This is a genomic window from Ochrobactrum sp. AP1BH01-1 (assembly GCF_018066705.1).
Classification (GTDB): Bacteria; Pseudomonadota; Alphaproteobacteria; order Rhizobiales; family Rhizobiaceae; genus Brucella.
This window is the reverse complement of sequence record NZ_JAGPOU010000001.1, coordinates 973,571-1,029,890: the sequence shown is the minus strand read 5'-3', so window position 1 is coordinate 1,029,890 and position 56,320 is coordinate 973,571. Positions and strand designations below refer to the sequence as shown.

Sequence of the window (56,320 nt, the reverse complement as noted above, 5' to 3'; positions counted from 1 at the left end):
GTTGACCAAGTGTTGACCAGCCCGAAAAACGGACGGGCCGCCCGAAGGTGCCCTTACTTAATCCCTTGACTTCCTTAGGAAATCTGGGCGGGCGAAGGAATTCGAACCCTCGATCCCAACCTTGGCAAGGATCGGCACTTATGCTGCTGCCCGGAAAAGCAAGTTAAGATGGGTGCATGCTCCCGCAACCATCTTTGCTGGTGTCGATCGCAAGTTATGATCGACGCCGGTCCCCGCAACCATCTTTACTTGCTCGGGGCGCAAGTGAAGATTAGATCCTGCCCCCGCAACCAAACTCCTCTGAAAATACTAAAAGCCTTGATCCGCACACCATCCTGATCGCCGCTATGCCGCTTGCGCAAGCTCTGTCGAGCAGCCCGTTCGACCTAAAATCGATTCACTGGATCGATTTTTTAACGGTCTCACCTCATCAGGCTCATAACCTGAAGGCCGCAGGTTCAAATCCTGCCCCCGCAAACAAAATACCAACAAACCCGTCGCAGCAGCGGCGGGTTTTGGCGTTCTAAACCACCAAAACAAAACGTAAGGGGATGTTTTGCCCCCTGTTCAGCACAACAAAAAGCAAGCCAATCAAAGCTCCCAACGACCGGCTTAGAAAACCAAAATAACGTTGTGCAATCAGCAGCGGCGCTCAATGCTGTTTCTCCCTTCTGACTTGTTTTGTCCGCCGAATGCAGATTGCCACGAATGAGGCAGAATTGACGGATATATATTTACACCCGCAAAAAAACGACGAAGCCATATATTTTTAAGCAGTGTACAAGCAAGTCGCATGGATAATTGGGCGTCGCTAGGGGCGCGGCATTTCAATTATGGTTTGAAAGATCGGCAACAAAATCCGTTCGGAAATTGGAGCTTTGCATGAATACCTCTTTGATAACATCGAAGTTCAGCAAGTTGGAAGCCGAGGCTGTCGATCAGTTTTTCCGAAATCTACGCAAGATTGTAGGCGTTGACTTGCAGCTGGTGGGACTATTTGGGTCTATGGCACGAGGGGAGGCTTGGGCACAATCGTCCACCAACCGCTCGGATATCGACCTCTTGATTGTGACGGAGAACTCTCTCGACAAAGATACTCGCCAGAAAATTGACGAATGGACCTATGACTTATTCCTATACTGCGGTCGACAAATTTCGCCTCAGTACAGGGATGCGAAGTGGATGCAGCATCCACCAGATCAAGAGGCAAAGGATTTTATAGAAACGCTGAAAAACGAAATGATACCGATTTATATAAAAGACGATTGAGTACTCGCGCGGGGTGAGTTTTGGGTCCAGACCGTAAGTGCTATCCCTTCACGTGCCGGCATTTATTCACTACTGATGCTTGGAAGCAGTGTTCGAGAGGATAACCCGGTATGAGCACGGTGAGCGACGCGCGTTTCTGGGATCTGGCATCAAGGAAGTACGCCCTAGGAGCCATCAGCGATCAGCTCGGCTATGAGCGCACTCTGGATCGCACCTTGGCTCTGATCGGAGCGAGCGACCGGGTCCTGGAACTGGGCTGTGGAACAGGAACAACCGCGCTCAAGCTTGCAGGCGCTGTCCAGGATTATCTCGCCACAGACTTTTCCAGCGGAATGATTGAGATTGCTAAAGAGAAACAAGCCGCCAGCCCGATCGCAGCCCTCAGTTTCCGAACCGCCACCGCAGAGATGCTTGCGCTTGAGGCAGGCCGGTTCAATGTGGTTCTTGGATTCAACTATCTTCATCTGGTCCGTCATCTGCCCGGTACGCTGCATTGCATCCACGCCCTGCTTGAGCCGGAAGGCTTGTTCATCTCCAAGACACCCTGCGTCGGCGACATGAACGCGCTTATAGGGTTCGCTTTGTTGCCCGCGATGCGTGCGATCGGAAAAGCGCCCTATGCCGGTATTTTCCGGGCAGAGGAACTAAGCCGGCAAATAAGTGCCGCAGGCTTCGAGATACTTGCCGTAGAACGCCACGCCATGAAGGGCAACGACTACCGTCCCTATATCGTGGCTCGCAGGCGTTGACGTGAGCTGACGAGGCGCGACGCGAAGCTCTCTTCTCTTTGTCGATTTCTCGCTGCGGATAAGGAACGGCGCTGCAAGGAGCTTTGCGACAGCCATAATCCAGCCATGGGCTTCAAAGCATCTTTGCGCCGTTGTCCCTTATTGCCGCGCAACCCACTTCCAGTCGCGGATTTCCGGCATGTCTTCGCCATGTTCGCGCACGTAGCTCTTGTGAAGTGCCAGCTTTTCCTCAAACTTGCCAGTCAGCGAAGCCACGACATCATTGGTGAGCGGCAGCCGCTTGATAGCCCCGATGGCGAGATGAAATCGGTCCAGTTCGTTCAAGACGGTCATGTCGAAAGGCGTTGTCGTTGTTCCCTGTTCGACGAAGCCATGCACGTGAAAGTTGGGATGATTGGTGCGTTTATAGACCAGCCGGTGAATGAGGTAGGGATAGCCGTGATAAGCAAAGATGACGGGCCGGTTGGTTGTGAAGATCCGGTCGAATTCCTCGTCGGCAATACCGTGCGGGTGGTGTTGCGGTGACTGGAGGACCATCAGGTCCACGACATTGACCACACGGATGCGCAGATGCGGCAAGGATTGGCGCAGGAGATCGACCGCGGCAAGGGTTTCCATTGTCGGGACGTCGCCCGCGCAGGCCATGACGATATCCGGTTCCAGACCGTCCTCGGTTCCGGCCCAGTCCCATATGCCAAGACCGGCTTCGCAATGGCGCCCGGCTTCATCCATCGTGAGCCATTGGGGTTCGGGCTGTTTTCCAGCCACGATAACGTTGATGCGATCCCACGTTTTCAGGCAATGATCTGCAACCCACAACAGCGTGTTGGCATCCGGCGGAAAATAGATGCGGATGATATCGGCGCTTTTATTGGCCACGAGATCGACAAAACCGGGATCCTGATGGGAAAAGCCATTATGATCCTGACGCCAGACATGGGAAGTCAGGAGATAGTTGAGCGATGATATGGGCTTGCGCCATTTCAACTCGCGCGCGACCTGCAACCATTTTGCGTGCTGGTTGAACATGGAATCCACAATATGGATGAACGCTTCGTAGCAAGAGAAAAATCCATGTCTCCCGGTCAGCAGATAGCCTTCCAGCCAGCCCTGACACAGGTTCTCGCTCAGTACTTCCATGATGCGGCCATCGGCTGAAAGGTGATCGTCTATGTCGAGGGTTTCAGCCATCCATACGCGGTCGCTGGCATCGAAGACGGCGCTCAGACGGTTCGACGCAGTCTCATCGGGGCCGAACACGCGGAAATTCTTTTCCGGCTCGTTCAGCTTGAGCACGTCGCGGAGATATTCGCCAAGTATCTTGGTGGACTGTGCCTCAATCGCACCCGGTTCGGTCACGTCGACGGCATATTGGCGGAAGTCGGGCGTATGCAGTTCCTTGCGAAGCAAGCCGCCATTTGCATGGGGATTGGCACCCATGCGCCAATCCCCCTGTGGCGCCAGCGCGCGCAGTTCGGGCTTCAGCGCACCTTTCTCGTCAAACAAATCCTCCGGGTCATAGCTTTTCATCCAGTCTTCAAGGATTTTGCGATGCGCATCATTTTCGCGGCAGTTGGCAACGGGCACCTGATGCGAGCGCCAGTAATTCTCGACGATGAGCCCGTCGACTTCCTTCGGGCCGGTCCAGCCTTTCGGGCTTCGGAGAATGATCATCGGCCAGCGCGGGCGCTCTGGTGATTTTGCATCGGCATTTTTTTTGATTTTCGCGATCTGCGTGAAGATCGTATCGAGTGTTGCCGCCATCTGCTGGTGCATGGCTTCGGGTTCGCTGCCCTCGACGAAGAAGGGCTCATAGCCGTAGCCTTTGAAGAGGCTGGTCAGGTCGTCATCGGGAAGGCGGGCGAGGATGGTGGGATTTGCGATTTTATAGCCGTTCAGATGGAGGATCGGCAGCACGGCACCGTCGCGCGCGGGATTGAGAAATTTGTTGGAATGCCACGAGGCGGCAAGGGTTCCCGTTTCTGCTTCGCCGTCGCCAACCACACAGGCAACCACCAGATCAGGGTTGTCGAAAGCAGCCCCATAGGCGTGGACCAGCGCATATCCCAGCTCGCCGCCTTCATGGATCGAGCCCGGCGTTTCCGGCGCGACATGGCTTGGTATGCCGCCGGGGAAGGAAAACTGCCGGAACAGTTTGCGCATGCCTGCTTCGTCCACGCTGACGGCTGGATAGATTTCAGAATAGGAGCCTTCCAGATAGGTGTTCGCCACCATGCCCGGCCCGCCGTGACCCGGCCCGCATATGTAGATTATGTTGGCTTGTCTTTCGCGAATGATGCGATTGAGGTGCGCGTAAATGAAATTGAGGCCCGGCGTCGTGCCCCAGTGGCCGAGCAGCCTTGGCTTGATATGCTCAGGCTCCAGCGGTTTTCGCAGCAGGGGATTATCCATCAGGTAGATCTGTCCGACCGAAAGATAGTTGGCCGCTTTCCAATAGCGATCGATCAGCGCGAGCTGCTGCGGTGTGAGGGGGCCTTGGGCGGGTGCTTTGGTCATGCTCTGTCTCCTTCGCGGATTGTTAGGCAGACGCGACGGGCGCCGTTAGTGCGGCGTTCCGAAGAGCGTCCAGCGTCTGGGAGGCGATGATCTGTTCCTCGTCGGTGGCAAGCACGAAGGCTGCTACCCGGCAGGCTGGGTTCGTGATCCGAAAGGCGTTGTTTTCGTTGGCGGAAGCGTCCATTTCCAAACCAAGCCAGGAAAGACGCTCACAGACCGCTTCGCGGATTGCGGGCTGGTGTTCCCCGATTCCTGCGGTGAAGATGAGGGCATCGAGTCCGCCGAGCGTCGCGGCGAGCCGGCAGACTTCGCCGGCAATGCGGGCGGTGAAAATGTCGAGGGCTTCCAGCGCGCGGGCATCGTCGTTTGCGAGCAGATCGCGTGTATCGCCGCTTATGCCGGACAGTCCGAGAAGACCGGAGCGATGATAGAGCAGGTCGGAAAGCGAGCCCGGCTGCATGTTTTCCTGCTGCAACAAATGGAGAAGAACTCCCGGATCTAGGGTTCCGCATCGGGTTGCCATCGGAATGCCGTCAAGCGTTGAAAAGCTCATGCTGGTGTCGATGCTTTTGCCTCCATCCATGGCGCAGAGACTGGCCCCGCTTCCCAGATGAGCGGCGACGATCTTGCCGCCAGCAAGCTCCGGTTCATGTCTGGAAAAATTCTCGATGATGGAGTTGTAGGACAAGCCGTGAAAGCCATATCGCTTTATTCCGTGGTCGTGGAGTTCGCGCGGAATTGCGAAACGCCTGACCGTGTCGGGTATGGTCTGGTGGAAGGCGGTGTCGAAGGAAGCCACTTGCGGAAGATGGGGGAGGAGCTTTCGGATGGCCTTTATCAAGGCCACGCTTTTCGGCTGGTGAAGCGGAGCGAAGACGGACAGGCTCTCGACGGCATGAATATGTTCATCGTCTAACAATATTGGTCCGGGAAATTGATCGCCGCCAAACACAACGCGGTGGCCGACGCCCAGAATGTGCGCGGGGCTGATATGGTCAGACAATCGCGCGAACAGTTCTTCCAGAATAGTAACGACATTCCCGGCCCCTGCAGAGGCCAGAGCCAAGTCCAGATTAACGCTTTCACCGCGCAACCGAAAGGTCACGGGAGATGCATTCAGGTCGATCTCGCCCCGCGCCAGCTTTCGGATTTGCTGTCCGTCAGAAGCGAACGTGCCGATCTTGACGGTTGAAGAACCGGCATTGAACGTAACAAGCTGCTTTTGCACGCGCAGCCTCTCCCTTGTTCGTGGCTGATGCGTAACAAGATAGGGGAATGTTTCGGGCTGGCGATATGTCCGGCGCAGAACGTCAGGCTGAACCTGGCACGCCGGTTTTGCGGCGTGTAAATGCACCGGCAAATCCGGATGAAATTTTCTGTTACAACTTTATAGGGAACAAAACTGCTTCCTGTTCATTTAATTCGAGCGTTTGTCCGGGAATCACCGGATGATTTGCTGTGTCCAGGTTTCCGATCGTCGCAAGTCGGGAGTTTGGGGGCATATCGATTTTTCAACGATTGGAGTTCGTGATGGGGATTTTCGACAAGATTAAGAATGCGATTTGGGGAGAAGCGCAGGCAGCAACTCCTGCTGCCGAAACAGCTGCTTCGGCAGCGCCGACGCCAACCGCATCGCCGAGCGCTGCCGCTCCGGCATCATCCGCCCCGGCTGCTGCTGGCACCGTCGACGTAGGCGCCATTCTTGATGCTGCCGTCGCCAAAAGCGGCCAGAAGCTCAACTGGAAGACTTCGATCGTCGATCTGATGAAGGCCCTCGGCCTCGACAGCAGCCTGGAACACCGCAAGGAACTTGCCAAGGAGCTGGGCTATACCGGCGATACGGGCGATTCCGCAACCATGAATGTCTGGCTGCACAAGCAGGTCATTCAGAAACTCAAGGACAACGGCGGCAAAGTACCTGCCGGATTGTAATCAGGAGGGTTCCCGATGGGAAGCGCAGGAATAGGCTGGATTGCGGCAATCATCATCGGCGGTCTGGCCGGTTGGATTGCCTCCAATTTCATGAACAGCAATACCGGGATATTCATGAATGTCATCCTCGGTATCATCGGCGCAGCCGTAGCGAGTTTTATCTTCGGATTTCTCGGTGTTTCGTTCGGCGGCTGGCTGGGCTACCTGATCGCGGGCTTCATCGGCGCCTGCATCTTGATATGGATCGGCCGATTGGTAAGTTAGAAAAAGGCGCCGCAAGGCGCCTTTTTCTTTTGCGGATTAATTCCGAGCCCGATGCTGTGCGAGAAAAATGCGGTCATCGCGGTTGGAACAAATCACTGCGAAGATGATCGCCAGAGCGGCACCGAGAAACGTATCGAGGATGCGTTCGGAAATCATGCCGTCGTGCGGCATTCCCGGCGTTGCCAGATAGGTCATCAAAAGCGCCATCGGCGTCACCAGAATCTGTCCCAGTGCATAGTTGCTGCCGATGATGACCTCCGTGGCAAATTGCAGCCCGGCCAGAATTGCAATGACAGACCAGAGACTGGGGCCTTGCGCAAGCACCAGCCATGTAATCAAGGCACCCAGAAGCGTGCCCGCCATGCGCTGCAAGGCCCGGTTCATGCTGATATGCAGATGCGCGCCCTGCATCACGGCGACAGCACCCATGGCCGCCCAGGCTGGATGCGCGGCACCCAGAGCATAGGCCGTCAGGGCAGCAATCGCAGCACCAAGCGAAATCCGAGCGGCGGCGATCAGCCGGTGAGAGACCGGTCGCGGCGGCTCGGAGGGAAACGGTCTTTCCGGCGGTGCCTGATGACGAAACTTTTCGGTCAGGGCACAGATGAGGCACGCGAGAGCAGAGACGATTGCTGTCGCGGCGGTGCGCTCGAAAACATCGTGCAGCGATCCGACGGGTGCCATGGAGGCGCCGGCTGCGAAGATGAATATGAGCGCGCCGGGCGGTCCGAATTTTCCGGTGACGGTTATGAAAGAAAATATGCCCGCAGAAAGCGCCAACAGCAAAAGCTGGCCGGGCAGGGGCAGACCGCCCCATGCTGCGAGCGACATGAAAAACACCGCGAGCGTCTGGCAGATCGCGCACAGGAAAACGATCCATTCGCGTTTTGCCTCTGGAGCAAACCGGCCAAACAATGCGACAAGCGAGCCAAGCGAGGCAAAGCCGATCAGATGCGACCACGAGGAGAGGCTGACCAGCGGAAGTGCGATAGCAACCGTGGCCGCAGCCTGAAGCCCCGCAAGCGACGAGTTTCGGAGCGAAGGTTGGCCAGCAAGGGTGATGCTTTCCCGAAACTGCTGCGGCTTCAAAAGGTTATAGGCGGCGTGGCGCCGCCCGGAAGGAAATCCGTCCGCTTTCATTTTTCCGGGTCCTGCTCGCGGTCGGATTGTATCTGCGACAGCCGGTGCTCGATGCTGTCGAAGCTGCGAAGCATGGTCGCAATGTCGTCGTCCGACAGGTCGGCCAGCATTTCTTTCTCGCCTTTTGCCAGTTCCCGGCGAATTTCGGCGACCTGATTTTCGCCTTGCTCAGTCAGGTGAACCAGCCTTGCACGGCTGTCCCTTTCATCGACACGGCGTTCCGCCAGACCCTGACGGCATAGAATGTCGAGAAGGCGCACGAGACTGGAGCCGTCTATCCCGACCAGTGCGGCCAGTTCCTTTTGCGTCAGGCCGCCACCGGTCTGGTGGAGATGGACGAGGGGAACCCATGTCGCATCGGTTAGTCCGGCTTCGGCAAGCCGGATGTCGAGCGCCCGCCGCCAGCGCCGCGCCAGCAGCGAAAAGCGAATACCAAATTGGGAGCGGGGGGCATCTGAAATCATGCGATGATTAAGCCATAAAATAATTTGAATTGCAAATCAAATTATTTTGGGAAGTGTGAAGGTGCTATCCGGAACGGGATCGTCCGTTCCGGCGTAACGGTTCACAGATTGCCGGTTGTGCGCGCGATAACCTTGATTTCAAAGTCGAAACCGGCAAGCCAGTTGACGCCGACCGCTGTCCAGTTGGGGAAGGGCGGAGTGCTGAAAACTCGGTTCTTGACCCGCATGATGGTCTCGAACTGGTTTTCGGGATCAGTATGAAAGGTTGTCACATCGATTATATCATCGAAGGTGCAACCGGCGGCTTTCAAAGTTGCTTCAAGATTATCGAAAGCGAGCTGAACCTGCTTTCCAAAGTCCGGTTCAGGCGTTCCGTCGTTGCGGCTTCCAACCTGTCCGGAGACGAAAACCAGATCGCCTGAGCGGATCGCCGCGGAATAACCATGCGCTTCATAAAGGGCATGGCGGTTTGCCGGAAAGATAGCTTCTCTTTTTGTCATTCTCGTTTCCTTTGTTGTGGGGGGGGGCACCGGAAGAATTTGCTTGTTATCGGGTTCCCAATCGGTTCGACTATTTGATATACGCGATGTATATTAAACAGCACATATACGGCCTGTATGTCAATTCATATACGTACCGTATACGAAAAGAGGTGTGACGATGGCGGTGAACCGGCGCATCAAGGCAATGGAAGAAAACCGGGCGAAGCTGATTGCAGCGGCCCGGAAAGCCTTTGCTGAAAAGGGATATGCTGCGGCCTCTATGGATGAACTGACCGCGGAAGCAGGTTTGACGCGCGGCGCTCTCTATCACAATTTCGGCGACAAGCGCGGGCTTTTGGCAGCCGTCGTCAGCCAGATGGACAGCGAAATGGCCGCGCGTGCGCAAGCGATTGCGGCGCGGGCGGATAATTTGTGGGACGAGCTTCTCGCGGAAGGCGTGGCCTATATCGAGATGGCGCTCGATCCCGATATCCAGCGCATCGTGCTGCTCGATGGACCGGCATTTCTGGGCGATCCCTCGCAATGGCCGAGCCAGAACAGTTGTCTGCAAGCCTCTCGAGAAAAGGTGGCGGAACTGATCGGGCAAGGCGTACTGAAACCGGTTGACCCCGAAGCCGCCGCGCGATTGCTCAACGGCGCGGCGCTGAATGCCGCGCTCTGGATCGCGGCGAGCGAGGATCCGAAATCAGTGCTTTCCAAGGCGATAGAAGCCTTTCAAGCGCTTGCGACCGGCCTTCTGGCAAAGCCGATCTAGATATCGGGTATACGGCTGACGGGTATATGGTTGACGGCGGTGCGTTAATTGTTCAGTTTTTATTGACTGGATATATTAGAAAAACCGAACAAATAAATCCCGGCACGGAGACCATATGGCGGCTGAAGGACTTGGACAGACACTGGGGCCTGCTGTGGTTCTGCTCGCGGCTGGCGTTGTGGCGGTGCCGCTGTTTCGCAAACTGGGTCTCGGTTCGGTGCTGGGATATTTCGCTGCCGGTGCCCTGGTCGGACCGTCGGTCTTCGGGTTCTTCACCGATCCCGCAACGATCCTGCATTTTTCCGAACTTGGCGTGGTCATGTTTCTGTTCGTCATCGGACTTGAAATGCGCCCCGGCAAGCTCTGGACAATGCGGCAGCAGATATTCGGTCTGGGCCTTGCGCAGGTTCTAAGCTGCATTGCCCTTCTCACCGGCGCAGGCGTTCTTCTGGGCTTGTCGCCGATAACGGCTTTGATCGCCGGCTCCGGCTTTGTGCTCTCTTCCACGGCCGTCATCATGTCGATGTTGCAGGAGCGAGGGGAAATCGCGACGCCGGACGGCCAGAAGGCTGTCTCCATCCTCCTGCTCGAAGATCTGATGATCGTGCCGCTGCTGGCACTCGTCGCCTTCCTTTCGCCCTCACAGCATGAATCGGGTGGAATCCTCGGCATTGCAACAGCCATTGGCGCGATTTTGGTTCTGGTTGTTGTCGGGCGCTGGCTGCTCGATCCCTTCTTCTCCTTGCTTGCCCGCGCAAGAGCGCGCGAGGTCCTGACCGCCGGTGCGCTGATCGTTGTGCTTGGCGCTGCCCTCCTTATGGAAGCGAGCGGCCTTTCCATGGCGATGGGCGCTTTCCTCGCCGGGGTGATGCTGTCCGGTTCCAGTTACAGGCACCAGATCGAAAGCGACATCGAGCCGTTCAAGGGGCTGCTGATGGGGCTGTTCTTTCTGGCTGTCGGCATGTCGCTCGATCTTGGCGTGGTCGCATCTGACTGGCCTTCGGTTCTCATCTTTCTCGTCGCCTATGTGATTACAAAGGCAATCGGAATCTATGCTGTCGCCCGAATTTTCGGCTCCAGCCACCGCTCCGCGCTCGAACGGACGCTGCTTTTTGCGCAGGGCGGCGAATTCGCCTTCGTGCTCTATACATCGGCCTTCGGGAATGGGCTGATTTCGGCGCACGACAATGCGCTGTTCTCCACCGTCATCATTCTGTCTATGGCTGTGACGCCATTTGTTCTTATTCTGGGTTCCCGGCTTTTGCGTGAGGAAGCGCCGTCGCTCGAAGGCGTTGAAGCAGCGCACAACCTGAAAGGCCGGGTGCTGATGATCGGCTTTGGCCGCTTCGGGCAGATCGCATCGCAATTGCTGCTTGCACAAAGATCGGATGTTTCGATTATCGAAGCCGATCCCAATCGCATCCGCGAAGCGGGGCGGTTCGGTTTCAAGATTTTCTACGGCGATGGATCGCGGCTCGACATCCTGCATCATTCAGGTGCCGATGAAGCGGAAATCATCATGGTTTGCGTGGACGACCGGAAGACGGCCAATCGCATTGTCGAGCTGGCCCGGTCGCATTTCCCGGCTGCAAAGCTCATGGTGCGTTCCTATGACCGCACGCATTCCATCGAGTTGCTGAAGGCGGGAGTGGATTTCGAGCTGCGCGAAACATTCGAATCCGCGCTGCTTTTCGGAAAGGAGGCGCTCTGCGAGCTTGGGCTGGACGAGATGCTCGCAGAGGATACGCTACGCGATATTCGTATGCGCGACGCCGAGCGGCTGACGGCGCAGGTACAGGGCAACATCTATTCCGGCACCGATCAGCTACTGACCGGCGCTCCGGTTCCTGAACCTTTGACGCCGCCCGGCAAGATTACGAAACTCGCCGGGGAAGAAGGTTCAAACTGAACAACGGGACTTGCCGGATCAGTTCCGGAGTGCCATCTGCAGCTCCGCTTGGCGTCCCAGTGACGTCATCCATTCGCTGTATTGGGGGTTACGCTCGATCTGGCGTCCGTAATGTTTGCGCAATGCGATTGTCAGCTCGCCTTTACGCCCAAGCTGTTCGTCGGCAAAGCCTATCATTTGCGAATTCGGCCAGGCTTGCGGGCGGATGGCGACAAGGCGGGTGAAGAGGCTTTCGGCAGTTTCGTCCGGATTGGCCTGCGCCATGAGCGAAACCATGGCCGCCGTCGAACGCGATACGCCCATATGGCAATGGACCAGCAGGTGGCGGGGTGTTTCCGGGCTTTGAGCGGCAAGGAATTCCGAGCCGAACTGGAGGATTGCATTCATATGGTCGGGCGTCGGCATTGTGTGATTGTCGGCGGCGTTGATGATGTCGTGAAAGCGCAGTGTTACACGGTGATGCTGCTCGAAAGTCTGAAACGCATCCAATTCGGGAAGGTCCGGGTCGACCAGCGAAAGAACATGGGTGACTTTGCGCGCCCGCTGTTCGGGGAGTTCCTGAATCCCACATACGGTCAGCTGCGGGGCAAAATGCACACTCATGCCAGTCTCCTTGAATTTCGGTTACGCTATCCGATTTGATGAATATGTCCATGAGATTGGAGCATTTTCTTGGCGCTCAATCCAGCAATTATCCGCGCTCTCCGGCGTGAGCGGTACGGCGATGCATTGTCCCTATTGCAATCGCAGTGCACGCTTGCTTAAGTGAAAAAATGGCATTTACCCTGCGGCAGTTACAATATTTCATCGCTGTGGCCGAACAGGGGTCTGTGACCCGTGCGGCGCAGAAATTGTCCATTTCCCAGTCATCCGTCACCGAAGCCGTCAAGGAACTTGAGACGGACCTGAACGTAGAGCTTTTCGAGCGGCATCCCCGCGGCCTCACGGTCACGCATAACGGTCATCAGTTCCTGCGTCATGCAACAAAAATTCTGGCTGACGTATCGGATGCCCGCCGCTCCTTCACCGACAACCGCATCCAGGAAAAGGGCAAACTCAACCTCGGTGTGACCTCGCTCGTCGCCGGTTATGTTCTGTCGGACCTGCTCGCCCGTTACCGCCGGGCCTTTCCGGGCGTGGAAATCAGCGCCATCGAGGACAACGGTTCCTATCTCGAACATTTGCTTGTGGGCGGGGAGCTGGACGTGGCGGTGATGGTGATCTCCAACCTGCGCGACCGCATGGCGCTGCATGCGGAAATTCTCGAAACCTCGCCCTATCGGTTATGGCTGCCGCTTGGTCACGAGCTTGTCTCCATCGACAGCATTTCAGTGAGCGACATCGCAAAAGAACCGCTGATCATGCTGACCGTGGATGAAATCGAGGAAAACACTGGCAAACTTCTGGCCGCTCTCGGTGCCCGTCCGCATGTGGCTTTCCGCACACGCTCCGTGGAAGCCGTGCGCAGCCTTGTCGCCACGGGTGCGGGTATCGCGCTGCTCCCCGATCTCGTTTACCGCCCATGGTCGCTGGAAGGCGACCGGATCGAAAGCCGTGATGTTTCGGGCTCGCTGCCTGTCGTACAGATCGGCATGGCGTGGCGCAAGGGCTCGAGCCTGCCGCAATCCGCGCGGGATTTTATCGGCATTGCGGAAGCGGCCCGTTCCGGCAGGCTGCGTTAGCACGACAGTTGCATTCTTCGAGATGCCGGGCTGCAACGAGCAATTTCCTGCGCTCCGGTGCTCACGTACCCTTATGTACGCTCCCGGTCCTCGAAAATCACTCGTTTCGCTACGGCCTGACGAATTTGCAACTGTCGCGCCTAGCTCAGATATCGGAAAAACCGATACCAACTTTCCGATAAATGAATTTGCGAAAGGGCGGGTTTCGGCACACCATCCGCTTCGGGAACAAAATCACTGAATGTGAACAAAACGGGAGTGGTCGATGAGAAAATTTCTGCAATCCTGTACCGCTTTGATGGCCGTCGCGAGCTTTGCCACGCAGGCCATTGCCGCCGAACCGCTGAAAGCGATCGGCGAAGGTGAAGGCGCGCTGAGCATCGTGGCCTGGGCGGGCTATATCGAACGCGGTGAGACCGACAAGAATTACGACTGGGTCACCGATTTCGAAAAGGAAACCGGCTGCAAGGTCAGCGTGAAGACCGCTGCCACCTCTGACGAAATGGTGGCGCTGATGAATGAAGGCGGTTTCGACCTCGTCACCGCCTCCGGCGACGCCTCGTTGCGCCTCGTGGCTGGCAAGCGCGTGCAGCCAATCAACACCGACCTCATCCCAAGCTGGAAAACCGTGGACGAACGGCTGCAAAATGCGCCGTGGTTCACCGTCAAGGACGTGCATTACGGTGTGCCCTATCTCTGGGGCCCGAATGTGCTGATGTACAACACCGATGTTTTCAAGGGCGAAGCGCCGAAGAGCTGGAACGTGGTGTTCGAGGAACAGACCCTGCCGGACGGCAAGTCCAACAAGGGCCGCGTGCAGGCTTATGACGGGCCGATCTATATCGCCGATGCAGCGCTTTATCTCATGAAGCACAAGCCGGAACTCGGCATCAAGAACCCGTACGAACTCAACGAAGATCAGTATAAGGCAGCGCTCGAGTTGCTGCGCGGACAGCGCAAGCTCGTCAGCCGTTACTGGCACGACGCCATGATCCAGATCGATGACTTCAAGAATGAAGGCGTCGTGGCTTCCGGCTCATGGCCATTTCAGGTCAATCTCCTGAAGTCGGAAAATGCCAAGGTAGGCTCTACCTTCCCGGAGGAAGGCGCAACCGGCTGGGCCGATACCACCATGCTGCATGTGGATAGCGAGCACCCCAACTGTGCCTATAAATGGTTTGAGCATTCGCTAAAGCCGAAGGTTCAGGGCGATGCCGCGGCATGGTTCGGGGCCGTACCGTCCGTTCCGGCTGCCTGTAAGGGCAATGCGCTTCTAACCGACGAAGGCTGCGCGACCAACGGCTTTGATAATTTTGCCAAGATCAGCTTCTGGCGCACACCGACGGCCAAATGCGAAAGCCAGGGGGAATGCGTGCCCTATCATCGCTGGGTGTCGGATTATATCGGCGTCATTGGCGGTCGCTGACATCGATCATCGCAAGCTCAAAGATCGCCCTTCCTTCGTTTGAAGGAAGGGATGGGGCGGATGCGTCCGCTCCGCAATCAGATACTGGCGCTCCGTATGACGGGTAGAACCATGACAGCAGCAGTTCGTTTTGAAAATGTGAGCCGGCACTTCGGCGAGGTCCGTGCCGTCGATCAGGTCAATCTGACCATCGCGCCCGGTGAGTTCTTTGCCATGCTCGGTCCGTCCGGTTCCGGCAAGACGACCTGCCTGCGGCTGATCGCGGGTTTTGAACAGCCGACCGATGGCAGAATAGAGATATTCGGGGAAAATGCCGGCGGCGTGCCACCCTATCGGCGCAACGTCAACACGGTGTTTCAGGATTATGCGCTGTTTCCGCATCTCAGCATTCTGGACAATGTGGCCTATGGGCTGATGGTGCGCGGCACCGGAAAAGCCGAGCGTCACCGCGCTGCCGAGGACATGCTGGAACTGGTCAAGCTGCCTGGCTACGGCGCCCGCAAGCCCAGCCAGCTTTCCGGCGGGCAGCGGCAGCGCGTCGCGCTGGCCCGCGCGCTTGTCAACAAGCCGAGAGTGCTGCTTCTCGATGAGCCGCTCGGCGCGCTCGACCTCAAGCTGCGCGAGCAGATGCAGGAAGAGCTGAAGAGCCTGCAAAAGGCGCTCGGCATCACCTTCGTTTTTGTGACCCACGATCAGGGCGAAGCGCTTTCCATGGCCGACCGCATCGCGGTCTTCAACAATGGCCGCATCGTTCAGGCCGGAACACCGCAGGAAATTTACAACCGTCCGCGCACCCGCTTCGTTGCGGATTTTGTCGGCTCCTCCAATGTCGTCGCGCCTGAAATCATGGCCGCATTCGGCGGCGAGCGACGCTGGGCAAGCCTCCGGCCGGAAGCCATCCGCCTTGCAGACAAGGGCGATAAGGTCGGCGTTGCGGCGCGGATCGAAACCGCCAGTTTCCTTGGCTCCGCCACACGTCTCGGCGTTGAAGCCGAAGGCGCCAGGCTGCATGTCATGCTGCCCGCTGGCGCGAGCGTTCCCGAGACCGGATCGGATATCCGCATCGTCTGGAATCCGGGCGATGTTCATTACATGGATCAGGCAGCATGAGCGGCGCGCAGGCTTCCACCCTCGGAAATTCCGGAGCAAACCCCGGGGCCAATCCGACCTCCATCATGCCGCAGCGCGGCGGGTGGCTCGGTCGCCTCTCCGACCTGTTCTGGCGTCGTCCGGGATTGCTCCTGTTTCTCATGATCACGCCGCCGCTTTTGTGGCTCGGCATCATCTATATCGGCTCGCTGATCGCGCTTCTGTTGCAGAGCTTCTTCTCGGTCGACGATTTTTCCGGGCTGATCGACTATAATTTCACGCTCGCCACCTATGCGCAGCTCTTAAACTCCGCCAATCTAGACATCATCATCCGCACCGTGCTGATGGCTGCGCTGGTGACGGTTGCCTCTGCTTTCGTCGCCTTTCCCATCGCTTATTATGCCGCGCGCTATGCCCGCGGCCGCTGGAAGGCGCTGTTCTATCTCGGCATCATGCTGCCGCTCTGGTCGAGCTATCTGGTCAAGGTCTATGCGTGGAAGCTGATCCTCGCCAAGGAAGGCATCCTGACCTGGATATTTGCAAAACTGCATCTGTCCTGGCTGCTCGACGGCATCCTTTCCTTGCCGGTCGTGGGCGGCAATTCACTGTCGGTCAGCTATCTCGGCACCTTCATCGTCTTCGTCTATATCTGGCTGCCCTATATGATCCTGCCGACACAGGCAGCACTTGAGCGCGTGCCGGGCAATCTGGTGGAGGCTTCGTCCGATCTCGGTGCAACGCCTGCACAAACCTTCCGAACCGTGCTCATGCCGCTCGCCATGCCGGGCATCATCGCTGGATCGATCTTCACCTTTTCGCTGACGCTTGGTGACTACATCATTCCGCAGATCATCGGCTCGTCGCGCCTGTTCATCGGGCAGGCCGTCTATACCCAGCAGGGGACGGCGGGCAATGTGCCGCTCGCCGCCGCCTTCTCCGTCGTGCCGATCGTCATCATGGCGATCTATCTCTGGATCGCCAAGAAACAGGGGGCTTTCGATGCGCTCTGATCGTAACAACCGCGCTTCCTTCGGATTGAAGCTTGCTGCCGGACTGGGCCTTGCCTTCCTGCATCTGCCGATCCTGCTGATCTTCGTCTATGCCTTCACGACGGAAGAGAAGAGCTATCAATGGCCGCCGCCGGGCTTCACGCTGCAATGGTTCGCCGTGACGTGGAACCGCGCCGATGTTTGGTCGTCGCTTGCACTTTCCGTGCAGGTGGCCACGATTGCGACCGTGATCGCGCTCGTGCTCGGAACGCTTTGCGCCGCTGCCGTCAGCCGAACCCACTTCTTCGGACGCGAAAGCATTTCGCTGCTGGTCATCCTGCCCATTGCACTGCCCGGTGTTGTGACCGGCATTGCATTGCGTTCGGCCTTCTCGCTGTTCGACATTCCGTTTTCGATGTGGACCATCGTGCTCGGCCACGCGACCTTCTGCGTGGTGGTCGTCTATAACAATGCCGTTGCCCGCTTCCGGCGCACTTCCGGTTCGCTGATCGAAGCCTCGATGGATCTTGGCGCAAACGGGTTCCAGACCTTCCGCTATGTGATCCTGCCGAATATCGGAACAGCCTTGCTTGCAGGTGGAATGCTCGCCTTCGCACTGTCCTTCGATGAGGTGATCGTCACCACCTTTACCGGTGGCCAGCAGATGACCCTGCCGATCTGGATGCTCCAGGAGCTTATCCGGCCACGCCAGCGCCCCGTCACCAATGTGGTGGCCATGGTGGTGGTTCTGGTGACCTTCCTGCCCATCCTCGCAGCCTACTATCTCACCCGCGACGGCGATCAGGTCGCCGGTCACGGGAAATGACACAAGGGAGAACGACATGAACACCGAAATGCTGATTGGCGCGCGCTTTGAAGCTGGCACTGAAACGGAAGAAAACGTCCTCAATCCCAAGACCGGCGAGACCGTTCTGAAGTTGCCCGAAGCCTCGTTGGGGCAGGTCGATGCCGCAGTCAGCGCCGCCGACAAGGCGTTCAAGACCTGGTCGCGCACCACGCCCGGCGAACGTTCCAACTATCTTCTCAAGATCGCCGATGCGATTGAGCGGGACGCGGAAGCCTTTGCCACGCTGGAGGCGCTGAATTGCGGCAAGCCGATCAATGCCGTCATCAATGACGAGATTCCGGCAATCATCGATTGCTACCGTTTCTTTGCAGGCGCGGTGCGCAATCTTCATGGGCCGCTCGCCGCCGAATATATTCCGAACCACACATCGATGATCCGCCGCGATCCGGTCGGCATCATCGGTTCCATCGCGCCCTGGAACTATCCCCTGATGATGATGGCTTGGAAGCTCGCGCCAGCCATTGCGGGCGGCAATACTGTGGTTTTCAAACCATCGGAACAGACGCCGCTGACCGCGCTGAAAATGGCCAGGCTGCTGGCGGATATCCTGCCGGAGGGCGTCGTCAATATCGTGCTGGGACGGGGCGAAACCGTCGGCAACGCGCTGATCAATCATCCGCGTATCGACATGGTGTCGATCACTGGCGATGTCGCCACCGGCAAAAAGGTTTTGCAGGCGGCTGCCAAGAGCGTGAAACGCACCCATCTGGAGCTTGGCGGCAAGGCGCCCGTCATCGTCTTCGACGATGCGGACATAGAAGCCGTCGTCAACGGCATTCGCACGTTTGGCTATTACAATGCCGGTCAGGACTGCACCGCCGCCTGCCGCATCTATGCCGATGCCCGCATCTACGACCGTTTCGTCGCGGATCTATCATCCGCCGTTTCCAGCATTCGGTACAATCTGGAGGACGACAGCCAGAATGAGATCGGACCGCTCATCTCCCGGCGTCAGCGTGACCGTGTCGAGAGTTTTGTCGCCCGCGCCCGCGAGCACAAGCACATTGAGATAACGACGGGCGGAAACGCAGCCGGCGCCAACGGCTTCTTCTTCGAGCCGACCGTGATTGCCGGCGCAACACAGGACGATGAAATCGTGCGCCGCGAAGTCTTCGGCCCGGTTGTCTCGGTCACCCGCTTCAGCGATGTCGATCAAGCCGTGCAATGGGCGAACGACAGCGATTACGGCCTGGCTTCATCGGTCTGGACCAAGGATGTCAGCAAGGGCATGCAGACCGCCGCGCGCCTGCAATATGGGTGTACATGGATCAACACCCATTTCATGCTGACAAACGAGATGCCGCATGGCGGTTTGAAGCAATCGGGCTACGGAAAGGACATGTCGATATACGCGCTGGAGGATTACACCGCGGTACGTCACATCATGATAGCGCACTGACACCAAATCATGTCTCCCGAAACCGGTTCCCATTTTTTGGGAGACATGCCCTAGCTGATCACGAGAAATGCTCCAGACGTTAAACCGCTGTTTTGGGTCGCTGGATCAGGAGTTTCCAACAGGGATCTGGTTCAACAATGCAAACAGAATGGCTGAAAGGATTGCTGCAGCGGGCACTGTTATCACCCAGGCGGCGGCAATCGTCAGTGCGTGCGATCGGCGGACCAGCTTGCGACGGCGGCGCTCTTCAACCGGAATAGCTTCCAATGGCAGGGCCTGACGGGCCTTTTTCAATCGACGTTCTGTGTCCCATTCCCGAAAGAACCCAACCCCAAAGATCGCACCAATGGCAATATGTGTCGAACTGACGGGCAGTCCCAGCCAGCTCGCCAGAATGACGGTGATTGCGGCGGAAAGCGATACGCAATAGGCCCGCATCGGGTTCAGTTTGGTGATCTGATTTCCAACCATTCGAATGAGCTTGGGGCCAAACAGACACAAGCCGAATGAAATGCCAAATGCGCCGATCAGCATAACCCAGGGTGGGATCACGACGCCGTCGCTTAACGCGCCGGTCTGCGATGTCTGGACAATTGCTGCGAGCGGCCCGACCGCATTTGCCACATCATTTGCACCGTGGGCAAAGCTGAGCAATGCGGCCGAAACAACGAGAGGAATGCTGAACAGGATCTTGAGCGACTTGTTGCGATTTTCGAGGCCGTGGGACTGGCGGCGAATGATCGGGATCAAAATCAGCCAACTTCCGACGCCGACAGCCAACCCAAAGATCAGGGCTATCCCAATCGATACGTCGATCAATTGCTTCAGCCCTTTCATGATCAGATATGTGGCAAAGGTTCCCGCCATGAGACCGACAAGGATCGGCACCCACACGCGGGCAGCGGCAATCTTATCTGCACGATAGACAATACGGGCTTTGATCAACCAGAGAAAACCGGCCGCTATGATCGCACCCAGTACAGGGGAAATAACCCAGCTTGCCGCGATAGCCGCCATTTGAGACCAGTTCACCGCTCCGAAGCCGGCCGCAACGATGCCTGCGCCCACCACACCTCCGACAACCGCATGCGTAGTCGAAACAGGAGCGCCGATCCATGTCGCAAGGTTGACCCAAAGCGCAGAGGCCAGCAACGCCGCCATCATGGCCCAGACGAACATGGTCGGTGTTGCAAGAGTGTCTGGCGCTATGATGCCGGTTGCGACCGTAGACACAACATCAGCTCCGGCGATCAGCGCGCCAGCACTTTCAAACACCGCCGCAATCGCAATCGCGCCACCCATGCTCAGCGCGTTGGCACCGACAGCCGGTCCCATATTGTTGGCCACGTCGTTAGCGCCAATGTTCAACGCCATGTAGGCGCCGAAAACGGCTGCGGCCACAACGACAAGCATCTGACTGGTCTGGCCGAGCAGCATGGCGGCGCCAAGCCCGGCAAGTATGATGAAAACAAGAGCGATGCCCGGCGCCACAAGCGGACGCGAAACGTAACTCGCCGCCGTTTCAAGCTTGACGAAGCGGCCCAAGTCTCGATCCAGAGTCTCCAGATGACGAGCTTCGATATCTTCGTTTGCCATGATTTACTCTTGATTTCTAACGCAGCGTGCCGATCAATACGGTCGCTCGGGAATGACCCATTTCAGGAATTTGAACGGTGTTTAAATGCCGCTATTTTGAAAAGTCAATGATTCGAGTCTGCCGGATCAGCAAGAGCGGACACGAGACGCATCATATTGCAGTCAGGCTATAATGAGTTGGATGTAATAGCTTAGCAAAATCAATATAATATAGAATATTTTGTTCGTCGGGTTCTTCTTCAATCCGGGCCAGGAATGCTTCGGATTTTCGCTGGCGATCATTCGGCCGCCCGGCGCGCGCAGAAGAAGAATGTAGGTCCCGCTGCCTTACCTCCCTTTCGAGACGGAGGTAGGACCTGCTCCACTTTGTACCGATGGTCTACACCCTCTTGCAGCATGGTCGCCCTAAACACCGTCTAAGGCGCGCTTGTGTTTTGGTAAGGTCTGAGTCACAAATACTTTAGGAATGTTACTGCGCATTTCAGGAAATCCGTCTTTATTGTATGCCGTAACATTCTAATAATTATAATAAGGGGAACCCGAAAAATGAAGACTGGTTTTACGACACATTCTATCGCGAAGTGCTTGATTGTCTCGGCCGCATTGCTCGCGGCGAGCTTGTCTGCCCAGGCAGAGAAAATCGGCAATTGCGAGGTCACCGGCACGAAGGGCTCGGACCCGATCAAGCCGGCTGTACCGGGACAGCTCACGGTCCAGACCACATTGCCAGCTCCAGCGTGGTGGAATGGCGATTCACCCGATGCCATGAAAGACGGCTACGAATACTGCATGGCCGTCGATATGGCTTACCGTGCCGGTCTCGACAAGGTGAAGGTGGTCAACGTGTCTTTTGATGCGCTGGTCGCCGCACAGACCAAGGATTTTGATATCGCTCTGGCTGAAGTCTCCATCACTGATAAGCGCAAGAAGGTGGTAGATTTCTCTACGCCTTATTTCGATTCAGACATCGGTGTGGCGATCAAAAAAGGGACAAATTACACGCCTGAAACAGTCAAGGACCTTCGCATCGGCGTAATGCAGGGTACGACCGGTGCGTCTTTTGTCGATCAGAAGTTGAAACCCAAGGAAGTCAAGGTTTTTGCCGATACCGGCGCCCTTACGACCGCTTTGATGGCCAACCAGATCGACGCCGCTCTCCATGACACCTCGATCATGTTGGGCGTCGCGTCAAACTCCAAGGGCATGGTTGAGGTGCCATATCAATATTCCACTGGCGAATCCTATGGCGCGCTTTATCCCAAAGGCTCTCCCAACGAGCCCGTCTTCAACAAGATGATTGAGGATATGAAGAAGGATGGCACCTTCGCTGCATTGTCAAAAACATATCTGGCCGATGCCTGGGGTGCCGACCCGGCCAAGATTCCTTATCTGAAGCCATAATCGCGTTGTCGCATCGGATCGCCGTGTGTAGCGGTCCGATGCAGCCATTCCATTGATCGTTCGTTCTGCCTGCACCAGCAGCGGCAGGATTGCGGCGTATAGAAAGGGAGGCTCGCGCGATGTCCGCCAACACCCCTCAATACGGCACCAAGCCGACACTTGGTCTTTACGACAGCGAACGCGGCTGGAGTGCCAGTGCGCCGCCGCGCGACACGATGAACTGGGCTGTCACAGCCCTTGTCGTCGCGCTGGTCGTTGTGCTCGCCAGCTGGAAAACGCTGCGCGACCTCAATGCTGCCCTGACAGAGCTTGGAATGGGCGGGATCATTACAGCAGCTTTGTTGCTTTTGTGCGGTTTGGCGACGCTGTTGTTGTTGAAGCCGGCCATCCAATCCTGGCGAATGTCGACGTCGGCCCGGCAGGCGCTTACTACGAAGGATCTGATTGCGGCTCGCGCGGCGGCGGCAACTGCGCGCGATTGCGCCTATTCGACGCTCGGCTATGGCGCGGTAACGGTTCTGGTTCTGGCAGGCATTCAATTCCTGCTGGTGAACGACCTTGCCGTCAGCCGCACATTTCTGCAAATACCGTTGATTGCCAGTTCCTTTTGGCTTGTGCTCAAGGCTTTTTGGGTCAACGTCTATATCTTTGTGATTGCTGAAATCCTGGTCCTGGTTTGGGGCCTTGTCGTTGCGATCGCGCGTCTGATGCCCGGAGAAGCCGGACGGCCCGTCCGCCTGATTGCAACGGTTTATACCGATATGTTTCGCGGCTTGCCTGCGATCATCAATATTTATCTGATCGGCTTCGGCATTCCGCTGACGGGCTTGCCTTATCTGAAAGACCTCTCGCCGGAATCCTATGCGATCATCGCCCTGACGCTCACCTATGGGGCATATGTCGCCGAAGTATACAGAGCCGGGATCGAAAGCATCCATCGCAGTCAGGTTGCCGCAGCACGCTCCCTTGGTCTGTCGTACTTCCAGACGTTGCGCTACGTGGTCGTGCCGCAGGCGGTTCGGCGTATCATACCGCCGCTTCTCAACGATTTTATCGGGCTCCAAAAGGATACGGCTCTCGTCAATGTCATCGGCTCGATCGATGCGTTTAATCAGGCCCGCATTATCGGTGCGAACAATTTCAATCTTTCGCCTGTGACGACGGTTGCTCTGCTGTTCATCCTGATAACGATCCCGCAGGCTCGTTTCGTCGACCGTCTGCTTGAGCGCGAACAGCGGCGTACGCAATCGTAGTCCTTCCGGAGAATATGAACGATGGCGATGATAGAAATCCGTGATGTAACGAAGACCTATGGTCCGGTCAAAATTCTCGACGGCTTGAACCTCAGCGTGGACGAACATCAGGTGGTCTGCCTGATCGGCCCGTCGGGCTGCGGTAAATCAACCTTGCTGCGTTGTCTGAATGGGCTGGAACAAATCCAGGGAGGCGAAATCTGTATCCATGGCGACCGCATGTCGGGCCCCGGTGTCGACGTCAATGCGCTCCGGCGCGACGTCGGCATCGTATTCCAGAGCTACAATCTTTTCCCGCATATGAGCGTGGTTGAGAATGTCATGCTTGCGCCGATGAAAGTGCTGGGACAGAAGCGGGAGGACGCCGAGGCCCGCGCCTTGTCGCTGCTGACGCGTATCGGCCTGGAACACAGGGCGGCAGCCTATCCGGACCAATTGTCCGGAGGGCAGCAACAGCGCGTCGCAATCGTGCGTGCGCTGGCGATGAGCCCTTCGGTTTTGCTCCTTGATGAAATTACGTCGGCGCTTGATCCAGAACTCGTGTCGGAAGTGCTCAACATTGTCCGCGATCTGGCGGCGGAAGGCATGACGATGCTGCTCGCCACCCACGAGATGGGCTTTGCGCGGGAAGTTGCGAGCAAAATATGCTTCCTTTATGGGGGCAAGGTCCATGAGGAGGGGCCGCCTGAGCAGATATTCGGAGATCCTCAAGAAGAACGTACCCGAAAATTTCTCCAACGCATTATCGAAGCGGGGAGGCTTTAGGGCCGGCTAACTCCGGTCACCAGCCCGAACGGAGCAGGTGAGTAGTGGACTGGAGGTTTGTCCTCATCAGCTTTGGTCTAGCACCCGCGACAGGCTGAGAGCTGCGAGCGTGCAGATTGCTCCGGATATAAGATATCCACCGATGAAAATTATTCCAAGACTGCTGGCGAGGCCGAGCGCTACCAGCGGAGCGAAAGCTGCGCCCACAAGCCAGGCGAGGTCCGACGTCAAAGCCGCGCCGGTATAGCGATAATATTGGGTGAAGCGGGAAGAAACCGCGCCGGACGATTGACCGAATGTCAGGCCCAGAACAGCAAAACCTATCAGAATATAGGCATCCTGCCCCGCGCTGCCGGCATCGAGAAGGAAGGGCGCAGAAAAGCTGAAGAGGGCGATGATTATAGCGCCGATCATCAATTCGTTACGCCGCCCGATGCGATCGGCAACAAATCCGGACAAGATGATTCCGATCAGACCGACCGCAGCACCCGCTACCTGAACCCAGAGGAAGCGTTCGGCAGGCTGTGCGCCGGAGAGGACGACCCAGCTGAGCGGAAAGATCGTGACCAGGTGAAACATGGCAAAGCTTGCCAAAGGCACGAAGGCCCCCAGAACCACATCAATGCTGTGTTTGCTCAGCATTTCAAATACGGGTCGGGGCTGTAGTTCCTGGGCATCCATTGCCGCGCCGAACTCGCTGCTTGCGACGATGCGAAGGCGCGCAAACAGCGCGACGACATTGATTGCGAAGGCCACGAAAAACGGATAGCGCCAACCCCATGCGAGAAAATCAGCTTCGCTGAGATTATGCACGAAATAGGCGAAAAGAATGCTTGCCAGTGCAAAGCCGATCGGCGCTCCCAATTGCGGGATCATCGCATACCAGCCGCGTTTGCCCGCTGGCGCACTCAAGCTCAGCAGGGAAGCCAGGCCATCCCATGCACCGCCAAGTGCGAACCCTTGGCCCAGCCTGAACAGGGCGAGCAAAAACACAGCCCAATATCCAATCGTCTCGAACCCGGGCAAGAAGGCGATGGAGGCCGTTGAGCCGCCCAGAATAACCAGAGCGAGCGTGAGTTTTGTTCCACGCCCGTAATGACGATCAATCCACATGAAGACGAACGAACCCACCGGGCGCGCAATGAAGGCCAGCGAAAAAACCGCGAACGACATCAGGGTTGCCGTTACCGGATCGGGGACGAACGGGAAAATCAACTTGGGAAAAACCAGAATGGACCCAAGCCCATAGACGAAGAAATCGAAAAACTCGGATGTTCGCCCGATGACAACGCCGATGGCGACGTTTCCCGGCGACAAAGGCTTTCCGTCGCTATGGATGCGTCGTGCGTCCTCTTCGAGACCTGACGATGACGGTGTGGCGGACGAACTCATGAAACTCTCCGAAGGAAACGTATCATGTGCTTTATGATGTCGCACAACGACAAGTTATCAAGGAAAGGGTCAAAAAAAAAGCAGATATAGTTGTTCGGCGGATCGCTGGACTGCACAACTTCCATAAACTGAAAAATGGGTCTTTCCGAAATGCAATTGCGCCTTATCATGATGAAGGAACAGAATGTAAGTCGGGTCAGACATGAACGCATTCTTCAGTTTCACGCGAAAAGCGATCCCAGCCGTGCTTCTTCTGCCGGGGCTGGCGGGCTGCAATATGGTCGTAATGTCGCCGTCGGGAGACGTTGCCGCGCAGCAGAGAGACCTCATCGTCGTATCCACGATCCTGATGCTGATCATCATCATTCCCGTCATCTTCCTGACGCTTTTCTTCGCGTGGCGGTACAGGCAGTCGAATAGCGCGGCCAGATATGATCCCGAATGGCATCATTCGACAGCGCTCGAAGTGGTCATATGGACTGCTCCTCTGCTGATCATTATCGCATTGGGCGCGATCACCTGGCTAAATACGCATAAGCTCGACCCTTACCGGGCATTGGATCGCATTGATGGCACGCGGCCGGTCGAAGCCGGGACCAAACCCTTGACTGTCCAGGTTGTGGCGCTCGACTGGAAATGGCTGTTCTTTTATCCGGATTACGGCATCGCTACGGTCAACGAGATGGCGGCGCCGGTTGATACGCCGATTGAGTTCAAGATCACGGCCTCGTCGGTTATGAACTCCTTCTATATTCCGGCGCTTGCAGGCATGATCTATGCCATGCCGGGAATGCAGACCCGGCTTCATGCGGTCATCAACAAGGCCGGCGAATATGAAGGGTTTTCCTCCAACTACAGCGGCGAAGGCTTTTCCCACATGCGCTTCCAGTTTCACGGGCTTGACGCTCCGGGATTCGACAACTGGATAGGCCAGGTGAAGCAGAATGGGACCGCCCTGAACAGGGATACTTATCTGAAACTGGAAAAGCCGAGCATCCGGGAGCCGGTTGGTTACTTCAGCGCTGTTGAAAGCGGACTTTTTGAAGCCGTGCTCAACATGTGTGTTCGCCCCGGACAGATGTGCATGAGCGAAATGATGCATATCGACCGGATGGGCGGCGCAGGCCTCGATAGTCGCGAAAACAAGGCCCGTCTACAACACGACAATCGTCGTAGCATTGATGCCGCGCAATCCAGCGCAACTGATATTCAAGCTTTACCCGACGCGCAAAAGGATCCGGGCCATGACATGCATAACATGCCCTGAAAACCGTTTGTGCCCAAGGGCGCGGTGGAGGTTGGTGGTAGCTCTGCGTTCAGGGTGAACTGGCGAACAAAACCAAGAGATTGAAGAATCTGCAATCGGATAACAGTAACTTCGGGAATGTTCTATCATGATTGGCGGTGACAGTTCCACGAGTTTGATCTTCGGGCGCCTCTCCCTGGAAGCGATACCCTATCACGAACCAATCCTTCTGGTGACCTTCATAGTGGTCGCTATTGGAGGGATCGCTGTCGTGGGTTTGATTACCTATTTCCGGCTGTGGGGTTACCTGTGGAACGAATGGTTCACCAGCGTGGACCATAAGAAGATCGGCATCATGTATGTCGTTCTCGCATTGATCATGCTTCTGCGCGGCTTTGCCGACGCCATCATGATGCGCATCCAGCAGGCAATTGCGTTCAATGGGTATGAAGGCTATCTGCCTCCGCACCATTACGACCAGATATTTACTGCGCACGGCGTCATCATGATTTTCTTCATGGCCATGCCCTTCGTGACAGGCTTGATGAACTATGTTGTGCCGCTGCAGATCGGTGCGCGGGACGTTTCATTCCCGTTCCTCAATAATTTCTCGTTCTGGATGACGACCGGCGGCGCCATCATCATCATGATGTCGCTTTTTGTGGGAGAGTTCGCCCGAACTGGCTGGCTGGCCTATCCACCCTTGTCGGGCATTGACTACAGTCCCGACGTTGGGGTCGATTATTATATCTGGGGGTTGCAGGTCGCGGGCGTGGGCACGACGCTGTCCGGGATCAATTTGATAGCCACCATCGTGAAGATGCGTGCGCCGGGCATGTCCTTCATGAAAATGCCGGTCTTCACCTGGACTTCACTTTGCACCAACGTGCTCATTGTGGCGACATTCCCGATCCTCACCGCAACGCTCGCCCTTCTATCGCTGGACCGTTATGTGGGAACAAATTTCTTCACCAACGATCTTGGCGGCAATCCGATGATGTATATCAACCTCATCTGGATATGGGGCCACCCGGAAGTCTATATTCTCGTACTGCCGGCTTTCGGCATTTTTTCCGAAGTGGTCGCAACCTTCTGTGGCAAGCGCCTGTTCGGCTATGCGTCAATGGTTTACGCCACCTGCGTCATCATGATCCTGTCCTATATTGTGTGGCTCCATCACTTCTTCACAATGGGGTCCGGCGCCTCGGTCAATGCGTTCTTCGGTATCACGACGATGATCATCTCCATCCCCACCGGGGCGAAGATGTTCAACTGGCTCTTTACAATGTATCGCGGACGTATCCGCTATGAAGTGCCTATGTTATGGACGATCGGCTTCATGGTGACATTCGTGATCGGCGGCATGACGGGCGTGATGCTTGCTATTCCACCGGCTGACTTCGTGCTGCACAATTCGCTTTTTCTCATCGCGCATTTTCATAACGTGATTATCGGCGGTGTTGTTTTCGGCCTGATGGCGGGACTCGTTTACTGGTGGCCGAAAGCATTCGGCTATAAGCTTGATCCCTTCTGGGGCAAGATGAGCTTCTGGTTCTGGCAGATCGGTTTCTTGTTCGCCTTCATGCCGCTGTATGTCCTTGGGCTAAAAGGGGTTACCCGGCGGCTCAGCCAGTTTGAAGATCCTTCGTTGCAGGTATGGTTTGTCATTGCGGCCTTCGGCGCTGTCTTGATTGCGCTCGGAATAGCCTCCTTTCTCGTCCAGCTCGTCGTGAGCTTTTTGAAGCGGGAGCAATTGCGTGACCTTACGGGCGATCCGTGGGGCGGCCGTACGCTCGAATGGTCGACATCCTCGCCTCCGCCCGAATACAACTTCGCCTTCACGCCCGTAGTTCATGATCTCGATAGCTGGTATGATATGAAAAACCGCGGCCATGAACGACCGCTGACCGGCTTCCGCCCCATTCATATGCCGCGCAATACCGGGGCCGGTGTCATTCTGGCCGCACTGAGCGTTGTCCTCGCGTTTGCCCTCATCTGGTACATCTGGTGGCTGGCGATCCTGTCGTTTGCCGCTTTGCTGATTGCCGCGATAGGGCACACATTCAACTATCAACGTGACTTCTATATCCCCGCTGAAACAGTTGCGGCGACAGAAGACGCCCGTTCAAAACTTCTCGCTGGATAGGTCCGATGACAGAGATACAGCTAGATCAAGCCGAGAAGCCGCAGTTTTATCTGACGGAAGACCATCATCCGGAAAACAGCACGACGCTGGGCTTCTGGCTCTATCTGATGAGCGACTGCCTGATATTTGCTGTTCTTTTTGCCACCTACGGCGTGCTCGGTCGCAACTATGCCGCAGGACCCTCGCCGGCAGATTTGTTTGATCTCAATCTGGTCGCAATCAATACGGCCATGCTGCTTCTGTCGTCTATTACATATGGCTTCGCTATGTTGCAGATGCAGCGAAATGAGAAAACCGCGACATTGTTCTGGCTGGCCATTACCGGCATTTTCGGCGCCGCGTTTCTGGCAATCGAAATCTATGAATTCAGCCATCTCATTCGCGAAGGCGCAGGGCCCGGCCGTTCGGCATTTCTGTCCTCCTTCTTCACCCTTGTCGGCACACATGGACTGCACGTTACTTTCGGTATTGTCTGGTTGATCACGCTCATGTTGCAGGTCATGCGTCACGGGCTGATTGTCGAAAATCGTCGACGCCTGACGTGCCTTTCGATGTTTTGGCATTTTTTGGACGTCATCTGGATCGGCGTGTTTTCCTTCGTATATTTATTGGGAGTCCTCGGATGAGCGCAAAAGGCCCAGACCACGCAACCCATCCCGACCGCCATCATGATCCGCACGCATCAGCAGCCGGCGAAATACACGGGACTTTCAGCGGTTACATGACGGGCTTTATCCTGTCGGTCATTCTCACAGCCATCCCGTTTTGGCTTGTCATGGGGGATGTGTTTGCCAGCAAGCAGCTAACCGCGATGCTGGTCATGGGCATCGGTGCTGTCCAGATTGTGGTGCATATGATCTATTTTCTGCATATGAGCCCGAATTCGGAGGGCGGCTGGACGCTGATGGCGCTGATATTTACGCTTATCATTGTTGGCATCGCTCTGGCCGGCTCGCTTTGGGTCATGCACCATCTCAACGAAAATATGATGCCCGTTACCCATGAAATGATGAAGAACATGCCCTGACGCCGGAAATCCATGTTCCCGGGCAATTGGCCCCATTGTCTCGATTACAAATATCGGTCCTTGCCGCTATTAATCTTTGGGAAGCTGTCGTCTGGCCCATTCTCCTTCGGGAATGGCGCGTCCGATATTATAGCTGAAGGCATCGATCACCATCGTTTCCGCATTGGCTTTGCAGGTGAAGTCGATAGCATACCATCTGCGCTGGCTGCGAAATGCGCCGTCGCTGACTGTCAGGCCGGTCGCTGAAACAGAGCCCCCTTCACGCGCAAGCATGTCCGGATATGCGCCGGTTTTGTGACGACGCACCTGTTCAAGCGCCTCGATGCCACAAATCTGGATGATCCGGTCCTTCGACGCCAGCTTTCCCAGCGCCTGTTTCACACGAGGATCGGAAAGGGCATCCTTCGAATAGATTTCACGGGCCCGCGTGAGTTTTTTGGCCGGTGTCGCCGGCTTGGAAGCATCGGCCTTTTGTTTTGGTGCGGTTTGAGTTTTTTCTGCGCTGGACTGGCCGGTTTCGGATGTCTTTTCGGTCTGAAGAAGCTGCCCGGCCAGTTCTGTTTCCGCTGTAGAAGGTTTTTCGTTCGCCTGCACAGCATCCGTAGCCGCATCAGCCTCGAAAGGCTCGTTGGGTTTCTGTATTTCTTCAGGTGCAGTGGGCGGCAGGTCCTGCTCCGGCGGCGACTTCACATCCTGCTTTGCAGCCGCGGACTCGAATGCCTGGGGTTGCGGCGGAGGGGCAGCCTGTTCTGGCGTCTTTGGCGCTTGTGGCTGAGGCTTCTTTTCAGGAGGCGGTGGTTGAACCAGCTCCACATTGACGCTTTGTTCCGGGGCAGGCGAGAGAAGATTGGGAAGTCGAACCAGAAACAGAAATGCCAGCACCAGATGCAGGGCCACCGATGCTGGCAACCCCCACCCAGCTTCTTGCAAAACTCTTCTGGTGAACTGCAACATGGCTCCAAGGATCAGGGGTTCAAAAGCTTCAATCTAGAGCATTTCCAGCAAAAGTGTGAAACGGCTTTCGGAAAAGATAAGCGTCACAAAAGCTAAAGACCGACGTTCGGCCTGTCGATAATTTCACGCAGGGCAAAACTGGAGTTGATCTTCACGACATGCGGCAGGGCTGAGAGCCAGTCGCGGTGGATACATTCGTAATCCTCAAGATCGCGCGCTGCAACGCGCAGAATGTAATCATATTCCCCCGACATCAGGTGGCAGGCGAGCACGTTGGGGCAGCGCCTAACAGCCGCCTCGAATTCGCCAAGCGTCTTGACGGATTGCCCCGAGAGGGAAATATGAACAATCGCAATCATCCGGTATTCGAGTGCCCTTTGGGACAAGCGGGCATGATAACCCGCAATTACGCCGCTCTTTTCCAGAATATCGAGGCGGCGCGAACAGGCTGAAGGCGACAATCCAACCTTCTCCGCGAGTTCTGCATTGGTGATGCGGGCATTGGCCTGCAATGATCGGAGAATTGCAAGATCGATTGGATCAAGATTGCTCATTCGAAGGACCTTCGAGGAATAGGGCCGTCTGCGCAATAATTCACTAAAAAACCTGCATAGGCAAATCTTCTTTGCAAGGACATTGCAAGCCGCCGGTGTTCTCATTTTCGGATCGACAACGACCCACGGCAAGTGGGCAAAAATGAGAGGAACGCATTATGCGTGTCGGTTGCCCGAAGGAAATCAAGAACCATGAATATCGTGTCGGACTGACCCCCGCCGCAGTTCGTGAATATGTGGCCCATGGTCATGAGGTCTGGATTGAAACAAAGGCAGGTGCCGGTATTGGTGCCGATGATGCCAGTTACATAGCCGCCGGCGCGAAAATTGCCGCTTCTGCAAAGGACATTTTCGACAAGTGCGACATGATCGTGAAGGTCAAGGAGCCGCAGCCTACAGAATGGGTGCAGTTTCGCGAAGGCCAGCTTCTTTACACCTATCTCCATCTCGCTCCGGATCCGGAACAGACCAAGGGGCTCCTCGCCTCGGGCGTGACGGCAATTGCTTATGAAACCGTGACGGATGATCGTGGCGGGCTGCCGCTGCTCGCTCCGATGTCGGAAGTGGCGGGCCGCCTGTCGATACAGGCTGGCGCGACTGCACTTCAGAAAGCAAATGGCGGCCTCGGCATTCTACTGGGTGGGGTTCCCGGTGTGCTTCCAGCAAAAGTTACGATTATCGGCGGCGGCGTCGTTGGGCTTCATGCAGCCAGAATGGCAGCGGGCCTGGGCGCCGATGTTTCAATCCTGGATCGCTCGCTGCCGCGCTTGCGCCAGCTTGATGATATATTCAGCGGTCGTGTTCATACCCGCTATTCCAGCATCCAGGCACTTGAAGATGAAGTATTCTCTGCCGATCTCGTCATCGGCGCGGTGCTGATCCCCGGTGCCGCAGCGCCTAAACTCGTTACCCATGAAATGCTGTCGGGCATGAAGAAGGGGGCGGTTATCGTTGACGTGGCTATCGATCAGGGCGGCTGTTTCGAGACCTCCCATGCAACAACGCATTCCGATCCCACCTACGAAGTGGATGGTATCGTCCATTACTGCGTGGGCAATATGCCGGGCGCCGTTCCGGTGACATCGGCGCATGCGCTCAATAACGCGACCCTCCATTACGGTTTGGCGCTTGCCGACCGTGGTTTGAGGGCAATTGCCGAGGACAAGCATTTGCGCAATGGCCTGAACGTTCACAAGGGGCGCATCACCAACAGGCCGGTTGCTGAAGCGCTCGGCTATGAAGCTTTCGCCCCCGAAAGCGCTTTGAACGTAGCATAGGTTCTGCATGGCGGCGCCCGGTCAACCGGAGCCGCCTTCAGCGGTTTCGATACAGGTAACTGTAAGCAGGCAGCGCTGGCCCTCTTGCACGGGAACCCGCGCGGGAGGGAAAAAGAGCTGGATTGGACCCTTGCTATCTAATTTGTTGCATGACCTTGTTTTGAACAAGATGTGCGCCTATATGGTTGTCACAGGCATTGCTCAAGAGCGCTGGAACGCGTCTGTCGCTCGCAATAGCCTTCATCGCTTGATGCTTTTGACCACGGATGTACTGGCACTGGTAGGAAAGCGATGATGAGGAAGGTCGGTGCGTTTTCGCCCCGGCCTTTTTTGTTGCTTTCGATTTCGCAAAGCAGAACGGCCTGCTGAAACTTTCAAGCAGGCCGCCCGGCTGAAAATCAAGCAGCGAGTGCTTCGTCTTCCGAGGTAGGGACTTCGGAAATCGTCTTCAGAACCTGCGAAGCGATCTGGTACGGGCAGCCCTGCGAGTTCGGGCGGCGATCTTCCAGATAACCGCGATAACCATCCCGGACGAACGAGTGGGGAACGCGGATTGATGCGCCGCGGTCAGCAACGCCATAGGAGAACTTGTTCCACGGAGCGGTTTCATGCTTGCCCGTCAGGCGCATGTGGTTGTCCGGGCCGTAAACGTCGATATGGTCCTGCAGGTTCTTCTCGAATTGCGCCATCAGCGCTTCAAAATAATCCTTGCCGCCCACTTCGCGCATATATCTGGTCGAGAAGTTGCAATGCATGCCCGAGCCGTTCCAGTCGGTGTCGCCAAGCGGCTTGCAATGGAATTCGATGTCGATTTCGTACTGCTCGCAGAGGCGCAGCAGGAGATAGCGGGCGATCCACATCTGGTCGGCCGCGTTTTTGGAACCCTTGCCGAAAATCTGGAACTCCCACTGGCCCTTGGCCACTTCCGCATTGATGCCTTCGTGATTGATGCCGGCATCAAGGCAGAGGTCGAGATGTTCCTCGACGATCTTGCGGGCGATGGAGCCGACATTCTTGTAGCCGACGCCAGTGTAATACGGACCCTGGGGGGCAGGGAAACCCTGTTCCGGGAAGCCGAGCGGACGACCATCCTTGTAGAAGAAATATTCCTGTTCGAAGCCGAACCACGCATCGTCGTCTTCAAGGACGGTTGCGCGGCTGTTGGACGGATGCGGCGTGACGCCATCCGGCATCATGACTTCGCACATCACGAGAGCGCCGTTCTTGCGCGCGGGATCGGGATAGATCGCGACCGGCTTCAACACGCAATCGGAGCTGCGGCCTTCGGCCTGCATCGTCGAAGAGCCGTCGAAACCCCAAAGCGGCAGTTGCTCAAGCGTCGGGAAAGCGTCGAATTCCTTGATCTGCGTCTTGCCGCGCAGGTTCGCAGCCGGCTTGCATCCATCGAGCCAAATGTATTCGAGCTTGTACTTGGTCATCGGCTAGTCTCTCTGTCATCCTCGGTTGATCGATCACCACAAGTCATGCAGTGTCGCGCGGCTCGGTGTTCGATTTAATAGAAGCAAGGATCGTGCCAGTCTTGGACGGGCCGGGATTTCCACACGACGAAGATATATGAGATCCGACAGGCGGGAGATGCGCAGCTGGAATCTGCTTAAAAAATAGGCAACAGAGCAGAATTTCATCACGCGTCGGATGCAGGCTTCATCAATCCGGTCTCGCCGCCTGTCATCCTGGACAGAAAGTCCGGGAATTCAAAGCTATAAAGCAAAATCGAACAGGCGGACAGAATAAGTCGTTGGACGCTCCGGCCACCATTCTTCACCTTACCTCCAAACAAAAAGGGGAGTGACTGATGGCACGTTCGATCAACCGAAAATCGGCTTTTCTGGCAAGTTTAGCGTTCAGCGTTTCGGCAATGACAGTTTTTGCTGCCAATGCTGCGGAAATCACCGTGATGGGTTATCGTGGCGCATTCCAGGACAATTACGTCAAGGCCGTCATCGAACCGTTCCAGAAGGAACATCCCGACATCAAGGTCACTTATTACGGTGTGCAGAATGCAGCGACTTCGCTCGGCAACATGCGTGCCCAGAAATCCTCTTCCCAGACGGATGCGGTGATCTACGACCTTTCGGTTGCCAAGATTGCCGATGAGGAAGGGCTGGTCGAAAAGCTCGATCCGGCATCGCTCAAAAATTATGCGGATGTGGCCGATCTCGGCAAGGAACTCGCTGGTTCCGCAATTCCGATCACATATGACACGCTTTCGCTTCTCTATAATCATGATGCGTTTGCCAAAGGTTCACCCGATAGCTGGGAAGCGCTCTGGGACAAGCAGCAAAGCGGCAAGGTCATCATCCCGGCACAGGGCGGCGGCGATATTCAGGCCATCCTGCTTACGATCATCGCTAACCGTCTTGCCGGTGAAAACGATTATACGAAAACAGTGAAGCCCGGTGTCGACAAGCTGGTGGAGCTGGCGCCTGCCGTGCAGACATGGGAACCGAAGCCCGATGCCTATACGCTGGTTGCAAACGGCACGGCGACCTTGTCGATCGGCTATAATGCCCGCGCCCAGTTCTACTTCGACCAGACCGGCGGAAAGCTTCAATCGGTCGGACCGAAGGAGGGCACGGCTGCGCAGGTGAACGTCATCAGTGCGATTGCCAATGGCAAGAACACGGATGCAACCAAGACATTCATCGATTACGCAATAAGCCCCGAGGCGCAGGCCCGGTTTGCCGAGATCATGTTCTATGCGCCATCGAATACGAAGGCCGACGTGAACGACGAAACGAAAAAGCGAATTCCTTACATGGATACGGCCCAGCGCGAAAAGCTCATTCCCGTCAACTGGATGACAATCGGCGATATGCGCGACAAGCTGCTCAATCCCTGGCGTCGCCAGATCATTCCGGCTGGCCGTTGATCGGCAACCCGCATCTCATCCCGAAATTGATTGCACTGCCCCGTTTTGCCGGGGCGGCGGCGAACCCTCACAGGTTTCGATATGGTAGCAGAAAGCTCATTTCTTCAGTTGAAGGCCCTCACGAAGCTTTACGGTAACAACTACCGGGCAGTGGACGACCTTCATCTTGATCTGCCGCGCGGAAAACTGCTCGGCCTTCTCGGTCCATCCGGTTGCGGCAAGACGACGACATTGCGCATGATTGCTGGTCTTGCATCGATTTCGGACGGCAGCATCCTGATCGATGGCAACGATATTTCGCGCAGGCCGCCCCATCAGCGCGATATCGGTCTGGTTTTCCAGAACTATGCCCTGTTTCCACACATGACCGTGGCAGAAAATGTCGCTTTCGGTCTCGATATGCGCAAGGTCGGCAAGGCCGAAGCGAAGCAGCGTGTCGAGGAGGCGCTGGAGATGGTGCGGCTTCCTGGCTACGGTTCGCGCAAGCCGAAAGAAATGTCCGGCGGCCAGCAACAGCGCGTGGCATTGGCGCGGGCGCTGGTCATTCGCCCGCGTATTCTTCTGCTCGATGAGCCTCTCTCCAATCTGGACGCGAAGCTGCGCGACGACATGCGGATCGAAATTCGCGAGATCCAGAAACGGCTCGATATCACGACGGTTTTCGTCACGCATGACCAGGTAGAAGCGCTTACCATGTGCGATGTTGTGGGCGTTATGGATAGTGGCAAGCTGGCACAGCTCGGTTCGCCGGAAGAGATTTATGAAAAGCCGTCCTCCCTGTTTGTGGCCAAGTTCGTCGGTCGCGCCAATGTCCATGATTGCGAGATCGTCGACGAAAATGTCTGTCGTCTCGGCAGCGCCGCCTATCGCTGCAACACGCATGGAAAGTCACGCGGGTCAGGGCAGATCGCCATCCGTCCGCATCGCATCAATCTGACGCCCAACCGCGATCGCAATCTGGTCAGCGTTGTGACCAACAGCGCGCACGGTGTGGTGGAGCGCACGACCTATATTGGTGATATCGTTCAATACGACATCGAGATCGAAGGCGCTTGTCTGAAAGTGGAAGTGCCTGCCGCAAGTGCAGGCCATGCCTTCCATACCGGCGACCGGCTGCTGTGCGAATGGAAACCGGAAGACATGCTGGTTTTCGGGAGCTGATGTCATGACAGCGATAACATCGACCGACATCATACCGGCAAAGCCATTGAGACGCAGACGTTACGGTCTCGTCGCCGTTGCGCTCCTTTTGCCGATGGCCTTGATCAACCTCGTCGCGTTCATCGCGCCGGTTGCGCATCTGGCGCAGATATCCTTCCTGCAGAGCGAGAGCGGCGGTGTCCTGACAGACCGCTATACGTTCGAAAACTACATCAATTTCTTTACCGACAGCTTCAATTGGGGGCTGGTGTTCAACTCGCTCTGGCTGAGCGCGTTCATCACGCTGGCAACACTCATCTGCGCCTATCCGATTGCGCTTTTCCTGCACCGTGTTTCGCCGGTCTGGCGCAACTTCCTTTTCGTGGTGACGGTCTCGCCGCTGCTCGTCAGCAGTGTGGTGCGCACCTACGGTTGGATGGTGCTTCTCGGCGACCAGGGGCTTGTCAATGGGGCCTTGATGAATCTCGGCATCATTTCCTCTCCGATCAGGCTCGTCAACAATACGCTCGGCGTATTCATAGGCATGGTGGAAATCCTGATCCCCTACATGGCGCTGTCGCTGATTGCCGGCTTCGGGCGGCTGAACGCCTCGCTTGAAGAAGCCGCGGCGTCCCTCGGCGCCAATGCCTTCACGCGATTTCGCCGGATCATCCTGCCGCTCACCTTGCCCGGCATCGCGCTTGGCTGCCTGCTCTGCTTCGTGCTGGCAATCAGCTCCTTTATCACGCCGAAATTGCTTGGCGGCGGGCGCGTATTCCTGCTGGCGACGGAAATCTACGATCAGGCTGTGATCCAGCTTGAATGGCCGCGTGCCGCCGCAACCTCCGTCATTGTCCTGATCATCTTCGGTCTCGCTTTGATGGTCTATTCCCGCATCGCACGTCGCATCGACTGATTGGCAAAGGAGAAATGAGATGATTGGTTCCACTTCATTGCCATTCCGTGTGCTGGTCGTGCTGCTCTATCTGTTCCTGCTGGCCCCCATTCTGGTGGTCGTGCCGCTATCGTTCAGCAACGACAACTATCTCACCTTTCCGCCGCAAAGCTGGGGCGTGCGGTGGTATGCGGAAATGCTGCATCATGAGACGCTTATTCAGGCGTTCTGGATCAGCCTCGGCATCGCATCGGTCGTTACCGTCCTGTCGTTACTGGCGGGCATTCCGGCAGCTTATGCGATCCGCCGTTATCAGTTCCGTGGACGCGAAGCGGTGCTGAACCTCTTCACCGCGCCCTTGCTTCTGCCGTCCATCGTGCTCGGCCTTGCCATTCTGCTGGTCTTCGTGCGGCTGCAACTGCTCGGCACATTCACCGGTCTGATAATTGCCCATCTGATTGTGACGACCCCTTATGTGATCCGCATCATGATAACGGCATTCTCCACCTTGCCGCCATCGGTCGAGGAAGCCGCCACAATGCTTGGCGCATCGCCGTTCACCGTGTTTCGTCGCATCACCCTGCCGTTGATGATGCCGGGTCTCGTGGCAAGTGCCGCCCTGTCCTTCCTTCTTTCCTTCGATGAGGTGGTGATCTCGCTCTTCATCACCGGACCACGCATGACGACGCTGCCGGTTGAAATCTTCAACTATGTCGAAAGCCGCACCGACCCGATGACCGCTTCCATTTCGGTCGTGCTGATCGCGGCGACGCTGTTCATCATCTTCGTCATCGAACGCACACTCGGATTGTCGCGCACAATCGGCAAATAACCTCCCAACTGAAAGTGACTGCAAGCATGGAAAATATCGCCCTCTGGATGTCGCAACCGCATTTCAGCTATCTGGAAATTGCCCGGACCTGCGGCTTCTCATCCTTCGTCCTTGAACTCGAACACGGCACCTTCGACTTGTCGACGCTGGACCAGTTTCTGGCCTTTACCAAGGCGCACGGTCTGTCCACCCTGACCAAAGTGCTGGCACCAACGCCGGAAGCTATCCAGCAGGCGCTGGACTTCGGCTCGGATGGCGTCATCGTTCCGCATATCCTCGGCGTGGAACATGCACGTCAGGTGACAAGGGCGGCAAAATATCCGCTGACGGGTACGCGTTCTTATACTGGCGGCCGCATTTTCGGTTACGCACGCCCGGCGACCGATGCCTTCGAAAAAGAGAACAAGCGGACGAAATGCTTCGCGATGATCGAGACGGCGGAAAGCCTTGCCGACGTCGAGAAGATCATTGCGCTCGATACGATCGACGGCTTGTTTCCCGGCCCTTCGGATCTGGGGCTTGCGCGTGGTCGGGGAGCCTATGCTTTCAATGATGAAGATAGAGCCGACCTGCGCCGCTGTGCGGCGGCGGCGCGCGCTGCCGGAAAGCCGTGGATCATGCCTGCCTGGACGGAAGCCGAACGCCGCTTCGCACAGGAAGAGGGGGCCGCGATGCTGGTCGTCGCCACCCAGAACATGACGCTTCGCCAAGGCATGATCTCCACTGTGAACATGCTGAAAAGCGAAGCCCTTGTTGCCTGAACTGAATACTCACTCATTCGCTGGAGGAAGAAATGAAGATTAGCCTGATCCAAACGAGCCCGCAGACCGACAAAGCAGAAAACCTGCGCATTACGCGGGGATTGATGGAAGATGCCGTGCGCGCGGATTCTCCCGACCTGATCGTGCTGCCGGAATATTTCGAATATTACGGGGGTACACCGGAAGAAAAACTTGCGGCGGCGGAGAGCGTTCCCGACGGCCCCGCCTACAGGATGGCGCAGGATTTCGCCCGCGAGCACAAGGTCTTCGTTCATGCCGGAACACTGATGGAAAAGGTTCCGAACGAAAAGCGCATCTACAATTCCACCTTCGTTTTCAATCGTGAAGGCAAGGAGATCGCGCATTATCGCAAGATTCATATGTTCGACATCGTCGGACCGGACGGGACGGCCTATAAGGAATCCGCCACCGTCAAGCCGGGAGAGAATGTCGTCGTCTATGACCTTGACGGGTTCAAGGTAGGCTGCGCGATCTGCTACGACATCCGCTTTGCGGAGCTTTTCCTGGAACTGGAAAAGGCCGGTGCCGATGTCATCGTGCTTCCCGCCGCATTCACGCTGCAGACCGGCAAGGATCACTGGGAGGTGCTGGCGCGTGCCCGTGCCATCGAAACCCAGACCTATTTCGCCGCCTGCGGCCAGACTGGGAGCACCGTTTCCAACGGTGAACGGCGTCATACTTATGGTCACTCGCTCGTCTGCGATCCGTGGGGTCATGTCGTGGCGCGTGCATCAGACGGCGTCGGCTTTGTGACGGCCCGCATCGAGCGCGCGCAGATCAAGCGTGTGCGTTCGCTTATCCCCATGGTCAGCCATCGCCGCATCGGCAAGCAGTTGCAGGCCTGCGCATAGGAGGCGTGATATGTATACGATCAATCCCATGCCGGAGCAGATTGCCGGAAGCGATCTCAAGCTCCTGTCGGGCGTCGAGACGGCGACTGTCGGACACTGGCGTTTCTTCGGCTTCATGCACCGTTCCATCCAGCCGCTCCTCCCGAAGCGCCGCGTGGTCGGCACCGCCGTCACCATCGCCATACCGGGGCCGGATTCCACCCTGCTTCACCACGTCACCGGAATGCTTCGTCCCGGCGATATTCTCGTGGTGGACCGGATGGGAGACGACCGCTATGCGTGCTGGGGCGGCGGTGTGACCATCGCTGCGAAAGCTTCGGGCGCTGTCGCGGGTATAGTCGACGGCCCATGCACGGACCTGACGGAAATCGAGGAGTCCGATTTTCCGATGTGGGCGAGGGGTATCTCGCCCATCACCACCAGGCTCTATGATCTGGGTGGCGGCATCAACATTCCGGTCTCGTGCGGTGGTGTTGTAGTCAATCCCGGTGACGCCATTCTGGCCGATGAGAGCGGTGTGCTGGTCCTGCCGCGCGACGAAGTGAACGCGGTCGCCTCGCGAGCGCTCGACATTCAGGACAAGGGCAAGGTGCGGGAAGCATCGGTGAAGACGGGTCTCAAGCTTGGCGACGTATCTGGTGCCACCAAGAAAATCTTGGCTCACGCAGGGATTTGATCCGATAGGGACCGGTTTCGACCGGTCCCTATCATTTGTGGGACGAAACATGACTAATTGCTTATTTTCGTCCTGCAAGTGCCTTAGAAGGAAAGGACGAATCTGGATGCCCGGAGCGCAATAAGGGACTGCAAGAAACGCGCGCGGGTGACTGAAATGGGAAGGGACACGCCCGTCCATGAATATCCGTTTTCTGGAAACGGTGATCTGGCTGTCGGAACTGCGCAATTTCCGGGCGACGGCAGCGCGCCTCAATATGACGCCGGCGGCAATATCCAATCGTATCGGTGCCATGGAGCAGGAATTGGGCTTCCGGCTTTTCGATCGCGATGCCCGTGACGTGAACCTTACGGCGGAAGGCGAAGCTTTTGTCGAGGGTGCGCGCGATGTCGTGCGCCGTTACCACGATCTGGTAGAAAGCCTGAGCCCGCAAAACGGGCTGGAAGGAACGCTGAAGATCGGTATTGTTCCTAGCCTCGCCATGACCATATTGCCCGGAATTCTCGATATTGTCCGGCAGCGCTACCCGAAGATTCGTATCTCGATTACAACCTCCTCATCCAAAGGGATCGTGCAGAAGCTGGAGCAGCGGGAACTCGATATCGTTTTCGCCATAAGACCCGAACCCACACCCAATCTGCGTATTGTGGACATATGCACGTTCGGCATGTTCTGGATATCGCGCAGCAATCAGTTTCCCGGCGGGGCAGAGGATGTTTTATCACGCGAGGATCTGCTTGGCTGCAACCTCATTTCCTATGAGAGCGGCTCTTATAATTATCAGCAGATCATCAACTATTTCACCGAAGAGCGGCTGAAAGACGCAACCGTCCACTACTCCAACTCGCTCACCACAACGATCAACATGATTTCGGCAGGGGTCGGGATTTCCATAATTCCCCCCGTGGTGATCCAGAAGGAACTTCGGACGGGCGAGCTGCAGGTGCTGAATACCAATGCCTCTTTCCCCGCGACGAGCTATAGCGCTATCTATCTCGAAAGCGCGGCGACACGCCTGATCACGCTTGTGGCGAACATCGCCCGTGAAGCCGGGCGCAATTTCAGCGGTAATTTCAGCGATAGTCTCGCTTATCAGGATTAGGACCCGTCCCGCTATGCGGGATGGAGGCGCCGGGCGGGCATCTCCTCACAATAGAGGCCGACGATCTCTTCGGCGACCAGACGCTGCAATTCCCAGAGATTACGGTCACGAATACCTTTTTCTTCCAGATGCTTGACCGTGAGATAGAGATATTCGGCGCAGGACCCCATATGCCCGCAGGCACGTGCAAGCAGTCTGGCCACGGATGCGAGAGGCATGTTCTCGGAAAGCCTGTCTCCACGCGGGCCCGCCCAGAAGACGAGTGCGCGCACGGGCCCAGCTTGCGTTTCGACCGAAATCCAACGAATGGAATAGGCATCGTCAATCGAGCTGATTTCTCGTCGTATCATTCTGCGCAATTGCCCCAGACGGTCCTCATCCGACAGCCGAAATACAATGCCCTTGCAACTGCCGCCCCGCCGAAGGGCGAGCATCAGTCCGGGCTGGGCTATCGTCGCCCGCCAGCGCGTCAGCCGAAGGCAGAAAGAACGATGCCAGCCGCTCGCCGTTCCGGCGCGCGAGTCCACTGCATCGAAATCAGGTTTCCAGATCAACGAACCATAGGCGAAAACCCAGAGTGGGCCGTCTCCTGCTTCGTGAAGGAGCTGTCCCGCCAGTTCGTCGACATCGCTGTCGGTGATCGGCGCGCGGCCTGGATCAGGACCCCGATCAACCTCAAGCCGAAGGCTCAGCGAAACAAGTTCCTCGGTCAAAGCCATCCGGGATATATCGGCTGAAGGCACGGCACATGCGGGATGATCATAATTTCGGGTCATTCTTTCAGGTCAAACCATCTCCATGAGGCGTCGGCTCAGACGCTCGCATTTTTGCGCATGTCATCAAGCTGTCTTAGCGACGAAAACAACGATTCCCGGTCTCGCAGATGTTCTTCATAGAGAGACACAAAGATGGAATTCGTGGTCACGTGCGGCTCGGGTGCGGACTGGGCGCGGCGCAGGCTGTTGTTGGCCTTGCGCTTGGCATCTTCCACTTTGGCAAGCAATTCCTGAAGCCTGCCGGAATTGCCAAACGCATGAACAGCGGCTTCCGGTGCGCTTGTATTCAATGTCGAGTGGATCATGGTCTGCATCTCCAATGGCAAGATATAGAACTGATCGTGGCGTCCGTTTATGATATAATGATGTTGTAAAATGTACTAAATTACATTCTTGTGATGATGTGTTTCGGGCGCCGATCCGAGGAATAATTGCATTTCTTGCTGCTGAAATTTTTAGCATCGTTGCCGCGTCGGGAACGAGGCATTCAATGCCAAAACATCCAGTCAACAGGGAAAAATCGCATGGTCTCGCTGTGGTGAGCGAGATTTCCGAGGCGCAGGGAAGCTGGCTTCATGCTGGCCTCTAATCAGCGTCATGATTCATGAACGGCAGTAGATCGACCGTGTCAATCGACGTCGGCTCAACAGGCTTTCCGTCCGGCTTGGCGAAAATCATCACCGCGAAGCAGTAAATCAGAAACACCGCGACCCCGATGGCTATGAAGCTGACAAAGATGACTGACCAGTCGAACATTCCCGCAGCTTGGCGCAGTTCGCTGGTCAATACAATCGCCTGAAATTTGTCGTGCACAGCAGAACCCGTGCCAAGTCGCACCGGGCGAAGCGGCTATGATCAGAAAGGCGACGTCCCTTAGGTGCGTCACTTCTTGTGGATCTCGATCCAGGTGATGCCGAAGACGACGGCGCTGACGGCCAGGATCGCAGTCAATTCTATCCAAAAGAGAAACTGCATCTCTATGTCCTCCAGTATGGTTAACAAACAACGAACGAAAAAGTTCATCCGAATGTCTGTCCCAAATCCCGAAGTTCTACCGAGCAACGGACCCTTCCGCTCAGCCTATCGAGACAAGCTCGCGGGAAAGAGTATTCATTGTTTCCGACCCGTCAGCGGTGATGAGGAATTGTTCCTCGATCATCAGAGCCCCCAGCCCGTTTGCGTAGAACGGGGCCTCTACAGCCAGCACCATGTTCGGTTCAAAGACCATGGTATTGCCGTGCGAGAGGAAAGGCCATTCCTCTATCCCGAGCGCGGAGCCCACCGAGTGCCCGAAATGGCCGCGGTAATAGTCGCTAAAGCCATGACGCCGCATGGTGGTGAGCATCGCTTCATGGACCTGTCCGAATGTATTTCCAGGCTTCAGCAAGGCGATACCGGCGTGGAAAGTTTCCCGAAGCGCGTCGTAAATCTGCTTGGCCAGCGGAGCGGGTTCACCGTAGACATAGGTGCGCGCTCCATCGGAAGAGTAGCCGTTCACCAGCGTACCGACATCGGCCTTGATGAGACCGCCTTCCGCCAACTGTGCCGCCGGGTTCTGGAGGTTCGGTCCGACCGAGATATAGGCCCAGTTACCGGACAGGCTCTGACCTTTCGCCTCGGCGGCACTTGTTGCTCCCGCGAGCCAGACGTCGCTAAGCTCTGCTGCCGTGGCGCCACGCCGCGCTGCCGTCGCCATTTTCTGCAAACCGCTTTCCGCATAATGTGCGGCATTGCGTAAAAAATCGATCTCTCTCGCGCTTTTTATCAGGCGCAACTGCTTGACGATGCCGGAAGCATCACACCAACGGACCGAAGGCAGGGCTGCTTTCAGACGCTCAAAATCAGCAGCAGGTACGAATTCAAGGTCAATCCCGAGGCTCGCCCGTGCGAGACCCCGTTCGGCAATCATGTCGGCAAGCAGATGAAAGGCTGCGTTCTGGTCGAAGGTTTCCGGGCGCGGTCCGATATTGCCGCTGTTGCGATAAGCCGCGTTAATGTCTTCTATCGTACAAGCTCCGTGAACCGTGACGGCATCGATCCAGATTCTGTGCAAACGAACATCGATGTGATCAGTCATCGCGCCAGCCGCCCCCCGCGCCTGATCGCTGACAACGGCGCCAAGTTGTGCTGATGCGTCTGCGGGAACAAGCGCTATGGCCGACCCGGCGCGCCCCCACATTGTCGCCACGCCCGCCGTAATCCCGGTCGCATAGCGAAAGTTTTCGGGTTGAAAAAGCACCAATGCATCCAGCCCTTCCGCGGTGAGCAGTTTCTGTACGCGGTGCCGGTCCATATGGGTCATGACTGATCTCTTGCGGTTAGTGCTTTGCCGGTGCCTTATATCGGACGGCTTGCGTCGCCGTCTGGATGGTTTGTCCGATAGGTTGACACTTTATAGAATAAATTTCTAATAATTTTCATTATCTCACGGTGCCGCCGCTTACCGATGCTCTCGTGGTCGCGGTATAAACATTGCCAACGGAGAGCCCGAAAGGGCACTTTCCACGCAGGAGAATAATATGGGCGGCTTCAACACTCGTAATCGTAAATCCAAACTGGCCTATTGGGGGCTGAGCGCGGCATTGGCCATGACGCTTGGTGCCGGATCGTTCAGCCAGGCGCTGGCGCAGGAAAGCGACCCAGACGCGACAGTCAACATTGGTTCGCTCTACGAGCCGCAGAACCTCGACAATACCGCGGGGGCAGGCCAGGGTATCAACGAAGCTTTCAATGGCAATGTCTATGAGGCCCTGTTCCGGCTCGCTGACGACGGCAAGGTCGAGCCGGTCCTGTCGAAGGATTACAAGGTCAGCGATGACGGGCTCACCTATACGTTCAGGCTGCAACCGGGCGTGACGTTCCACTCGGGCGCGCCGCTGACTTCCAAGGATGTGAAGTTTTCCATCGAGCGCGTTGCCGCGCCGGAATCGAAAAGCTCGCGCAAAAGCAGCCTCAAATCCATTTCTGCCATTGAGACCCCTGACGATGAAACGGTCGTCGTCAAGCTGTCATCGCGCTCAATCTCCCTGCCATATAATCTCAGCTATGTATGGGTGGTGAACGACGAAGCCAAGGACTTGCAGTCGAAGGAAGACGGAACCGGACCTTACGAGCTGGAAGACTGGCGCCGTGGTTCGTCTCTTTCGATGAAACGCTTCGATAAATATTGGGGCGCCAAGCCGAAAAATGGTGAGGTGGTCTTTCAATATTTCACCGACGCCAGCGCGCTCAACAACGCCTTGCTGACAGGTTCTGTCGATATTATCACGTCGGTTCAAAGCCCGGATTCGCTGGCCCAGTTCAAGGACAATCCGGACTTCACAGTCAGCGAGGGGCAGTCCACTACCAAGCTGCTTTTGGCCTATAATGACCGCGTTGCGCCGTTCGACAATGTGAAAGTTCGCAAGGCGCTCGCTCGCGCCATCGACGATCAGAAGCTCCTGAAGGCCGTATGGGGCGATTATGGGACGTTGATCGGTTCCTTCGTACCGCCAACCGACCCGTGGTATGTCGATCTTACAAAGGTCGACGCCTATGATCCTGAAAGCGCCAAGGAGCTTTTGAAGGAAGCCGGTTATCCGGACGGCTTCACCTTCACCATCGACACGCCAAACTATGACCCGCACCCGATTGCCGCGCAGTTTATCCAGAGCGAGCTGGCCAAGATTGGGATAACGGTCAAGATCAATGTCATCACCGCCAATGAGTGGTACACGAAGGTCTACAAGGCGCATGATTTCCAGGCCACCCTGCAGGAGCATGTGAACCACCGCGACATCGTGTTCTACGGCAATCCCGATTTCTACTGGGGCTACAACAATCCGAAGGTTGTCGATCTCATCAAGGAAGCGGAAGCAAGCACGACCACGGACGAACAGACTGCGAAACTGACGGAAGCCAACAAGATCATTGCCGAGGATGCGGCCAGCAACTGGTTCTACCTCTATCCGCAGATCGTCGTTTCGAAGAAATCCGTCAGCGGTTACCCGCTCAATGGTTTGAATTCGCAGTTCTTCGCTTCCGACATCGTGAAGGCGGAGTAACAATAACCGCCTGTCGATATCGAGAACATGAACTCGACAGACAGCGCCGCCTGAATTAGTTTCCGGCGGCGTTGTCGCATTTGCACGAGGGTCTGAGCGCTGCCCCTCACATCGGAGAGGTAAACGCTATTTTCGCCTACATCATACGCCGCTCGGCCATATTGGTTCTGTCGGTTTTCATAGCATCAATCGTCTTGTTTCTGCTGCTGCGCCTGTTGCCGGGCGATCCCGCCAATGCGCTTGTTTCCGTCGGCGCGGATGCAGCGCAGATTGAAGCCGCACGCAAACAGGTCGGTTCGGACCTGCCGCTCTACGAACAGTTTTTGCGCTTTATCGGCAGCCTCTTGCGCTTCGATCTTGGCAATTCCTTTGTCAGTGGAGCACCGGTTCTTGGTGAGATCGGTAAACGGTTGATCGTGACCGTGCCATTGACGCTGATGGCATTCGTCGTTGCAATCATGATCGCCGTGCCACTCGGTATTCTTTCGGTTGTGCGTCAGAACCGCTGGTATGGAACGGTGATATCCGTCGTCTCCCAGTTGGGCATCGCCGTGCCGGTTTTCTGGATCGGCATTCTGCTGGTCTGGGTTTTTGCCGTTAAGTTGAGGCTGTTTCCCTCCGGTGGCTTTCCATCGCGCGGTTGGCAGACAGCGCCTGCCGCGTTCCAGTCGCTTGTATTGCCAGTCGCTACCATTGCCATCGTCATGTCGGCGTCTTTGATCCGTTATGTTCGTTCCGCCACGCAGGATGTGCTTGGCAGCGATTATCTTCGCACCGCGCGTGCGCTTGGCGCGACGTTCTCGCAGGCGCTTGTACGCCACGGTATCCGCAACGGCGCGGTGCCCGTGATCTCCATTCTGGGGATCGAACTTGCATCGACATTGCTGGGCGCGGTTGTGGTCGAACGTGTATTTTCACTCCCCGGCCTCGGCTCGATGCTTCTGCTGGGCATAGAGCAGCGCGACTATCCCAATGTTCAGGGCGTGCTGTTTGTCTCGACGCTTCTGGTGCTGCTGGTCGGCTTTGCTGCCGACCTGCTGCAACGCCTGATTGATCCGCGCTTGCGCCAGCGCTCCGCAGGAGGCGGCGCATGACGAAACCGGCCAACATGACGATTTCCCATCGCGATGAAAAACCGGTCTATCGACTGCCATGGCCGCTGGTTGCCGGTGGATTGCTGCTCGGGTTGCATCTGGCTCTCGCTCTTCTCACGCTGGTCTGGACGCCCTACGGCGTCGGGGAAATGGTGGGCGGTCGGCTGGAGGCTCCTTCATGGCTGCATTGGGCTGGCACGGATCGTCTGGGACGCGATCTGATGACGCAAATCATGATCGGTTCGCGCATTGCGCTTGTCGTCGGCTGCGGGGCCATCGCGATCAGCGCGGTGATTGGCGTGACGCTGGGCGTCCTTGCAGCATTTGCGACGCAGACGCTCGATGACGTACTGGCTGCAGCGCTCGATATTCTGATTGCCTTTCCGACACTTTTGCTGGCCATGCTGATCGTGGCTTCCAGCGATGGCGCGAGCCTCACAACAGCCATGGTAGCCATCGGTATTGCCGGATCGGCGATTGTGGCGCGTCTGACCCGCATTCTCGCCAAGCGGGTCCTGGCGATGGATTACATCACGGCATCGCGCATTTCCGGCACTTTGTGGTTCGGATTGGTTCGCATCCATGTGCTGCCGAATATCTGGCCGACCCTGATCGTCAATTTTGCGCTTCAGTTCGGGCTGGCAGTTATCGCGGAAGCATCGCTTTCATATCTTGGTCTCGGCGCTCCGCCGCCCAACTCATCCTGGGGGCGGCTTCTGCAGGAAGCACAGGCGTCAGTTTATACGGCGCCCTTCGGTGCCATAGCGCCTGGCCTGGCGCTGGTGTCGCTGGTGATCGGGCTCAATCTGTTCGCAGACGGGCTGCGCGATGTGGCTGATCCGACCCGGAGGAGGCGACATTGACCGCTTTGCTGCAAGTAGAGAACCTTCATATCGAAACCGGCGACAAGCAGCTGGTATCGGGCGTCTCGCTGTCGGTCGGGCAGGGAGAACGGGTCGGCCTGATCGGTGAATCCGGTTCAGGCAAGTCGCTGACGGCACTTGCAATCATGGGGCTTTTGCCGGACGGGATGCGTGCAAGCGGATCGGTCATGCTCGATGACCGTCAGATCATCGGCGCGCGCGACCGTGATCTGGTTCCGTTACGCGGCCAGAGCGTCGCGACGGTGTTTCAGGAGCCGATGACGGCGCTCGATCCCCTGATGCGGATCGGCAAGCAGGTCGGTCTGGTCGTCCGCCGGCGCGCCGCAAGAGATGGCCGCAGGCTGGGAAAGAGTGAATTGAACGCACAGGTCCATGCACTTCTGGAACGCGTATCGCTGCCAGACCCGGAACGTATTGCCCGCTCCTGGCCGCATGAAATATCGGGCGGCCAGCGCCAGCGTGCGGCCATCGCCATGGCTCTTGCTTGCCGTCCCAAGCTTCTGATTGCGGATGAACCGACGACGGCGCTCGATGTCACGACACAAGCCGAGATTTTGAAACTGCTGGAGCAATTGGTACGCGACGAGGGGATGGGGCTACTGTTCATCAGCCACGATTTGCCGGTGGTGGCTACCGTTACCCAGCGCGCGCTGGTTCTGCGGCAGGGCCAACTCATAGAAGAAGGGCCGGTCACAAAGCTCTTCACCAATCCGCAGCAGGCTTATACGCAGGGGCTCGTGGCTGCTGCGCGGGCGTTCGATGCTGCGCTGGAGGTTGCGCGATGACGTTGATGAACCTTTCGCGTGTTTCGTTTGCCTATCCCGGCGGCAAGACGGTCCTGCATGACGTGGATCTGAAACTTGAGACGGGAAGCAATCTCGGCATTGTCGGTGAGTCCGGTTCCGGCAAGACGACCATGTTGAAATTGCTGCTCGGACTGCAGCCTGCCTCTTCGGGGAATGTTTCGTTTCGCGGCAATCGGCTGGATATTCGCAATCGCAGTTTCATGCGTGACTTTCGCCGTTCGGTGCAGGCGGTGTTTCAGGACCCCTATTCATCGCTCGATCCGCGTCAGCGTGTCTTCGATATAATCGCGGAACCGCTGCGATCTCTGAAAATCCAGACCGATATTGCGCAGGCCGTTGCGCAGGCGCTTGCTTCCGTCGATCTGCCTGCGGATGCGGCTCGCCGCTATCCGCACGAGTTTTCCGGTGGCCAGCGCCAGCGCATCGCCATTGCCCGGGCGATCATCTCGCAGCCCGACCTCATCATCGCCGACGAGGTGGTGAGTGCTCTGGACCTCACGACGCGCGCCCGTATCATCGAACTTATGCGTGCTCTTTCAGATCGGACCACTTTCGTCGTGGTGTCGCACGATATTGCGCTGGTCGCCCTGCTATGTGAACGGCTGATCGTTCTGGAAAAGGGCCGGATCGTGGAACAGGGCAATACGCGGGATATTCTTTCCGACCCGCAGCATAGCTATACGAGAAAGCTTCTGACGAGTTTGCCGCGGATGCCCGAACAGGCTTCCTGAGCGCCAAAACTGGAAAGGAGCGGCATGACCGCTCCTTTCCTGATGCAATCCGCAAATCGTAAAGATGTTACTTGCGCAGTTCAGCCTCGATCTGATCGAGAACCTGATCCTTGCCGATGCCGGTGAGGAAGGGCAATCCCTTGATGACAGGCTTGGTCACCGAAGCTGAAATGGGTGTGGTGGAAACAATGAAATCCACGTTGTCGGCCAGCGAAGCAACTTCCGTTGCCTTCGCCTGCTGGGCATTGAAGGTAAGCCCGCGTTTTTTCATTTCTTCGGTAACAGTCGCGTTCACTGCCGTGGATGTCGCTATACCCGTGCCGCAAGCGAAGAGAATTGTTTTTATTTTGGCCATGGGTTCCTCCAAGTTGGTGCATTGAGAACGGGTTTCGGCTCTGATTTAATCAGTGCCTGTTTATTGAAGCGCGGTTTGAACGTCTTCAAGCGTGCGCGCCGCTTTCAGCCTGTCGAGTGCATCAGCATCCTGAATGGTCGCCATGATCTGCTGCAAGGTTTCAATTTGTTTGTCCTTGTCGTTGATGGCAAGCAGAAAGACATATCCGACAGGAACCGCTTCTTCAGGGTCTTCCATATTGGCAAATTCAATCGGCGATTTCAGCGTTGCGAAGGCAATGCCTGCCTTGAGGACATGCTCGGGGTCGGTGTGAGGCACGGCAACGTTCTCGTCGCGCTCAAGCGGCAATCCGGTCGGCATCGACAATTCGCGACTGACGACGGCATCGGCATAGCTTGGCTTTACATAACCGAGCTTTTCCAGCTTGCCCGCTAGAATACGGATGATTTCTTCATTGGTCTTTGCTTCGCTCTGAAGCTCGATTGCCTGTGGGTCGAGAAAATCTATCAGGCCGGCTGGCATTGCACTCTCCGTTTTAAACAAGATCGCACGTCGAGACCGACGTGCGATCTTTACCTCTTGCGCCGATCGTTGCCGCCGTCAGGCAGCAATTTCGTCGGTCGGTTCGTCCTCGGCGCCTGCCGCGCGTTCCCATGCCAGTGTGTTGCGACGATAGAGCATGAAAAGTGCTGCAATAACAACGGCGATCACAGCGATACCAATAGCACCAAGCCACTGGATGGCCGAGATGATGACATATGGCACCCACAGAAAACCATCGACTACAGACGTAATCTGCAGGGCGTTTTCAGGCAGCTTGAAGCCCGACGAAACGGCAGCGCTCGTGAACAAAGGCGCAAGCGCATTGGCCACATAGAAGCCGATGGCCAGCGTAATCGTTCCGACGACGACCATGCGGAAAACGTTTCCTTTCAGAAGCGGCGCAGTCATGGCGACAATGAACGGAATGACAGCAAGATCGGCGAACAGGATCACGCGGTTGCCCGGCAGGATGACCGACAGGATGATCGCAATCGGCACGAGAATGAGCGAGGATGAAATCGCCGCCGGATGTCCGATGAGAATTGCCGAGTCGAGGCCGACCAGAAGTTCACGGTCGCCGGTGCGCTTGCGCACGAACTCCTGCGCAGCATCCGATACCGGCAGCAGGCCTTCCATGAGGATTTTGACCATGCGGGGCAGCAGCAGCATAACGGCTGCAAGCGTCATGCCCGTGCCGAGAACCTTGGCGAGAATGGTTCCGAAGTCGCCCGCATTGTAAAATGCTATGAGGCCGAGCACCAAGCCGATGATCAGGCCAAGCACGACCGGTTCGCCGAACACGCCGAAGCGGCGTTCGATGGTTTCGGTGCTGATATTGATTTTGTTGATGCCGGGAATGCGGTCCATGATCCAATTGAGGATGATCGCAATCGGCAGAATCTGCGCGGAAGCCAGATGCGGCACGGAGACGCCCGGTACGCCATAGAATTGCTGAACTGCGCGCGCGGACCAGTCTGCGAACAACAGCGATAGAGCGGCAACGAGCGCTGCAATGATGATGCCATAGGCGAGATTGTCGGTTGCAGCGACAACCAGTGAGCCGACAAAGGCAAAGTGCCAGAAATTCCACACGTCCACATTCAGCGTGCGCGTCCAGCGCAGCAGCAGAAGCACGATGTTGACGAGAATGCCGACCGGTATGACCCACAGGCCCACCGATGAGCCAAAGGCGATTGCCGCAGCGGATGGCCAGCCGACATCGACAATATCGCGCTTGATGCCGGTATTGGTGACGATAGCCTGTGCCACTTCACCGATGGAGGTGAACATGAGGCCCAGAACCAGATTGATGCCGATGAAAGCCACACCGATGGTTACGGCTGCGCGGAAGGCTTTGCCCACTTTCGCGCCGAGGATGACGGCAATGATGAAAATGACGATGGGCAGCAGAACCGTTGCCCCAAGTGTGTCGATTGCCGATTTCAACCCGCTCAGAAATGCGTCCATTTATTTCTCCTCCCCCCGGAGCACTTTCCCAAAGTGCGCCGAGCCAACAGAACGCTGTTATTAGCTCGCACGTATCGACGTTTCAAAATGTGAACGAGGCGAAACGGCAGAACATTTGTATTCTATATCAAACCAAAGTTGAATAACAATATGGCATCTGAGTGCGAAGGATGACACCATGAGAATGAACACTAGTGTTGACTTAGAAACAAATGTTCATTAATCGATAAGACATCAGAGGAGCCTGCGAGAGTTATTGCAGGGACGATCAGGAGGAAACGATGGCAACCAATGTGGCGTTGACAGGTTTGGCGCGCGATATGCAGGCACGCGCGGATAGCGGCCGACCGATCCGCATTGGTCTGATCGGTTCGGGCGAGATGGGTACCGATATCGTCACGCGCGTTGCGCATATGCCGGGCATCGAGGTTGGCGCCATCTCCGAACTGCGCATTCCCAATGCCCTGAAAGCCGTCGACATTGCTTTCCAGGAAGAAGGACATGGCCGCGAGGTTTCGACCGCTTCCGATCTGACCGTCGCCATGGAGGCGCACAAGGTTGCCGTAACCGACAACGCCGATTTGATCCTTGAAAACGACCTTATCGACGTCGTGATCGATGCAACCGGGGTTCCCGCTGTCGGCGCTGAAATCGGCCTGCGCGCCATGGAGCATGGCAAGCATCTTGTCATGATGAATGTCGAAGCGGATGTGACAATCGGCGCTTACCTGAAAGCGGAAGCCGAACGTCTCGGCGTCACCTATTCGCTGGGAGCTGGTGATGAGCCGTCGTCATGCATGGAGTTGATCGAGTTCGTGACGGCGATGGGCCATCCGATTGTGGCCGCTGGAAAGGGCAAGAACAATCCGCTCAACATCGATGCTGTTCCCGACCAATATCTGGAAGAAGCCACGCGCCGAAACATGAATGTGCGCATGTTGGTGGAATTCGTGGATGGTTCGAAAACCATGGTCGAAATGGCCGCCATTGCCAACGCCACGGGGCTTGTCCCGGATAAGGCTGGCATGCATGGCCCTGCTGCAACGCTTGATCAGCTCAACAAGACGCTGATCCCCGAAAAGGACGGCGGCGTGCTGTCGAGGGTCGGCGTGGTCGATTACTCGATCGGCAAGGGCGTCGCTCCGGGCGTATTCGTTGTCGCCGACATGTCGCATCCGCGTATTTCCGAGCGCATGGAAGACTTGAAAATGGGCAAGGGTCCATATTTCACATTCCATCGGCCATATCATCTGACTTCCCTCGAAGTGCCGCTCACCTGTGCCCGGGTGGTGCTCTACGGCAAGCCGGACATGGTGCCGCTTTCAAAGCCGGTCGCGGAAGTGGCCGCGGTTGCAAAGAAGGACATGCAGCCCGGCGAAAAGCTCGATGCCATTGGCGAATATTGCTACCGCGCCTGGATCATGACTTCGGGCGAGGCGCGCAGCGCGCACGCAATCCCCTGCGGGCTTCTGCAAGGTGGCAGCGTGACCAAGCCGATCAAAAAGGGCGAGCTCATCACTTACGATAATGCGGCTGTGGCTCCCGGTTCCAAGATTGCCGAACTGCGTGCACGTCAGGATAAGCTCGTCTACGGAGCGTGAGGACAAACATCATGGTTCAAGCCAAAAAAGTCGAACCGCAGGATACGGGCGACCGCCACAACTTGCCTTACGCCTTCCGCACCTATTCGCCGGATCAATTGAAAGAAGCGCTGCACAAGATGTATCTCATCCGCCGCTTTGAGGAAGGTGCGGAGGAAAGCTACACGCGCGGCCTCATTCATGGGACGATGCATCTTTCCATCGGGCAGGAAGCAAGCGCGATGGGATCGTGTCTGCCGCTCAATGACGACGACATGATTACCTCGACCCATCGCGGTCACGGCCACTGCATCGCCAAGGGCGCGGACGTGAAGCGCATGTTTGCCGAGTTCTTTGGCAAGGAAACCGGCTATTGCAAGGGCCGTGGCGGCTCAATGCATATCGCCGATGTTTCCAAGGGAAACCTTGGCGCGAACGGTATTGTCGGTGGCGGTATTCCGATTGCGGTCGGCGCTGCGCTTTCTGCCAAGAAGCAAAAGAACGGCAAGGTTGTCGTGTCGTTCTTCGGGGACGGCGCGAACAACGAAGGTGCTTTCCACGAAGCTCTCAATATGGCCTCCGTCTGGAAGCTCCCGGTTGTTTTCGTTTGCGAAAACAACGGTTACGGTATGTCCACCTCCACCAAGCGCTCGACAGCGGTTGCCAATGTTGCCGACCGTGCATCGGCCTATAACATGCCGGGCGTGATCGTGGATGGCAATAATCTGTCGGAAGTGGCTGAGGCCGTCAGCGAGGCCACTGAACGCGCGCGGCGCGGCGAGGGACCTACGCTGATTGAAAACAAGACTTACCGTATCCGTGGCCATTCCAAGAGCGACCGCAACCGTTATCGCACCAAGGAAGAGATCGAGCATTGGCAGAATGATCGCGATCCAATCGCGCATTTTGAGGCCGATCTGAAAGCTTATGGTTTCATCAGCGATGCCGAGATCGAGGCGATACGCGCAGAAGTGGAGAAGGAAATCGCCGAAGCGATCGAATTCGCCAAGAACAGCCCCGCGCCTGATTTGACCAACCTGACCCGCGACGTTTACACGGACGATATTTGAACATGGACACGACAATCCGTGAGTTGAGCTATTCGCAAGCCATTCAGGAAGCCATGGCGATTGCCATGGAGCGCGACGAGCGCGTGTTCCTGATGGGCGAGGATATTGGCGTGTATGGCGGCGCTTTTCAGGTGACCGGTGACCTTGTCCATCGCTTCGGTGAAGACCGGGTCATGGATACGCCTATTTCGGAACTGGGGGGTGCCGGCGTTGCTGTCGGTGCGGCGCTGACCGGCATGCGTCCGATCTTCGAGTTCCAGTTTTCCGACTTTGCAGCGCTTGGTATGGAGCAGATCGTCAATCAGGCGGCAAAAATCCGCTACATGCTTGGCGGCGCTGTTTCCGTGCCGCTCGTCATGCGTTTTCCGGCGGGCTCCGGGACGGGGGCAGCGGCGCAGCATAGCCAGAGCCTTGAGGCATGGCTCGGCCATGTGCCGGGGTTGAAGGTCTTGCAACCTTCAACGCCGCATGATGCCAAAGGCATGTTGCTGGCAGCCGTCGAAGATCCGGACCCCGTCATGATCTTTGAGCACAAGCTGCTCTATAAAATGAAAGGCCCGGTGCCTGAAGGCTTTTACACTGTCCCTATCGGCAAGGCGGAAGTGGTCCGTGAAGGCCGCGACCTGACCATTGTTGCAACGGCGATCATGGTGCACAAGGCGCTCGATGCGGCTGGCGAACTTGCGCGGGAAGGGATCGACGTTGAAGTGATCGACCTGCGTACTGTACGTCCGATCGATCGCGAAACCATCATTAAAAGCGTCAAGAAGACGTCCAGACTGCTCTGCGTCTATGAAGCTGTGAAAACCCTTGGTATCGGCGCTGAAATCTCTGCAATAGTGGCGGAAAGTGACGCTTTTGATTACCTTGATGCGCCAATCGTGCGTCTTGGCGGTGCCGAAACTCCAATTCCATACAATCCCGATCTCGAACGCGCGACTGTTCCACAAGTACCCGACATTCTGAAAAGCGCTCGCGATCTGGTTAAGGGAGTGCGCTGACCATGGCTGTGGAAGTCATTCTCCCCAAGGTCGATATGGATATGGAGACGGGGCAGATTTCGCGATGGTATGCCAAGGACGGCGATACCGTCACGAAAGGTCAGCTTCTCTTTGAAATCGAGACTGACAAGGCTGCGATGGAAGTCGAAGCGCCCGCATCGGGCATCATCGCAGATATCAGCGCTGCTGAAGGGGCGGTTGTGCCTGTCGGTCAGGCCGTCGCCTGGATTTATG

Annotated in this window: 55 protein-coding genes (1 of these 55 only partly in view); 37 read left to right on the top strand and 18 right to left on the bottom strand. The window is 56.7% G+C overall.

Going from position 1 to position 56,320, the window contains the following annotated elements:
- The first annotated feature begins 882 nt into the window (after positions 1–882).
- Together J9800_RS04830 and J9800_RS04825 are read left to right on the top strand one after the other, a co-directional pair.
- On the top strand, positions 883–1,269 hold the full coding sequence (locus J9800_RS04830; RefSeq protein ID WP_114217003.1) for a nucleotidyltransferase domain-containing protein: 387 nt from the start codon (positions 883–885) through the stop codon (positions 1,267–1,269).
- A gap of 110 nt (positions 1,270–1,379) precedes the next feature.
- The gene (locus J9800_RS04825; RefSeq protein ID WP_114217004.1) at positions 1,380–2,018 is read left to right on the top strand and encodes a class I SAM-dependent methyltransferase; all 639 of its coding nucleotides are present in this window, start codon (positions 1,380–1,382) and stop codon (positions 2,016–2,018) included.
- Positions 2,019–2,156: 138 nt separating this feature from the next.
- On the opposite strand, the gene J9800_RS04820 is transcribed toward J9800_RS04825, so the two are convergent.
- Together J9800_RS04820 and J9800_RS04815 are read right to left on the bottom strand one after the other, a co-directional pair.
- Positions 2,157–4,535 carry a phosphoketolase family protein gene (locus J9800_RS04820; RefSeq protein ID WP_114217005.1) on the bottom strand — a complete coding sequence of 793 codons (2,379 nt, stop codon included), beginning with the start codon at positions 4,533–4,535 and terminating at the stop codon, positions 2,157–2,159.
- A gap of 22 nt (positions 4,536–4,557) precedes the next feature.
- Positions 4,558–5,763 carry an acetate/propionate family kinase gene (locus J9800_RS04815; RefSeq protein ID WP_114217006.1) on the bottom strand — a complete coding sequence of 402 codons (1,206 nt, stop codon included), beginning with the start codon at positions 5,761–5,763 and terminating at the stop codon, positions 4,558–4,560.
- Positions 5,764–6,065: 302 nt separating this feature from the next.
- Between J9800_RS04815 and J9800_RS04810 the strand changes: the two genes are divergently transcribed.
- Both J9800_RS04810 and J9800_RS04805 read left to right on the top strand, forming a co-directional pair.
- The gene (locus J9800_RS04810) at positions 6,066–6,467 is read left to right on the top strand and encodes a DUF3597 domain-containing protein (RefSeq protein WP_112593051.1); all 402 of its coding nucleotides are present in this window, start codon (positions 6,066–6,068) and stop codon (positions 6,465–6,467) included.
- Between the two features lie 15 nt (positions 6,468–6,482).
- A complete protein-coding gene (locus J9800_RS04805) occupies positions 6,483–6,731 on the top strand; it encodes a GlsB/YeaQ/YmgE family stress response membrane protein (RefSeq protein WP_112593050.1) in 249 nt (82 codons plus the stop codon).
- Between the two features lie 36 nt (positions 6,732–6,767).
- On the opposite strand, the gene J9800_RS04800 is transcribed toward J9800_RS04805, so the two are convergent.
- The 3 genes from J9800_RS04800 to J9800_RS04790 form a co-directional block, all read right to left on the bottom strand.
- Positions 6,768–7,871, bottom strand: a complete 1,104-nt coding sequence (locus J9800_RS04800; RefSeq protein ID WP_114217007.1) for an FUSC family protein — start codon at positions 7,869–7,871, stop codon at positions 6,768–6,770.
- Positions 7,868–8,335: a MarR family winged helix-turn-helix transcriptional regulator gene (locus J9800_RS04795; RefSeq protein WP_114217008.1), complete on the bottom strand. Its 468-nt coding sequence runs from the start codon at positions 8,333–8,335 to the stop codon at positions 7,868–7,870. Before J9800_RS04795 ends, J9800_RS04800 begins: the two co-directional genes overlap by 4 nt.
- A gap of 101 nt (positions 8,336–8,436) precedes the next feature.
- Positions 8,437–8,835 (bottom strand): RidA family protein, encoded by a 399-nt coding sequence (locus tag J9800_RS04790; RefSeq protein ID WP_114217009.1) that lies wholly within the window; start codon positions 8,833–8,835, stop codon positions 8,437–8,439.
- A gap of 160 nt (positions 8,836–8,995) precedes the next feature.
- Between J9800_RS04790 and J9800_RS04785 the strand changes: the two genes are divergently transcribed.
- The gene (locus J9800_RS04785) at positions 8,996–9,592 is read left to right on the top strand and encodes a TetR/AcrR family transcriptional regulator (protein WP_114217010.1); all 597 of its coding nucleotides are present in this window, start codon (positions 8,996–8,998) and stop codon (positions 9,590–9,592) included.
- A 115-nt stretch (positions 9,593–9,707) separates the two neighbouring features.
- Positions 9,708–11,501, top strand: coding sequence for a monovalent cation:proton antiporter-2 (CPA2) family protein (locus J9800_RS04780; RefSeq protein ID WP_114217011.1), 1,794 nt, complete (start codon positions 9,708–9,710; stop codon positions 11,499–11,501).
- Between the two features lie 18 nt (positions 11,502–11,519).
- Here the strand turns inward: J9800_RS04780 and J9800_RS04775 are convergent, their stop codons facing one another.
- A complete protein-coding gene (locus tag J9800_RS04775; protein WP_114217012.1) occupies positions 11,520–12,104 on the bottom strand; it encodes a tyrosine phosphatase family protein in 585 nt (194 codons plus the stop codon).
- A 170-nt stretch (positions 12,105–12,274) separates the two neighbouring features.
- Between J9800_RS04775 and J9800_RS04770 the strand changes: the two genes are divergently transcribed.
- The 6 genes from J9800_RS04770 to J9800_RS04745 all read left to right on the top strand — a co-directional run bounded on the left by J9800_RS04770 (position 12,275) and on the right by J9800_RS04745 (position 18,954).
- Complete coding sequence (locus J9800_RS04770) at positions 12,275–13,183, top strand: LysR family transcriptional regulator (protein WP_112593038.1); 909 nt, start codon at positions 12,275–12,277, stop codon at positions 13,181–13,183.
- Positions 13,184–13,448: 265 nt separating this feature from the next.
- A complete protein-coding gene (locus tag J9800_RS04765) occupies positions 13,449–14,609 on the top strand; it encodes an ABC transporter substrate-binding protein (RefSeq protein WP_112593037.1) in 1,161 nt (386 codons plus the stop codon).
- Between the two features lie 111 nt (positions 14,610–14,720).
- Positions 14,721–15,719: an ABC transporter ATP-binding protein gene (locus J9800_RS04760; RefSeq protein WP_114217082.1), complete on the top strand. Its 999-nt coding sequence runs from the start codon at positions 14,721–14,723 to the stop codon at positions 15,717–15,719.
- Positions 15,716–16,708 carry an ABC transporter permease gene (locus J9800_RS04755; protein ID WP_205315984.1) on the top strand — a complete coding sequence of 331 codons (993 nt, stop codon included), beginning with the start codon at positions 15,716–15,718 and terminating at the stop codon, positions 16,706–16,708. The genes J9800_RS04760 and J9800_RS04755 overlap by 4 nt, the downstream gene beginning before the upstream one ends.
- The gene (locus J9800_RS04750; RefSeq protein ID WP_011982544.1) at positions 16,698–17,513 is read left to right on the top strand and encodes an ABC transporter permease; all 816 of its coding nucleotides are present in this window, start codon (positions 16,698–16,700) and stop codon (positions 17,511–17,513) included. The genes J9800_RS04755 and J9800_RS04750 overlap by 11 nt, the downstream gene beginning before the upstream one ends.
- Positions 17,514–17,529: 16 nt before the next feature.
- Positions 17,530–18,954, top strand: coding sequence for a gamma-aminobutyraldehyde dehydrogenase (locus J9800_RS04745; RefSeq protein ID WP_112593033.1), 1,425 nt, complete (start codon positions 17,530–17,532; stop codon positions 18,952–18,954).
- A 105-nt stretch (positions 18,955–19,059) separates the two neighbouring features.
- Here the strand turns inward: J9800_RS04745 and J9800_RS04740 are convergent, their stop codons facing one another.
- The gene (locus J9800_RS04740) at positions 19,060–20,550 is read right to left on the bottom strand and encodes an inorganic phosphate transporter (protein WP_112592899.1); all 1,491 of its coding nucleotides are present in this window, start codon (positions 20,548–20,550) and stop codon (positions 19,060–19,062) included.
- Positions 20,551–21,096: 546 nt separating this feature from the next.
- Between J9800_RS04740 and J9800_RS04735 the strand changes: the two genes are divergently transcribed.
- The 3 genes from J9800_RS04735 to J9800_RS04725 all read left to right on the top strand — a co-directional run bounded on the left by J9800_RS04735 (position 21,097) and on the right by J9800_RS04725 (position 23,969).
- Positions 21,097–21,951 (top strand): ABC transporter substrate-binding protein, encoded by an 855-nt coding sequence (locus tag J9800_RS04735; RefSeq protein WP_205315985.1) that lies wholly within the window; start codon positions 21,097–21,099, stop codon positions 21,949–21,951.
- 119 nt (positions 21,952–22,070) lie between these two features.
- Entirely contained in the window at positions 22,071–23,204 is a 1,134-nt protein-coding gene (locus J9800_RS04730) for an amino acid ABC transporter permease (protein WP_286167639.1), read from the top strand.
- A gap of 21 nt (positions 23,205–23,225) precedes the next feature.
- The gene (locus J9800_RS04725; protein ID WP_112592898.1) at positions 23,226–23,969 is read left to right on the top strand and encodes an amino acid ABC transporter ATP-binding protein; all 744 of its coding nucleotides are present in this window, start codon (positions 23,226–23,228) and stop codon (positions 23,967–23,969) included.
- A gap of 66 nt (positions 23,970–24,035) precedes the next feature.
- Here J9800_RS04725 and J9800_RS04720 read toward each other — a convergent pair whose 3' ends face one another.
- A complete protein-coding gene (locus tag J9800_RS04720; protein WP_114217013.1) occupies positions 24,036–25,361 on the bottom strand; it encodes an MFS transporter in 1,326 nt (441 codons plus the stop codon).
- Between the two features lie 202 nt (positions 25,362–25,563).
- Between J9800_RS04720 and cyoA the strand changes: the two genes are divergently transcribed.
- The 4 genes from cyoA (at position 25,564) to cyoD (ending at position 29,780) form a co-directional block, all read left to right on the top strand.
- A complete protein-coding gene (gene cyoA / locus J9800_RS04715; RefSeq protein ID WP_114217014.1) occupies positions 25,564–26,628 on the top strand; it encodes a ubiquinol oxidase subunit II in 1,065 nt (354 codons plus the stop codon).
- A 127-nt stretch (positions 26,629–26,755) separates the two neighbouring features.
- Positions 26,756–28,753: a cytochrome o ubiquinol oxidase subunit I gene (gene cyoB, locus J9800_RS04710; protein ID WP_114217015.1), complete on the top strand. Its 1,998-nt coding sequence runs from the start codon at positions 26,756–26,758 to the stop codon at positions 28,751–28,753.
- 5 nt (positions 28,754–28,758) lie between these two features.
- Positions 28,759–29,379, top strand: coding sequence for a cytochrome o ubiquinol oxidase subunit III (cyoC, locus tag J9800_RS04705; RefSeq protein WP_112592894.1), 621 nt, complete (start codon positions 28,759–28,761; stop codon positions 29,377–29,379).
- Entirely contained in the window at positions 29,376–29,780 is a 405-nt protein-coding gene (cyoD, locus tag J9800_RS04700) for a cytochrome o ubiquinol oxidase subunit IV (protein ID WP_112592893.1), read from the top strand. The genes cyoC and cyoD overlap by 4 nt, the downstream gene beginning before the upstream one ends.
- Positions 29,781–29,849: 69 nt before the next feature.
- Here the strand turns inward: cyoD and J9800_RS04695 are convergent, their stop codons facing one another.
- Positions 29,850–30,689: a DUF930 domain-containing protein gene (locus J9800_RS04695; RefSeq protein ID WP_286167640.1), complete on the bottom strand. Its 840-nt coding sequence runs from the start codon at positions 30,687–30,689 to the stop codon at positions 29,850–29,852.
- A gap of 137 nt (positions 30,690–30,826) precedes the next feature.
- Complete coding sequence (locus J9800_RS04690) at positions 30,827–31,288, bottom strand: Lrp/AsnC family transcriptional regulator (protein ID WP_114217017.1); 462 nt, start codon at positions 31,286–31,288, stop codon at positions 30,827–30,829.
- Between the two features lie 158 nt (positions 31,289–31,446).
- Here J9800_RS04690 and ald point away from each other — a divergent pair, with 158 nt between their 5' ends.
- Complete coding sequence (ald, locus tag J9800_RS04685; RefSeq protein WP_114217018.1) at positions 31,447–32,565, top strand: alanine dehydrogenase; 1,119 nt, start codon at positions 31,447–31,449, stop codon at positions 32,563–32,565.
- Between the two features lie 398 nt (positions 32,566–32,963).
- Here ald and J9800_RS04680 read toward each other — a convergent pair whose 3' ends face one another.
- Positions 32,964–34,004 (bottom strand): glutamine synthetase beta-grasp domain-containing protein, encoded by a 1,041-nt coding sequence (locus tag J9800_RS04680; RefSeq protein ID WP_114217019.1) that lies wholly within the window; start codon positions 34,002–34,004, stop codon positions 32,964–32,966.
- Between the two features lie 377 nt (positions 34,005–34,381).
- On the opposite strand from J9800_RS04680, the gene J9800_RS04675 reads away from it, so the two are divergent.
- The 8 genes from J9800_RS04675 (at position 34,382) to J9800_RS04640 (ending at position 41,736) form a co-directional block, all read left to right on the top strand.
- The gene (locus tag J9800_RS04675) at positions 34,382–35,458 is read left to right on the top strand and encodes an extracellular solute-binding protein (RefSeq protein ID WP_114217020.1); all 1,077 of its coding nucleotides are present in this window, start codon (positions 34,382–34,384) and stop codon (positions 35,456–35,458) included.
- A gap of 81 nt (positions 35,459–35,539) precedes the next feature.
- Positions 35,540–36,619 carry an ABC transporter ATP-binding protein gene (locus tag J9800_RS04670; protein WP_210845635.1) on the top strand — a complete coding sequence of 360 codons (1,080 nt, stop codon included), beginning with the start codon at positions 35,540–35,542 and terminating at the stop codon, positions 36,617–36,619.
- A gap of 4 nt (positions 36,620–36,623) precedes the next feature.
- The gene (locus tag J9800_RS04665) at positions 36,624–37,514 is read left to right on the top strand and encodes an ABC transporter permease (protein ID WP_112590060.1); all 891 of its coding nucleotides are present in this window, start codon (positions 36,624–36,626) and stop codon (positions 37,512–37,514) included.
- Between the two features lie 19 nt (positions 37,515–37,533).
- Complete coding sequence (locus J9800_RS04660; protein ID WP_114217021.1) at positions 37,534–38,325, top strand: ABC transporter permease; 792 nt, start codon at positions 37,534–37,536, stop codon at positions 38,323–38,325.
- Positions 38,326–38,351: 26 nt separating this feature from the next.
- A complete protein-coding gene (locus J9800_RS04655; protein ID WP_210845633.1) occupies positions 38,352–39,086 on the top strand; it encodes an HpcH/HpaI aldolase family protein in 735 nt (244 codons plus the stop codon).
- Between the two features lie 32 nt (positions 39,087–39,118).
- Entirely contained in the window at positions 39,119–39,958 is an 840-nt protein-coding gene (locus J9800_RS04650; RefSeq protein ID WP_114217023.1) for a carbon-nitrogen hydrolase family protein, read from the top strand.
- 10 nt (positions 39,959–39,968) lie between these two features.
- The gene (locus tag J9800_RS04645; RefSeq protein ID WP_114217024.1) at positions 39,969–40,634 is read left to right on the top strand and encodes an RraA family protein; all 666 of its coding nucleotides are present in this window, start codon (positions 39,969–39,971) and stop codon (positions 40,632–40,634) included.
- Between the two features lie 178 nt (positions 40,635–40,812).
- Positions 40,813–41,736 (top strand): LysR family transcriptional regulator, encoded by a 924-nt coding sequence (locus tag J9800_RS04640; protein WP_114217025.1) that lies wholly within the window; start codon positions 40,813–40,815, stop codon positions 41,734–41,736.
- An 11-nt stretch (positions 41,737–41,747) separates the two neighbouring features.
- On the opposite strand, the gene J9800_RS04635 is transcribed toward J9800_RS04640, so the two are convergent.
- The 4 genes from J9800_RS04635 to J9800_RS04620 all read right to left on the bottom strand — a co-directional run bounded on the left by J9800_RS04635 (position 41,748) and on the right by J9800_RS04620 (position 44,814).
- Positions 41,748–42,512 carry a gamma-glutamylcyclotransferase gene (locus tag J9800_RS04635; RefSeq protein ID WP_114217026.1) on the bottom strand — a complete coding sequence of 255 codons (765 nt, stop codon included), beginning with the start codon at positions 42,510–42,512 and terminating at the stop codon, positions 41,748–41,750.
- Between the two features lie 35 nt (positions 42,513–42,547).
- Positions 42,548–42,817: a hypothetical protein gene (locus J9800_RS04630; RefSeq protein ID WP_114217027.1), complete on the bottom strand. Its 270-nt coding sequence runs from the start codon at positions 42,815–42,817 to the stop codon at positions 42,548–42,550.
- Positions 42,818–43,097: 280 nt separating this feature from the next.
- The gene (locus J9800_RS04625) at positions 43,098–43,298 is read right to left on the bottom strand and encodes a hypothetical protein (RefSeq protein WP_114217028.1); all 201 of its coding nucleotides are present in this window, start codon (positions 43,296–43,298) and stop codon (positions 43,098–43,100) included.
- Between the two features lie 289 nt (positions 43,299–43,587).
- The gene (locus J9800_RS04620; protein WP_210845631.1) at positions 43,588–44,814 is read right to left on the bottom strand and encodes a M24 family metallopeptidase; all 1,227 of its coding nucleotides are present in this window, start codon (positions 44,812–44,814) and stop codon (positions 43,588–43,590) included.
- Between the two features lie 217 nt (positions 44,815–45,031).
- On the opposite strand from J9800_RS04620, the gene J9800_RS04615 reads away from it, so the two are divergent.
- The 5 genes from J9800_RS04615 (at position 45,032) to J9800_RS04595 (ending at position 50,070) form a co-directional block, all read left to right on the top strand.
- Positions 45,032–46,555: an ABC transporter substrate-binding protein gene (locus J9800_RS04615; RefSeq protein WP_114217031.1), complete on the top strand. Its 1,524-nt coding sequence runs from the start codon at positions 45,032–45,034 to the stop codon at positions 46,553–46,555.
- Positions 46,556–46,695: 140 nt separating this feature from the next.
- On the top strand, positions 46,696–47,649 hold the full coding sequence (locus J9800_RS04610) for an ABC transporter permease (RefSeq protein WP_286167646.1): 954 nt from the start codon (positions 46,696–46,698) through the stop codon (positions 47,647–47,649).
- Complete coding sequence (locus J9800_RS04605) at positions 47,646–48,512, top strand: ABC transporter permease (RefSeq protein WP_114217032.1); 867 nt, start codon at positions 47,646–47,648, stop codon at positions 48,510–48,512. Before J9800_RS04610 ends, J9800_RS04605 begins: the two co-directional genes overlap by 4 nt.
- Complete coding sequence (locus J9800_RS04600) at positions 48,509–49,318, top strand: ATP-binding cassette domain-containing protein (RefSeq protein WP_114217033.1); 810 nt, start codon at positions 48,509–48,511, stop codon at positions 49,316–49,318. Before J9800_RS04605 ends, J9800_RS04600 begins: the two co-directional genes overlap by 4 nt.
- Complete coding sequence (locus tag J9800_RS04595; protein ID WP_114217034.1) at positions 49,315–50,070, top strand: ABC transporter ATP-binding protein; 756 nt, start codon at positions 49,315–49,317, stop codon at positions 50,068–50,070. The genes J9800_RS04600 and J9800_RS04595 overlap by 4 nt, the downstream gene beginning before the upstream one ends.
- A 67-nt stretch (positions 50,071–50,137) precedes the next feature.
- Here the strand turns inward: J9800_RS04595 and J9800_RS04590 are convergent, their stop codons facing one another.
- The 3 genes from J9800_RS04590 to J9800_RS04580 form a co-directional block, all read right to left on the bottom strand.
- A complete protein-coding gene (locus J9800_RS04590; RefSeq protein ID WP_114217035.1) occupies positions 50,138–50,425 on the bottom strand; it encodes a PTS sugar transporter subunit IIB in 288 nt (95 codons plus the stop codon).
- 60 nt (positions 50,426–50,485) lie between these two features.
- Entirely contained in the window at positions 50,486–50,947 is a 462-nt protein-coding gene (locus tag J9800_RS04585; protein WP_114217036.1) for a PTS sugar transporter subunit IIA, read from the bottom strand.
- Positions 50,948–51,025: 78 nt separating this feature from the next.
- Entirely contained in the window at positions 51,026–52,435 is a 1,410-nt protein-coding gene (locus J9800_RS04580; RefSeq protein ID WP_114217037.1) for a PTS galactitol transporter subunit IIC, read from the bottom strand.
- Between the two features lie 281 nt (positions 52,436–52,716).
- Between J9800_RS04580 and J9800_RS04575 the strand changes: the two genes are divergently transcribed.
- The 4 genes in view from J9800_RS04575 to J9800_RS04560 are tightly spaced (at most 11 nt apart) and all read left to right on the top strand, a layout consistent with a single transcriptional unit that may run on beyond the window.
- The gene (locus J9800_RS04575; RefSeq protein WP_114217038.1) at positions 52,717–54,036 is read left to right on the top strand and encodes an NAD(P)H-dependent oxidoreductase; all 1,320 of its coding nucleotides are present in this window, start codon (positions 52,717–52,719) and stop codon (positions 54,034–54,036) included.
- Positions 54,037–54,047: 11 nt separating this feature from the next.
- The gene (locus J9800_RS04570) at positions 54,048–55,085 is read left to right on the top strand and encodes a thiamine pyrophosphate-dependent dehydrogenase E1 component subunit alpha (protein ID WP_114217039.1); all 1,038 of its coding nucleotides are present in this window, start codon (positions 54,048–54,050) and stop codon (positions 55,083–55,085) included.
- A gap of 2 nt (positions 55,086–55,087) precedes the next feature.
- Positions 55,088–56,086, top strand: a complete 999-nt coding sequence (locus J9800_RS04565) for an alpha-ketoacid dehydrogenase subunit beta (RefSeq protein WP_114217040.1) — start codon at positions 55,088–55,090, stop codon at positions 56,084–56,086.
- A 2-nt stretch (positions 56,087–56,088) separates the two neighbouring features.
- Positions 56,089–56,320, top strand: partial view of an acetoin dehydrogenase dihydrolipoyllysine-residue acetyltransferase subunit gene (locus tag J9800_RS04560; RefSeq protein ID WP_114217041.1) — the 5' end (the start) only. The gene runs 1,085 nt beyond the window's last position; 232 of the gene's 1,317 nt are visible here — the first part of the coding sequence; its start codon is at positions 56,089–56,091; its stop codon lies beyond the right edge, outside the window.

Excerpts from the sequence above, each read along its gene's own strand:
- J9800_RS04830 (WP_114217003.1), top strand. The coding sequence starts at position 883 with ATGAATACCTCTTTGATAACATCGAAGTTCAGCAAGTTGGAAGCCGAG.
- J9800_RS04825 (WP_114217004.1), top strand. The coding sequence starts at position 1,380 with ATGAGCACGGTGAGCGACGCGCGTTTCTGGGATCTGGCATCAAGGAAG.
- J9800_RS04820 (WP_114217005.1), bottom strand. The coding sequence starts at position 4,535 with ATGACCAAAGCACCCGCCCAAGGCCCCCTCACACCGCAGCAGCTCGCG.
- J9800_RS04810 (WP_112593051.1), top strand. The coding sequence starts at position 6,066 with ATGGGGATTTTCGACAAGATTAAGAATGCGATTTGGGGAGAAGCGCAG.
- J9800_RS04805 (WP_112593050.1), top strand. The coding sequence starts at position 6,483 with ATGGGAAGCGCAGGAATAGGCTGGATTGCGGCAATCATCATCGGCGGT.
- J9800_RS04800 (WP_114217007.1), bottom strand. The coding sequence starts at position 7,871 with ATGAAAGCGGACGGATTTCCTTCCGGGCGGCGCCACGCCGCCTATAAC.
- J9800_RS04795 (WP_114217008.1), bottom strand. The coding sequence starts at position 8,335 with ATGATTTCAGATGCCCCCCGCTCCCAATTTGGTATTCGCTTTTCGCTG.
- J9800_RS04790 (WP_114217009.1), bottom strand. The coding sequence starts at position 8,835 with ATGACAAAAAGAGAAGCTATCTTTCCGGCAAACCGCCATGCCCTTTAT.
- J9800_RS04785 (WP_114217010.1), top strand. The coding sequence starts at position 8,996 with ATGGCGGTGAACCGGCGCATCAAGGCAATGGAAGAAAACCGGGCGAAG.
- J9800_RS04780 (WP_114217011.1), top strand. The coding sequence starts at position 9,708 with ATGGCGGCTGAAGGACTTGGACAGACACTGGGGCCTGCTGTGGTTCTG.
- J9800_RS04775 (WP_114217012.1), bottom strand. The coding sequence starts at position 12,104 with ATGAGTGTGCATTTTGCCCCGCAGCTGACCGTATGTGGGATTCAGGAA.
- J9800_RS04770 (WP_112593038.1), top strand. The coding sequence starts at position 12,275 with ATGGCATTTACCCTGCGGCAGTTACAATATTTCATCGCTGTGGCCGAA.
- J9800_RS04765 (WP_112593037.1), top strand. The coding sequence starts at position 13,449 with ATGAGAAAATTTCTGCAATCCTGTACCGCTTTGATGGCCGTCGCGAGC.
- J9800_RS04760 (WP_114217082.1), top strand. The coding sequence starts at position 14,721 with ATGACAGCAGCAGTTCGTTTTGAAAATGTGAGCCGGCACTTCGGCGAG.
- J9800_RS04755 (WP_205315984.1), top strand. The coding sequence starts at position 15,716 with ATGAGCGGCGCGCAGGCTTCCACCCTCGGAAATTCCGGAGCAAACCCC.
- J9800_RS04750 (WP_011982544.1), top strand. The coding sequence starts at position 16,698 with ATGCGCTCTGATCGTAACAACCGCGCTTCCTTCGGATTGAAGCTTGCT.
- J9800_RS04745 (WP_112593033.1), top strand. The coding sequence starts at position 17,530 with ATGAACACCGAAATGCTGATTGGCGCGCGCTTTGAAGCTGGCACTGAA.
- J9800_RS04740 (WP_112592899.1), bottom strand. The coding sequence starts at position 20,550 with ATGGCAAACGAAGATATCGAAGCTCGTCATCTGGAGACTCTGGATCGA.
- J9800_RS04735 (WP_205315985.1), top strand. The coding sequence starts at position 21,097 with ATGAAGACTGGTTTTACGACACATTCTATCGCGAAGTGCTTGATTGTC.
- J9800_RS04730 (WP_286167639.1), top strand. The coding sequence starts at position 22,071 with ATGTCCGCCAACACCCCTCAATACGGCACCAAGCCGACACTTGGTCTT.
- J9800_RS04725 (WP_112592898.1), top strand. The coding sequence starts at position 23,226 with ATGGCGATGATAGAAATCCGTGATGTAACGAAGACCTATGGTCCGGTC.
- J9800_RS04720 (WP_114217013.1), bottom strand. The coding sequence starts at position 25,361 with ATGAGTTCGTCCGCCACACCGTCATCGTCAGGTCTCGAAGAGGACGCA.
- cyoA (WP_114217014.1), top strand. The coding sequence starts at position 25,564 with ATGAACGCATTCTTCAGTTTCACGCGAAAAGCGATCCCAGCCGTGCTT.
- cyoB (WP_114217015.1), top strand. The coding sequence starts at position 26,756 with ATGATTGGCGGTGACAGTTCCACGAGTTTGATCTTCGGGCGCCTCTCC.
- cyoC (WP_112592894.1), top strand. The coding sequence starts at position 28,759 with ATGACAGAGATACAGCTAGATCAAGCCGAGAAGCCGCAGTTTTATCTG.
- cyoD (WP_112592893.1), top strand. The coding sequence starts at position 29,376 with ATGAGCGCAAAAGGCCCAGACCACGCAACCCATCCCGACCGCCATCAT.
- J9800_RS04690 (WP_114217017.1), bottom strand. The coding sequence starts at position 31,288 with ATGAGCAATCTTGATCCAATCGATCTTGCAATTCTCCGATCATTGCAG.
- ald (WP_114217018.1), top strand. The coding sequence starts at position 31,447 with ATGCGTGTCGGTTGCCCGAAGGAAATCAAGAACCATGAATATCGTGTC.
- J9800_RS04680 (WP_114217019.1), bottom strand. The coding sequence starts at position 34,004 with ATGACCAAGTACAAGCTCGAATACATTTGGCTCGATGGATGCAAGCCG.
- J9800_RS04675 (WP_114217020.1), top strand. The coding sequence starts at position 34,382 with ATGGCACGTTCGATCAACCGAAAATCGGCTTTTCTGGCAAGTTTAGCG.
- J9800_RS04670 (WP_210845635.1), top strand. The coding sequence starts at position 35,540 with ATGGTAGCAGAAAGCTCATTTCTTCAGTTGAAGGCCCTCACGAAGCTT.
- J9800_RS04665 (WP_112590060.1), top strand. The coding sequence starts at position 36,624 with ATGACAGCGATAACATCGACCGACATCATACCGGCAAAGCCATTGAGA.
- J9800_RS04660 (WP_114217021.1), top strand. The coding sequence starts at position 37,534 with ATGATTGGTTCCACTTCATTGCCATTCCGTGTGCTGGTCGTGCTGCTC.
- J9800_RS04655 (WP_210845633.1), top strand. The coding sequence starts at position 38,352 with ATGGAAAATATCGCCCTCTGGATGTCGCAACCGCATTTCAGCTATCTG.
- J9800_RS04650 (WP_114217023.1), top strand. The coding sequence starts at position 39,119 with ATGAAGATTAGCCTGATCCAAACGAGCCCGCAGACCGACAAAGCAGAA.
- J9800_RS04645 (WP_114217024.1), top strand. The coding sequence starts at position 39,969 with ATGTATACGATCAATCCCATGCCGGAGCAGATTGCCGGAAGCGATCTC.
- J9800_RS04640 (WP_114217025.1), top strand. The coding sequence starts at position 40,813 with ATGAATATCCGTTTTCTGGAAACGGTGATCTGGCTGTCGGAACTGCGC.
- J9800_RS04635 (WP_114217026.1), bottom strand. The coding sequence starts at position 42,512 with ATGACCCGAAATTATGATCATCCCGCATGTGCCGTGCCTTCAGCCGAT.
- J9800_RS04630 (WP_114217027.1), bottom strand. The coding sequence starts at position 42,817 with ATGATCCACTCGACATTGAATACAAGCGCACCGGAAGCCGCTGTTCAT.
- J9800_RS04620 (WP_210845631.1), bottom strand. The coding sequence starts at position 44,814 with ATGACCCATATGGACCGGCACCGCGTACAGAAACTGCTCACCGCGGAA.
- J9800_RS04615 (WP_114217031.1), top strand. The coding sequence starts at position 45,032 with ATGGGCGGCTTCAACACTCGTAATCGTAAATCCAAACTGGCCTATTGG.
- J9800_RS04605 (WP_114217032.1), top strand. The coding sequence starts at position 47,646 with ATGACGAAACCGGCCAACATGACGATTTCCCATCGCGATGAAAAACCG.
- J9800_RS04595 (WP_114217034.1), top strand. The coding sequence starts at position 49,315 with ATGACGTTGATGAACCTTTCGCGTGTTTCGTTTGCCTATCCCGGCGGC.
- J9800_RS04590 (WP_114217035.1), bottom strand. The coding sequence starts at position 50,425 with ATGGCCAAAATAAAAACAATTCTCTTCGCTTGCGGCACGGGTATAGCG.
- J9800_RS04585 (WP_114217036.1), bottom strand. The coding sequence starts at position 50,947 with ATGCCAGCCGGCCTGATAGATTTTCTCGACCCACAGGCAATCGAGCTT.
- J9800_RS04580 (WP_114217037.1), bottom strand. The coding sequence starts at position 52,435 with ATGGACGCATTTCTGAGCGGGTTGAAATCGGCAATCGACACACTTGGG.
- J9800_RS04575 (WP_114217038.1), top strand. The coding sequence starts at position 52,717 with ATGGCAACCAATGTGGCGTTGACAGGTTTGGCGCGCGATATGCAGGCA.
- J9800_RS04570 (WP_114217039.1), top strand. The coding sequence starts at position 54,048 with ATGGTTCAAGCCAAAAAAGTCGAACCGCAGGATACGGGCGACCGCCAC.
- J9800_RS04565 (WP_114217040.1), top strand. The coding sequence starts at position 55,088 with ATGGACACGACAATCCGTGAGTTGAGCTATTCGCAAGCCATTCAGGAA.